Origin of the sequence: Faecalibacterium sp. OF03-6AC, from assembly GCF_003478175.1 — a bacterium.
GTDB lineage: Bacteria > Bacillota > Clostridia > Oscillospirales > Ruminococcaceae > Faecalibacterium > Faecalibacterium taiwanense.
Window position 1 is genome coordinate 1 of record NZ_QUEN01000004.1, and the last position, 57,186, is coordinate 57,186.

56 protein-coding genes, 1 tRNA gene and 1 pseudogene (1 of these 58 only partly in view) are annotated in these 57,186 nt (G+C 53.9%); 45 read left to right on the forward strand and 13 right to left on the reverse strand.

What is annotated here, in order from left to right:
• Positions 1-488 precede the first annotated feature (488 nt).
• The 9 genes from DXA66_RS05560 (at position 489) to DXA66_RS05600 (ending at position 9,060) form a co-directional block, all read left to right on the forward strand.
• Positions 489-884, forward strand: a complete 396-nt coding sequence (locus tag DXA66_RS05560) for a PTS sugar transporter subunit IIA (RefSeq protein WP_158576317.1) — start codon at positions 489-491, stop codon at positions 882-884.
• Between the two features lie 17 nt (positions 885-901).
• Positions 902-1,363, forward strand: coding sequence for a PTS sugar transporter subunit IIB (locus tag DXA66_RS05565; RefSeq protein WP_118527420.1), 462 nt, complete (start codon positions 902-904; stop codon positions 1,361-1,363).
• A 26-nt stretch (positions 1,364-1,389) separates the two neighbouring features.
• Entirely contained in the window at positions 1,390-2,163 is a 774-nt protein-coding gene (locus DXA66_RS05570; RefSeq protein WP_118527422.1) for a PTS sugar transporter subunit IIC, read from the forward strand.
• The gene (locus DXA66_RS05575; protein WP_118527424.1) at positions 2,153-2,971 is read left to right on the forward strand and encodes a PTS system mannose/fructose/sorbose family transporter subunit IID; all 819 of its coding nucleotides are present in this window, start codon (positions 2,153-2,155) and stop codon (positions 2,969-2,971) included. The genes DXA66_RS05570 and DXA66_RS05575 overlap by 11 nt, the downstream gene beginning before the upstream one ends.
• Positions 2,972-3,064: 93 nt before the next feature.
• On the forward strand, positions 3,065-3,964 hold the full coding sequence (locus tag DXA66_RS05580; protein ID WP_158576318.1) for a serine hydrolase: 900 nt from the start codon (positions 3,065-3,067) through the stop codon (positions 3,962-3,964).
• A gap of 31 nt (positions 3,965-3,995) precedes the next feature.
• Entirely contained in the window at positions 3,996-6,713 is a 2,718-nt protein-coding gene (locus DXA66_RS05585) for a PRD domain-containing protein (RefSeq protein WP_118527428.1), read from the forward strand.
• A 20-nt stretch (positions 6,714-6,733) separates the two neighbouring features.
• Positions 6,734-7,906, forward strand: a complete 1,173-nt coding sequence (locus DXA66_RS05590) for an NADP-dependent malic enzyme (RefSeq protein WP_118527430.1) — start codon at positions 6,734-6,736, stop codon at positions 7,904-7,906.
• A gap of 68 nt (positions 7,907-7,974) precedes the next feature.
• Complete coding sequence (locus DXA66_RS05595; RefSeq protein WP_158576320.1) at positions 7,975-8,775, forward strand: Cof-type HAD-IIB family hydrolase; 801 nt, start codon at positions 7,975-7,977, stop codon at positions 8,773-8,775.
• 36 nt (positions 8,776-8,811) lie between these two features.
• Complete coding sequence (locus tag DXA66_RS05600; protein WP_118527432.1) at positions 8,812-9,060, forward strand: hypothetical protein; 249 nt, start codon at positions 8,812-8,814, stop codon at positions 9,058-9,060.
• Positions 9,061-9,612: 552 nt separating this feature from the next.
• On the opposite strand, the gene DXA66_RS05610 is transcribed toward DXA66_RS05600, so the two are convergent.
• On the reverse strand, positions 9,613-9,822 hold the full coding sequence (locus DXA66_RS05610; protein WP_243089040.1) for an Arm DNA-binding domain-containing protein: 210 nt from the start codon (positions 9,820-9,822) through the stop codon (positions 9,613-9,615).
• A gap of 15 nt (positions 9,823-9,837) precedes the next feature.
• Positions 9,838-10,128, reverse strand: a pseudogene (locus DXA66_RS05615) (helix-turn-helix domain-containing protein).
• Between the two features lie 23 nt (positions 10,129-10,151).
• Between DXA66_RS05615 and DXA66_RS05620 the strand changes: the two are divergent.
• From DXA66_RS05620 to DXA66_RS05640, 5 genes are all read left to right on the forward strand, one after another.
• Positions 10,152-10,844, forward strand: a complete 693-nt coding sequence (locus DXA66_RS05620; RefSeq protein ID WP_158576322.1) for a DUF2971 domain-containing protein — start codon at positions 10,152-10,154, stop codon at positions 10,842-10,844.
• A 35-nt stretch (positions 10,845-10,879) separates the two neighbouring features.
• A complete protein-coding gene (locus tag DXA66_RS05625) occupies positions 10,880-11,425 on the forward strand; it encodes a hypothetical protein (protein WP_118527436.1) in 546 nt (181 codons plus the stop codon).
• Entirely contained in the window at positions 11,422-11,682 is a 261-nt protein-coding gene (locus DXA66_RS05630; RefSeq protein ID WP_118527438.1) for a hypothetical protein, read from the forward strand. The genes DXA66_RS05625 and DXA66_RS05630 overlap by 4 nt, the downstream gene beginning before the upstream one ends.
• 171 nt (positions 11,683-11,853) lie before the next feature.
• Entirely contained in the window at positions 11,854-12,297 is a 444-nt protein-coding gene (locus DXA66_RS05635) for a hypothetical protein (protein ID WP_118527440.1), read from the forward strand.
• Positions 12,298-12,383: 86 nt separating this feature from the next.
• Positions 12,384-12,692 (forward strand): hypothetical protein, encoded by a 309-nt coding sequence (locus DXA66_RS05640; RefSeq protein WP_118527442.1) that lies wholly within the window; start codon positions 12,384-12,386, stop codon positions 12,690-12,692.
• Between the two features lie 102 nt (positions 12,693-12,794).
• On the opposite strand, the gene DXA66_RS05645 is transcribed toward DXA66_RS05640, so the two are convergent.
• Positions 12,795-13,043 carry a DUF6061 family protein gene (locus DXA66_RS05645; RefSeq protein ID WP_118527444.1) on the reverse strand — a complete coding sequence of 83 codons (249 nt, stop codon included), beginning with the start codon at positions 13,041-13,043 and terminating at the stop codon, positions 12,795-12,797.
• Between the two features lie 708 nt (positions 13,044-13,751).
• Positions 13,752-14,417, reverse strand: coding sequence for an HAD family phosphatase (locus DXA66_RS05655; protein ID WP_118527446.1), 666 nt, complete (start codon positions 14,415-14,417; stop codon positions 13,752-13,754).
• Positions 14,418-14,657: 240 nt separating this feature from the next.
• On the opposite strand from DXA66_RS05655, the gene DXA66_RS05660 reads away from it, so the two are divergent.
• The 15 genes from DXA66_RS05660 to argF all read left to right on the forward strand — a co-directional run bounded on the left by DXA66_RS05660 (position 14,658) and on the right by argF (position 31,732).
• Positions 14,658-15,734 (forward strand): branched-chain amino acid aminotransferase, encoded by a 1,077-nt coding sequence (locus DXA66_RS05660; RefSeq protein ID WP_005939052.1) that lies wholly within the window; start codon positions 14,658-14,660, stop codon positions 15,732-15,734.
• 220 nt (positions 15,735-15,954) lie between these two features.
• Complete coding sequence (locus tag DXA66_RS05665) at positions 15,955-16,725, forward strand: alpha/beta hydrolase (RefSeq protein ID WP_118527448.1); 771 nt, start codon at positions 15,955-15,957, stop codon at positions 16,723-16,725.
• 21 nt (positions 16,726-16,746) lie between these two features.
• Positions 16,747-17,502, forward strand: a complete 756-nt coding sequence (locus DXA66_RS05670) for an esterase family protein (protein ID WP_118527450.1) — start codon at positions 16,747-16,749, stop codon at positions 17,500-17,502.
• A gap of 240 nt (positions 17,503-17,742) precedes the next feature.
• Entirely contained in the window at positions 17,743-19,071 is a 1,329-nt protein-coding gene (locus DXA66_RS05675; protein ID WP_118527452.1) for an acetyl-CoA carboxylase biotin carboxylase subunit family protein, read from the forward strand.
• Positions 19,072-19,266: 195 nt separating this feature from the next.
• Positions 19,267-20,253, forward strand: a complete 987-nt coding sequence (locus DXA66_RS05680; protein ID WP_118527454.1) for a hypothetical protein — start codon at positions 19,267-19,269, stop codon at positions 20,251-20,253.
• Positions 20,254-20,467: 214 nt separating this feature from the next.
• A complete protein-coding gene (locus DXA66_RS05685; RefSeq protein WP_118527456.1) occupies positions 20,468-21,439 on the forward strand; it encodes a hypothetical protein in 972 nt (323 codons plus the stop codon).
• A gap of 130 nt (positions 21,440-21,569) precedes the next feature.
• Positions 21,570-22,397: an MYG1 family protein gene (locus tag DXA66_RS05690; RefSeq protein ID WP_118527458.1), complete on the forward strand. Its 828-nt coding sequence runs from the start codon at positions 21,570-21,572 to the stop codon at positions 22,395-22,397.
• Positions 22,384-22,689: a GIY-YIG nuclease family protein gene (locus DXA66_RS05695; RefSeq protein ID WP_118527460.1), complete on the forward strand. Its 306-nt coding sequence runs from the start codon at positions 22,384-22,386 to the stop codon at positions 22,687-22,689. Before DXA66_RS05690 ends, DXA66_RS05695 begins: the two co-directional genes overlap by 14 nt.
• Positions 22,690-23,057: 368 nt before the next feature.
• Positions 23,058-24,290 carry an argininosuccinate synthase gene (locus DXA66_RS05700; RefSeq protein ID WP_118527462.1) on the forward strand — a complete coding sequence of 411 codons (1,233 nt, stop codon included), beginning with the start codon at positions 23,058-23,060 and terminating at the stop codon, positions 24,288-24,290.
• A gap of 358 nt (positions 24,291-24,648) precedes the next feature.
• Entirely contained in the window at positions 24,649-26,049 is a 1,401-nt protein-coding gene (gene argH, locus DXA66_RS05710; RefSeq protein WP_118527464.1) for an argininosuccinate lyase, read from the forward strand.
• Positions 26,046-26,987: an N-acetyl-gamma-glutamyl-phosphate reductase gene (gene argC / locus DXA66_RS05715; RefSeq protein ID WP_118527466.1), complete on the forward strand. Its 942-nt coding sequence runs from the start codon at positions 26,046-26,048 to the stop codon at positions 26,985-26,987. Before argH ends, argC begins: the two co-directional genes overlap by 4 nt.
• A gap of 209 nt (positions 26,988-27,196) precedes the next feature.
• On the forward strand, positions 27,197-28,426 hold the full coding sequence (argJ, locus tag DXA66_RS05720) for a bifunctional glutamate N-acetyltransferase/amino-acid acetyltransferase ArgJ (protein WP_118527468.1): 1,230 nt from the start codon (positions 27,197-27,199) through the stop codon (positions 28,424-28,426).
• 205 nt (positions 28,427-28,631) lie between these two features.
• Positions 28,632-29,486: an acetylglutamate kinase gene (gene argB, locus DXA66_RS05725; protein ID WP_118527470.1), complete on the forward strand. Its 855-nt coding sequence runs from the start codon at positions 28,632-28,634 to the stop codon at positions 29,484-29,486.
• A 132-nt stretch (positions 29,487-29,618) separates the two neighbouring features.
• Entirely contained in the window at positions 29,619-30,821 is a 1,203-nt protein-coding gene (locus DXA66_RS05730) for an aspartate aminotransferase family protein (protein ID WP_118527472.1), read from the forward strand.
• On the forward strand, positions 30,818-31,732 hold the full coding sequence (gene argF / locus DXA66_RS05735; RefSeq protein WP_118527474.1) for an ornithine carbamoyltransferase: 915 nt from the start codon (positions 30,818-30,820) through the stop codon (positions 31,730-31,732). Before DXA66_RS05730 ends, argF begins: the two co-directional genes overlap by 4 nt.
• Positions 31,733-31,811: 79 nt before the next feature.
• Here argF and DXA66_RS05740 read toward each other — a convergent pair whose 3' ends face one another.
• Positions 31,812-33,164, reverse strand: a complete 1,353-nt coding sequence (locus DXA66_RS05740; protein ID WP_118527476.1) for a PTS transporter subunit EIIC — start codon at positions 33,162-33,164, stop codon at positions 31,812-31,814.
• 312 nt (positions 33,165-33,476) lie between these two features.
• Between DXA66_RS05740 and DXA66_RS05745 the strand changes: the two genes are divergently transcribed.
• Together DXA66_RS05745 and DXA66_RS05750 are read left to right on the forward strand one after the other, a co-directional pair.
• Positions 33,477-34,676, forward strand: coding sequence for an enolase C-terminal domain-like protein (locus DXA66_RS05745; RefSeq protein ID WP_118527478.1), 1,200 nt, complete (start codon positions 33,477-33,479; stop codon positions 34,674-34,676).
• A 91-nt stretch (positions 34,677-34,767) separates the two neighbouring features.
• Positions 34,768-35,499, forward strand: coding sequence for a GntR family transcriptional regulator (locus tag DXA66_RS05750; RefSeq protein ID WP_118527480.1), 732 nt, complete (start codon positions 34,768-34,770; stop codon positions 35,497-35,499).
• A gap of 46 nt (positions 35,500-35,545) precedes the next feature.
• Here DXA66_RS05750 and DXA66_RS05755 read toward each other — a convergent pair whose 3' ends face one another.
• Complete coding sequence (locus tag DXA66_RS05755; RefSeq protein WP_118527482.1) at positions 35,546-36,913, reverse strand: MATE family efflux transporter; 1,368 nt, start codon at positions 36,911-36,913, stop codon at positions 35,546-35,548.
• 411 nt (positions 36,914-37,324) lie between these two features.
• On the opposite strand from DXA66_RS05755, the gene DXA66_RS05760 reads away from it, so the two are divergent.
• Positions 37,325-37,416 (forward strand) — tRNA-Ser (locus DXA66_RS05760).
• A gap of 88 nt (positions 37,417-37,504) precedes the next feature.
• Here DXA66_RS05760 and DXA66_RS05765 read toward each other — a convergent pair.
• The 7 genes from DXA66_RS05765 to DXA66_RS05795 all read right to left on the reverse strand — a co-directional run bounded on the left by DXA66_RS05765 (position 37,505) and on the right by DXA66_RS05795 (position 43,104).
• Positions 37,505-38,680, reverse strand: a complete 1,176-nt coding sequence (locus DXA66_RS05765) for a site-specific integrase (RefSeq protein ID WP_118527484.1) — start codon at positions 38,678-38,680, stop codon at positions 37,505-37,507.
• 93 nt (positions 38,681-38,773) lie between these two features.
• The gene (locus tag DXA66_RS05770; protein ID WP_223386666.1) at positions 38,774-39,013 is read right to left on the reverse strand and encodes a helix-turn-helix domain-containing protein; all 240 of its coding nucleotides are present in this window, start codon (positions 39,011-39,013) and stop codon (positions 38,774-38,776) included.
• A gap of 12 nt (positions 39,014-39,025) precedes the next feature.
• Positions 39,026-39,418, reverse strand: a complete 393-nt coding sequence (locus DXA66_RS05775) for a type II toxin-antitoxin system PemK/MazF family toxin (RefSeq protein ID WP_118527486.1) — start codon at positions 39,416-39,418, stop codon at positions 39,026-39,028.
• A gap of 195 nt (positions 39,419-39,613) precedes the next feature.
• On the reverse strand, positions 39,614-40,672 hold the full coding sequence (locus DXA66_RS05780; RefSeq protein ID WP_118527489.1) for a hypothetical protein: 1,059 nt from the start codon (positions 40,670-40,672) through the stop codon (positions 39,614-39,616).
• Complete coding sequence (locus tag DXA66_RS05785; protein ID WP_118527491.1) at positions 40,650-40,895, reverse strand: hypothetical protein; 246 nt, start codon at positions 40,893-40,895, stop codon at positions 40,650-40,652. The genes DXA66_RS05780 and DXA66_RS05785 overlap by 23 nt, the downstream gene beginning before the upstream one ends.
• A 510-nt stretch (positions 40,896-41,405) precedes the next feature.
• Positions 41,406-41,738, reverse strand: coding sequence for a helix-turn-helix domain-containing protein (locus tag DXA66_RS05790; RefSeq protein ID WP_118527493.1), 333 nt, complete (start codon positions 41,736-41,738; stop codon positions 41,406-41,408).
• A 613-nt stretch (positions 41,739-42,351) separates the two neighbouring features.
• Positions 42,352-43,104: an IclR family transcriptional regulator gene (locus tag DXA66_RS05795; RefSeq protein ID WP_117526690.1), complete on the reverse strand. Its 753-nt coding sequence runs from the start codon at positions 43,102-43,104 to the stop codon at positions 42,352-42,354.
• 467 nt (positions 43,105-43,571) lie between these two features.
• On the opposite strand from DXA66_RS05795, the gene DXA66_RS05800 reads away from it, so the two are divergent.
• The 13 genes from DXA66_RS05800 to DXA66_RS05860 form a co-directional block, all read left to right on the forward strand.
• Complete coding sequence (locus DXA66_RS05800) at positions 43,572-44,969, forward strand: MATE family efflux transporter (RefSeq protein ID WP_158576324.1); 1,398 nt, start codon at positions 43,572-43,574, stop codon at positions 44,967-44,969.
• A 152-nt stretch (positions 44,970-45,121) separates the two neighbouring features.
• Positions 45,122-46,087: a sugar ABC transporter permease gene (locus DXA66_RS05805; protein ID WP_117526694.1), complete on the forward strand. Its 966-nt coding sequence runs from the start codon at positions 45,122-45,124 to the stop codon at positions 46,085-46,087.
• A gap of 15 nt (positions 46,088-46,102) precedes the next feature.
• A complete protein-coding gene (locus DXA66_RS05810; protein ID WP_117526696.1) occupies positions 46,103-46,966 on the forward strand; it encodes a carbohydrate ABC transporter permease in 864 nt (287 codons plus the stop codon).
• A gap of 43 nt (positions 46,967-47,009) precedes the next feature.
• Positions 47,010-49,118 (forward strand): hypothetical protein, encoded by a 2,109-nt coding sequence (locus DXA66_RS05815; RefSeq protein WP_118527495.1) that lies wholly within the window; start codon positions 47,010-47,012, stop codon positions 49,116-49,118.
• A 56-nt stretch (positions 49,119-49,174) separates the two neighbouring features.
• Complete coding sequence (locus DXA66_RS05820) at positions 49,175-49,711, forward strand: hypothetical protein (protein WP_118527497.1); 537 nt, start codon at positions 49,175-49,177, stop codon at positions 49,709-49,711.
• Positions 49,712-49,713: 2 nt separating this feature from the next.
• The gene (locus tag DXA66_RS05825; RefSeq protein ID WP_117526702.1) at positions 49,714-50,160 is read left to right on the forward strand and encodes a hypothetical protein; all 447 of its coding nucleotides are present in this window, start codon (positions 49,714-49,716) and stop codon (positions 50,158-50,160) included.
• A 21-nt stretch (positions 50,161-50,181) separates the two neighbouring features.
• Positions 50,182-51,282: an ABC transporter ATP-binding protein gene (locus DXA66_RS05830; protein WP_117526704.1), complete on the forward strand. Its 1,101-nt coding sequence runs from the start codon at positions 50,182-50,184 to the stop codon at positions 51,280-51,282.
• A complete protein-coding gene (locus DXA66_RS05835; RefSeq protein WP_117526706.1) occupies positions 51,275-51,703 on the forward strand; it encodes a hypothetical protein in 429 nt (142 codons plus the stop codon). Before DXA66_RS05830 ends, DXA66_RS05835 begins: the two co-directional genes overlap by 8 nt.
• The gene (locus DXA66_RS05840) at positions 51,700-52,209 is read left to right on the forward strand and encodes a hypothetical protein (protein ID WP_117526708.1); all 510 of its coding nucleotides are present in this window, start codon (positions 51,700-51,702) and stop codon (positions 52,207-52,209) included. Before DXA66_RS05835 ends, DXA66_RS05840 begins: the two co-directional genes overlap by 4 nt.
• A 154-nt stretch (positions 52,210-52,363) precedes the next feature.
• Positions 52,364-54,187, forward strand: a complete 1,824-nt coding sequence (locus tag DXA66_RS05845; RefSeq protein WP_158576326.1) for a DUF4962 domain-containing protein — start codon at positions 52,364-52,366, stop codon at positions 54,185-54,187.
• Between the two features lie 34 nt (positions 54,188-54,221).
• Positions 54,222-56,108, forward strand: coding sequence for a heparinase II/III family protein (locus tag DXA66_RS05850; RefSeq protein WP_117526712.1), 1,887 nt, complete (start codon positions 54,222-54,224; stop codon positions 56,106-56,108).
• A gap of 38 nt (positions 56,109-56,146) precedes the next feature.
• A complete protein-coding gene (locus DXA66_RS05855) occupies positions 56,147-56,881 on the forward strand; it encodes an SDR family NAD(P)-dependent oxidoreductase (protein ID WP_117526714.1) in 735 nt (244 codons plus the stop codon).
• A 37-nt stretch (positions 56,882-56,918) separates the two neighbouring features.
• Positions 56,919-57,186: the 5' portion of a cupin domain-containing protein gene (locus DXA66_RS05860; RefSeq protein WP_117526716.1), read on the forward strand. It continues 53 nt past the right edge of the window; only the first 268 of its 321 coding nucleotides appear in the window; the start codon lies at positions 56,919-56,921; its stop codon lies beyond the right edge, outside the window.

Sequence of the window (57,186 nt, forward strand, 5' to 3'; positions counted from 1 at the left end):
AATACCGCCCACGCAGCGCAGCGATGATTTTGTCGGGTGAAACGGCGGCAAAATAGATCGGGTGTGTTGCGGAGCGGTAAAAATCTTCATGGGGAATAAATCCTCGCCGTTCTGTACTTTTCTACAAGACCGCGTTTGCGTAGCAATGAAAGCCCCAGTGGGGCTTTTAAGCGGCAGAGCGGTCTTGCGCAAGCAAGATGGAGGGGCATTGCCCCGACAAGCTCGGTGGGATTTGCGATAAAGGGTATCACGGAATGCGGCGAGCGTCAAGATGGTTTTGCAAATTTTATTGCAGTAAAGCAGTGATAGTAGGACTTATATTCTGGGAAATTTGATGGAAACCGGTGCTTGTATGCACGGTTTTATCGCAGCAGTGTCGAGGAGAGCACGAACAGTGTCGAAAGCGCGGGATTTAATTACCAAAAAGACTGTCACAATGAAATAAAAACTATGCAGGGTGTATACTGCAAGCACAAGGAGGGATGCATATGAGAACTGTAATCCTAGCGTCACACGGACATTTGGCATCCGGCATGAAGAACACGGTGGAGATGATCCTGGGAGAACAGGAGGCGCTCAAGGCGTTCGATGCCTACACAACGCCGGAGTGCAATGTCCATGACACACTGGAGGCGATGCTCCGTCAGGCAGACGGAGAATGCGTCATCGTTACGGATGTGCTGGGCGGCAGCGTGAACAAGGAGGCCGTCGTCTTTGCGGCACAGCCGGGTGTGCGCGTGATCACTGGAATGAATTTGACACTGGTCGCAACTCTGCTGACCGAGGAGGAGCTACCGCTGGACGAGCTGGTAAAAACCAGCATCGCAGAGGCGCAGGCATCCATTCAACAGCCGGAGTTCGTCAGTAAAGAAGAAGACTTTTAAAAAGGAGGCAAATTTTTATGATCCAACTGCTGCGCGTCGACCATCGTCTGCTGCATGGTCAGGTGGTTTTCAGCTGGTGTAGCCAGCTGAATCCCAACTGCATCCTGATCGCAAACGATGCTGCCGCTACCGATGATGTGCGCAAGGCTGCGCTGCGTCTGGGCAAGCCCAACAATGCCAAGCTTGTCATCAAGACCGTGGAGGATTCCATCGCGGCCATCAATGAAGGCAAGACCGACAAGTACAGCCTGATGATCGTGACCGGCAATGTCAAGGATGCGGTGCGTCTGGCGCGGGAGACCACCCAGATCAAGAGCATCAATCTGGGCGGCACAAAGTCTACGCCGGACCGCCACGCACTGTCTCATATGGTCTATGTATCGGACGAAGAGGAGAAGCTGCTGCACGAGGCCGTTGCGGAGGGCATTGAGGTGTCTATCCAGGCAGTGCCCAGCGACTCCAAAAAGATATTGACCTGATCCATTAAGAACAGGAGGAGAACAACATGCTTGTAAAGACATTATTGATCGCGCTGGTTTCCTTTATCGGTTTTCTGGAATGCGGCGTTGGCAACTCCATGATCCAGCGTCCCATCGTGATGGGCCCGCTGGTCGGTCTGGTGCTGGGCGATGTGAACGCGGGTCTGGCCGTGGGCGCTACGCTGGAGCTGGCCTTCATGGGCAATGTGACCATCGGTGCAGCCGTGCCGCCGGAGATCACCGCAGGCGGCATTCTGGGTACGGCGCTGGCCATCGTTTCCGGCAACGGCACCGAGGCAGCTCTTGCACTGGCACTGCCCATTGCTACGGTGGCTCTGCTGATCAAGAACACCTATTATCTGACCGCCCGCAGCTGGTTCCTGCATAAGTCTGATAAGTATGCTGCAGAGGGCAACGCCGCAGGCGTGGATGCCATGCACATGATCAGCTTCCTTTCCTACGATATCGTCATGTCTCTGGGCATCGCCATCTGCTTCTACTGCGGCAGCGACGCTGTGCAGGGCTTCCTGGCTATCATCCCCGCATTCATCATCCGCGGTATTTCCGTGGCTGCCGGCATCCTGCCTGCTCTGGGCTTTGCCATGCTGGGCAAGATCCTTATCAGCCCCAAGGTGGCTCCGTATTTCCTGCTGGGCTTCCTGCTGGCTGCATACCTCAATGTTCCCGTGCTGGGCATCGCACTGCTGGGCGTGATCATTGTAGCTCTGATGCTGGTCAACGACCAGAACAAGCCGAACAATACTGCTGTGGTTGACGGAGGTGCTGACGATGACTTCTAATAACGAGAAAAAGCTGCTCACCAAGAGCGATATCAACAAGGTTTTCTGGAGATCCTTTACGGTCAATGCATCCTTTAACTACGAGCGTCAGATGAACCAGGGTGCGCAGTATGCGCTGTCCCCGATCCTGCGGAAGCTGTATCCGGACAAGAAGGAGCTGGGCGAGGCGCTACAGCGTCACGCTGAGTTCTTCAACACCACGCCCATGCTCTGCCCCTTTATCTTCGGCATTGCAGCGGCCATGGAGGAGGAGAACGCCACGCAGGAGGACTTTGACCCCAACACCATCAACTCGATCAAGGCCGGTCTGATGGGCCCTCTGGCCGGCATCGGCGACTCGGTGTTCTGGGGCACCCTGCGTCCGCTGGCCGGCGGCATCGCCTGCTCGCTGGCACTTACGGGCAACCTGTTTGCGCCGTTCCTGTTCCTGCTGCTGTTCAACATCCCCAACGTGCTGGTGCGCTACTTCGGTTGCCACTGGGGCTACAACTCCGGCATGAAGGCGCTGAACCGCTTTGAGGAACTGGGTCTGACCGAAAAGATCTTTACCGCGGCATCCATCATCGGCCTGCTGGTCATCGGCGGCATGTCGGCCTCCATGGTCAGCATCAACCCGGTCATTGCCATTGGCAGCGGCGACAGTGCCATCAAGCTGATCGATGTCATCAACGGCATCATGCCCAAGATGCTCTCTCTGTTCACCACACTGGGTGTCTACAGGCTGCTCAAGAAGGGCACGAAGCCCAACACGATCCTGCTTGGCATCATCGTGGTCAGCGTGCTGCTCACCGCCATCGGCGTTTTCTGAGCAGAACTTTTCAAGACGACAATTTTATAGTAAAATGGAAAGCGGATGGGAGCGTGGGTTGACATCCGCTTTCTAACTTATCAGGAGGCTACAATGAACTGTACTGAAGAATTTATTGCGAAAATGAAGCAGAAGGATATCGTCATCAACTTTGTGCAGGCATGGCGCAATGATACGCTGGAAGAGAGCTATGCCCGTCTGGACAAGCCTACCCGCCTGCACGCGTATTCGGTAAGCAAGAGCGTCACCTCCATCGGTGTGGGCCTTGCCGTGCAGGAGGGGCTGTTGAAGCTGGATGATCCGGTGCTGAAATTCTACCCGGAATACGACCCGGCAACGCTTGCACCCAACTTACGGAAGATGACGGTGCGGGATCTGTTGAAGATGGGGTGCGGCTCCAAGGACAAGATGTTTTTTTGGAACGATGCCCAGCGCCTGCAATGCAAGGATTGGCAGGATTATTTCCTGCGCAATGCGTTCCCGTATGAGCCGGGCACCCGGTTTGAGTACAACAATTTCAATACTTATATGTGCAGCTGCATCGTGGAGCGCGTCGCAGGCTGTACGCTGAAAGACTATATGACGCCCCGCTTTTTTGATAAGCTGGGCATCGGCAACCCGGACTGGCTCACCTGCCCCATGGGACATTCTGCCGGAGCGTACGGCCTGTTTTTGAGCATTGACGAGATGTCCCGCATCGGGCAGTTCCTGCTGCACGACGGTTGCTGGAACGGCGAGCAGCTTCTGGACCCCGCATATTTGCATGAGGCAGAAAAAAACCAGTACCCGGTCAATGCCCCCAAGCACGGCTACGGCTATTTCTTCTGGACGAACCCGGACGACGAATCCTACCGCGCAGACGGTAGGTATGGTCAGTACATCGTAGTGGTGCCCAAGAGCAAGGTGGTGGTCACGGTGCAGGCGCTGGACAGTAAAAAATTCTTCGACGATGTGTGGTCGGAGCTGGTAGTACCCTTTTTGAACAAGGGCTGAGCATACAAAAACAACAGGAGCAAGGGTGACAATGGCAAATCTGCAGAAGCTGAATCCGACCCAGCAGGAGCTGTACAACTATCTGGAACAGCAGACCGGACAGGTGAACTTTGAGGTGCTGCAGCCGTTTACCACGCAGGAAATGGGTACGGTGCTGCACATCAGCCGCAACACGGTGAGCCAGTACCTGAACGAGTTTTTCAAAGAGGGCTGGATGGTCAAGATCAATACCCGGCCGGTCTATTATTTCCTGCGGGAGACGCTGAGCCGGAAATTCAACGTTCAGACGCTGGATGCTGAATATGAGGATCTGCAGTTTCTGCAGCAGGATCTGAACCATGGCCGCCGTGCGGACAGCTGCTTTGCGGGAGTCATCGGCTATCACCTCAGCCTGAAATCCACCGTGGAAAAATGCCGCGTGGCGGTGGAGTATCCGCCTACCGGTCTGCCGCTGGTGCTGGCGGGCGAAAAGGGCACCGGCAAGCGGCTGCTGGCTGGTAAGACCTGGGAATATGCGAAGGAAAAGCAGGTCGTGCCGGCAGAGAGCCGCTTTACAGAGCTGGACTGCGCTATGTGGGGCGCAGCAGAGCCGGGCGGCACCGGCTTTGCCGCTTCGTTCAAACGCAGGCTGGAGGCTGGCACCGGCAGCGATTTTTTGTACCTGCACGGCTTTGACCAGCTGGAGAGCAGTGTGCAGGCCGAGGCGGTGCGCTTTTTAACGGCAGTGCTGCCGGAGCTGGGCGCGAAGTATCCGCGCCTGATCTTCGGTGTGCAGACGGTGCCGCCCTCGCTCAAGAACAGTGTGCCGGTGCAGGCAGAGCTTCTGCCGCTGCGCAGCCGGTCGCTGCTGGAGAAAAAACGGCTCATCTATCGTTTTCTGATGCAGGAGGAGCAGCGCATCGGCCGCAGCGTACAGGTGACAAGTCAGGCATACCAGATGCTGATGCAGTATCCGTATGAGCGGAACGTGGGTCAGCTGGAGCAGGTCATCCGTACCAGCTGCACCAATGCATACTCCCGCAGCCGGGACGGCGGCATCTGCATCGGTCTGCCGGTGCTGCCGGATGCCGTGTTTGAGAGCTGCCTGCTGCTGCCGGAGGCCGGTGCGCAGAACCGCCCGCTGACACTGGACGACCTGCGGGAGGACTGCGGCTTTGAAAAGGAGCATCGTCTGCTGGAGGAGATCCGGGAGCAGGGGCGGCTGTATTTACAGGGCAGTCTGGAATGTGCCGGATTCTGCACCCGCATGGTGCACCGGCTGGAGGAGTACAACAACTATATCCTGTTCCAGAACAAGATCGCAGATGAGCGCATCAAGGGCATCGAACAGGGAATGCTGCGCATCTCGGAGCGCATCCATGAGCTGTACGGCGTCGGCTTCCCCAACAGCTTTATCCTGATGCTGGCGCGGTGGGTGTATTTCGGCAATGTGTTCGATGATGCCTTGCCGGAGGACAGCGCCGAGATGCAGCAGCTGGTGGCAGACCTGACCGAGGCTGTCCGGCGGGATGCGCCCTACAGTTTTGCGGTGGCAAGTGATCTGCTGCTGATGGTGCAGAACACCACCGATGTGCATTTCTCGTCCATCGGCATCCTGATGATCAGCGCCTTTGTGGAGGTGCTGCACCGCCCCGGCAACAAACTGCCAGTGCAGGCGTTCATTATCTGCCACGGTTACGCTACGGCCAGCAGCATTGCAGACGTGTGCAACAAGATGCTGCATAAGTATCTGTTCAACGCCATCGATATGCCCTATGATGTGCCGGTCAGCGAGATCGTCAGTCAGGTCAAAAAGATCCTTTATTTCAACGAGAACCGCGATGTGCTGATCCTGGTAGACCTCGGCTCACTGGAAAACATCACCGAGCTTCTGGACGACCTGCCGAATGTCAACCTCGGAATCATCAACAATGTTTCCACAGCGATGGCACTTTCGGTGGGCAGCCATATTCTGGACGGGATGCCGCTGGCAGAGGTTCTGGAAAATGCCAAAAATGCTTCGCAGATCCGCTATAAGATCTTGGAAAAAGCCCGCAAAGAGGATGTGATTCTGTTTGTGAGCGAGAGCGGCAGCAACGTCGCTGCAAAGGTGAGCGAGCTGTTCATGCACAGCCTGAATCATCTGAACACGAAGGTAAACGCGCGCTTTTTGTGCTACGATGTGCAGACCTATGAGCAGCTGCGTCAGAATGGCCACTGGGACACCTGCAACGTGCTGTTTGCAGCGTCCACCATGGAGCTTGGCCCGGCGGATTTCCCGGTGGTGGCCGTGGAGGACATCATCACCCAACGCGGACTGGATAAGATCAAGAGCGGTCTCAGCGGCTATCTGACCGAGGAAGAGTTCGAGCACTTCAAGCAGAATCTGGTCAACCAGTTCTCGCTGGAGAATGTGGTGGAATCGCTCACCATCCTGAACGCTTCCCGGGTGCTCTCTCTGGTGGCAGGTATGCTGGAGGAGATGCAGCGGGCGCTTGGCTCCCACTTCCAGCCCAAGACAGTGGTGGGGCTGAACCTGCACATCAGTTGTCTGATCGAACGGCTGGTGAAAAAAGAGGAAATCAAGAGCTACCGTGAGCTGGAACGCTTCTGTGAAGAGCACCGGGACTTTGTGGCACTGGCGCGGCGCTGCTTTGCCAACATTGCCGAGCAGTACCGCATCAACCTGCCGGACAGTGAGATCGGCTATATTTACGATTATATTTCCCACGATTACAGCGATGAAAGTCCTTGGAAAAATGAGTTTTGAACCAATAGGAGAAAATTCAAATGGATTACAATAAAGCAGCTCTGGAAATGCACGAGACCCATAAGGGAAAGGTGGGCATCGTGAGCAAGGTGGAGGTCGCCACCCGTGACGACCTGTCCACCGCCTACACCCCCGGTGTGGCCGAGCCCTGCCGCAGGATCAAGGAAAACCCGGAGGACGTGTACAAGTACACCTTCAAGGGCAACATGGTGGCAGTCGTTTCCAACGGCACCGCCGTGCTGGGTCTGGGCGATATCGGCCCGGAAGCCGGTCTGCCAGTCATGGAGGGCAAGGCCGTGCTGTTCAAGGAGTTCGGCGGCGTGGATGCCTTCCCCATCTGCATCGACGCCCACGATGCAGCCGGCGTCATTGCTGCCTGCAAGGCCATCGCGCCCACCTTTGGCGGCATCAATCTGGAGGACATCAAGAGCCCCGAGTGCTTTGAGATCGAGGAGACCTTGGAGCGGGAGCTGGACATCCCCGTGTTCCACGATGACCAGCACGGCACGGCCATCGTGGTCACTGCTGCCCTCATCAACGCCCTGCGTGTGGTGGGCAAGAAGATGGAGGATGTGCACATCGTGCTGAACGGCCCCGGGGCTGCCGGTACTGCCATCATCAAGATGCTCATGACCGCCGGTGCGAAGGATATCATTGCAGTGGATCAGTTCGGCACCCTGTACAAGGGCTGCAACAGCGCCGAAGCGCACAAGAACTGGCTGGGCGAGGTGACCAACCCCCGCCAGATCAAGGGCGGCCTGAAGGAAGCGCTGGAGGGCGCAGATGTGTTCATCGGTGTGTCCCGCCCCGGCATCCTGACCACCGAACTGTGCAAGACCATGAACAAGGATGCCATCGTCTTTGCCATGGCCAACCCTACCCCGGAGATCATGCCGGACGAAGCCAAGGCGGGCGGCGTGCGGGTGATAGCTACCGGCCGCAGCGACTTCCCCAATCAGGTCAACAACGTGCTGTGCTTCCCCGGCCTGTTCAAGGGCGCGCTCAGCGTCCGCGCCCGGGATATCAACAACGAGATGAAGCTGGCTGCTGCCTACGCCATTGCGGACCTCATCACCGATGCTGACCGCAGCGAGGAGAACATCATCCCCGGCGCGTTCGACCCCCGCGTGGCCGAGGCTGTGGCAAATGCCGTGGCAAAGGCTGCCCGCGAGACCGGCGTGGCGAAGAGCTAACAAACAAGATAAGGAGCCGGACGACACAACGGATATTTTTAATAATGCTTTCGCAGGAAAGAACGATCATGGACGACCTTAAAATCGTATTTAGTGATGTAGATGGAACGCTGCTTGATTCTCGTCAGGAGATCACGCCAAGGACGCTTCGGGCCTTGAAGCTCCTGCAAAAAAAGGAGATCCCATTCGTTATTATCTCGGCGCGCAGTCCTTCTGGCATCGAACCCATTGTGAGGAAATACGGCCTGCGGTGTAGTATTGTTTCCTATAGTGGAAGCCTGATACTGAACGAGGAGCGACAGATCATCTATCACCGCGGGATGAGCCGAGCAGAAGCAGCAAAAATCCTTGACTTTACGGCGCAGCAGCACTTTGATATGGCATGGGGTGCATACTCGTTTGACCAGTGGGTCACACCGGACCGTACGGATCCGCGCATTGAACGGGAAGAGCGAATCGTTAAGGCGACCGCCCAGCAGGGCGTGATCGCGGATATGATCGCCGATGAAGTGCATAAGCTGCTGTTCATCTGTGCTCCCGCTTGGACAGACACCATAGAAGCCACATTGAAGGCTCAGTTTCCGCAATACGAAATTGTCAAATCATCGAATGCTCTGCTGGAAATCATGCCCGGAGGAACGACCAAGGGAGAAGCCGTGAAAAGGATCTGCGCCCTGCGGGATATCTCCCCGAAGGATGCTGTTGCCTTTGGGGATAACTACAATGATGTGGAAATGCTGGAGCTTGTTGGTCACGGCTATCTGATGAGCAATGCACCGGAGCTGCTGAAGAAGCATCTGCCCAGGCATACTACCGATCGTGACCATGATGGTATAGCTGAGGCGCTTGCAGCGCATGGGATATGCTAATAATACAGTTGGCATCATGTAGACGACCAGCTTTTCATGGTCAGGGGCAACTCCATTACAGAGGCCGGAACCGCTGGGTATGAGCCGTATTCTGAGGTGATGGCCTCGCTGATTGCACAGGTGCTGGGTCTGCCGGACTACAACGCCTGGGAAATCGTCAAGCGCACCAATGCCTGCCTGATGGAAGCCCCCTATTGGCTGCGATTCAGCGAGGATGAAACCTTTGAGGACACCACGTGCGGCCGAGCCAGAAGGATCATGAATGAAAATCAGAAAACCAGCTGATGTTAAAAAGCCAAATCTCACCGTACATCCTGTACTGCTTGAGGTTTGGCTTTTTTCTTAAGCAATGCAGACGTATATACATCTGCGCACTTATTGGGAAACCTCAAACCCTGTAATTATCATGCTTCCGTGATGGCTGCGCGCTTCTACGGCGCACCAAAAAGCGTTTTGTAAAAACGCGCAGCCTGCATCGGTACGGTGCAGATCTGAAAGGGTTTGGGGTTTCCCAACAAGCATTTTGAAATTGGATTTTAAAAAATCCGATTCAAAAATCGCAAGTTGGTACCAACTTGCACTGCTTGCTGCGAATGCGAACGCCTTTCGAATTGCAAAATGATTTTTCAGTTGCTATACTGGGCTTACCAAAATTTTGTCAGGAGGCTGCTACAGTGACTGCACAGATAATGCAAATCGGGAACAGACCTTGCCGCATTTACGGCGAAGCCCATGCAGAATACCTACTGCTCCAAATGACCGGTGAACATGAGCTGCAAAGCATGGAAAGCGAGGTTACCGCTATTGCACAGAGTGCGCACCACTTTCTGTTTGCGGCTATTCCGGTGGAAAGCTGGAACGATGCACTTTCTCCGTGGATGGAATCAGAAACGTTCCGTTTGCAAGTTCATGTTCGATTTGTTTTTTGCGATTTGTTGCCTCCTCTTTTGTAGAAAAACTTTCCCATTTGTTGCAGTTTTTACCCTGCTCGTCTTGGTAAGTATAGCGGACACCATAGGAGCTGCCGCGTTTCGTGATATATGCCATAGATTTGCCTCCTTATCAAGCTGCCCGGTGGAGCCACGGATCGAAGATGTCTTTCGGGATGCGGATGCTTCCGCCTGCCCGCAGGACACGGAACTAGGTGGTGCTGTTGCACAGGTTGTAGGCGGCACGCTGGCTGATGGCCAGCATCTGCGCGACCTCCTTTACTGTGTACACCAGCTTTGTGGTCTCAGGGCTGTTGGTCGGAGACTTGACGGCATTGGTTCGAGTGACCACCTCCGTTATAGCCGGATTCGAGTCTGACTGCAAGGACTTTTTCGTATAATTCAAAGATTTCACATTTGCCAAAGCCTTCTATGCTGAATGACCCCATGGAAGCAAATGCCTTACAAGTGTATTTGGATTGTGTGGGGGCTGGATATACTTTTGATTGCGGAAAAGTACACCCTATTATAGAAGAGTGGCAAAATAGGTATAGAATTCTTTCGGTTTCTGCAATTCCTGATTCACCGATTATGTGGGCGCATTATGCTAGTGGATACTCTGGCTGTTGTTTGATTTATTCAACAAAAAAGACATTTTCAAAGATTGAGCCTATAATTTATACGGATATTACATTTAGCTTATCTGATGAGGATTTTATGGACGAGGACATACCGTCAGAAGCGATTGAAGAATCGCTCCGTTTTAAGCATAAAGATTGGGCGTATGAAAATGAATGGCGGTTAATTCAAAATGAAGATGCCGGATTTTTGAATTATGAAGTGTCAGAATTGGTTGGAATTATTATCGGCGAGAATATGAGCTTGGATAAACGAAAGGTGCTGGTTAAACTCTGCAAAGATAAGTGCATCCCTTGCTTTCGTACATACACAATGAAAAGCTGGAATGAAATTGCCTTTGCTCCGTATGATTTAATGGAATCAGAAAAGACTGAATATATTACACCAGGAGAAATGAAACGGTATATTCAAGAAGGACTGGAAAATGGAAGATGTTCCAATAATGAAAGAATGATTTTCAATGCGTTAAATGAAAAAGTATTACGAAAAGAGCATTATTAAATAAACTGGATTTCTGAAATGCAGGGAGAACGAAAATGAAACCTGTTGAAGCAGGGTTTGATTGGGGAATGTTTTGGCAAGCTGCAAGTGCGATTGCCACTGCTTTTGCCGCAATTATAGCACTTTGGCAAACAAGGTATCAAAATCGCAAAAAGGTTAAGATTACGTTTAATGAAAGCGTAATTTATGCGTTTGGTGGTTCTTTGGAACTTGCAGATAAATGCCAGTATGTATCGCTCGAAGTTGTAAATACTGGAAACCGAAAAATCATTATCAGCAGTTATGGTATAAAACTTCCAGATGGTTATAAATGGGTTATACTTCAAGAGCCAACACCAGCAGGAATTACTAAGCTCCCGGCAGAACTAGATATAGAACAATGCGTTTCCTTCGCGTGGAAAAAAGATAAGTTTATAATGCAACTTCAAAATTTGAGTAATTATCCAAGAGATAAAAAAGTTCCGTTCTTTGTTCAAGATACGGCTGGAACGTACTATATATTCAAATCACCCAAAACCATTCAGCAATATTTAGATGAAGCTGAAAAGCACAATAAAAAAGAGGGGAGGTCCCAATCATGACCGAACAAGCACTCCGCAAAATGATTGCTGCAGGGGAAAGCACCCGGCAGGAGTTTAAGTCGTGGGTGAAGTGCAAGGACTACCGGCAGCGGAAAGAGCTTGCGGTGAAAAGTGCGGTTGCGCTGGCAAAGAGCGGTCATCAGACGGGAAAGAAAATGGAAGGCGTTGCATCGGCAGCTTTGAATAGCCCGAAATACAGCAGCACGACCAAAACTCTTGCAGGCAGCGTTCTCTCGCAGTCTGACAAGAATCGCTAAATAACCTAAAATGGGGCGTACAGTTTACAACTGTGCGCTCCATTTTTTACAACAGAAATCAAATATAAAGTGATATTACGTCGAATTATTTGAGAAATTGTCGGAAAATCCATGTAGATAAAATTGGAAAATTGTGGTATAATAATACCAACCAGAAAGGAGGGTTGTGCTATGGACAACAACCAACTACAGTACATCAAAATTCAATCGCAATACGCTGATAAGGTAGAGCAATTTGAAAAGTGCGTTGTCAAAGCCGCAAAGCTGACACACGCGATTGCTGACACGGCTGAGAAAAAATGCAAGCAGGCGCGGATGGCAATAGAATCTGGCAACATAGATGTCATGCGGAATACGATTCAGCAGTACATCTGCCAGTACGGACAGGATTGGTCGCGTTTCCGGGATGTTCGGATACAGCTTGTAGATGGGAACACCTATGCACAGCTCTCTGCCGTTGACCTTATCCAGCAGCTACATTGTGTTATCACGCTGGTGTACAAGGATACTGCGTTGAAAACGGTGAACAAAGAAGCATTCCGAGAGTGCGTTAAAAGTTTGCTGAAGCAGTCCAAAATGTTTACCGATAAAGAGCTAGATGCAATGTTTGCGTAAAACAGGATAGCTGAAAATAAGCAAAGCCCACAAGCTGGATATAAAATCCGGTCTGTGGGCTTTACCATATCAGGAGTAATATTTCTGTGTGTGGTTGCCGGGACGAAGTGCTTCTGGAACTCAACGGCAAGACCTATATGCTGTCCCTCAAGGTCTACGAAATGGTGAAAACCGATGTGGCCTATGTGCAGGATAAGACGGTCAGCCAGATTCAAGCAAAGGATCGGATTCTCGAATATCTGAAGCATAAGCCGTCGATTACGAATCAGAAAGCTCAAGAGCTGTGTGGGTTTAATAAGAATCAAACCTATTATATCCTGCACCAGATGTGCAAGGACGGAATCTTGCAGCCTGATGGCGTAGGCCGAGGAACGAAGTACAAAAGCGTGAAGTGAAAATTTACGCTGACTTTTACGCTGAAAGTTTGATTTACGCTGAATTTGCGCTGAAAAACGCGCGCCGCGCGATTAGCATTTTTGCCGCGCGTTTTCTGCGGCTCAATTCTCCGGCCTGCCGTGGTCGCAGCCGAGAGAAAGATAACGCTTCATCTCCCCTCTCAGCACCATCTGTGCATACTCCAAGGGCTTATTATACAGCAGCCAGTCCAGCTCTGCCCGCTGTGCCGGGGTGTTGCCGTACTCATCCTCGACGGCGATGCAGTCGATGGCAAGAGTGGTGCCATCCTCAAACCGGGCTTCCACTTGGTTGGTGTCCATGTTATAGCGGCAGGTAAGCAATTTATTCATGGTGAACCTCATTTCTATATCAAACGGTGTCTGTTCGGATGTCCTAAACCCTGCCATAGAACCGGTGTCTCATGTAAGATTGTTGTTTGGATAAAACTGGAAGATTTTGCACAATAAATACCGTTGAAATCCAGCTTTTGGGGCTGTGCGAAACAGCCTGTTTTGCCGGGCTGATTTTGGCTCTGCACACTTTTGCACATTTTCTGCACATCGCAAGGATGGATAACAGGTGCAAAGGCGTGCAAGCAATGCAAAGGATGCAACAGAATAACAACGGAAAAATAACTGTGATTCGATCAAAACGACGATTTGACGTTGAATGATGAAATGGACAAAATGTGCTATTCGGTTCCTACGAATCAGTAGGCCGGGGGTTCGAGTCCCTTCCATCGCACCAAGAAAAACCAGTACACGTTGTGTACTGGTTTTTCTTGGTGCGATGGAAGGGGCTCGAACAAGGCGGCGGCGCACAGCGCCGCAAGCAAAGCCACAGTGCGGCTTTGCTTAGCCTGCGGGTCCCAACGCATAGGAATGTCTACCGTGGAAGCTGTAACCGAAAGATTTCATGGCTTTTTTGTTTTGTAAGCCATGGCTGCACGGTTTCTGCACGGTGGGTGTTATCCATGTCCGATGATGTAGGGCGCTGTATTGCATTGCAATCAGTGCCCTTTTTCTTAGCGTGAAAATGTAAAAGACCAACTGTATATTTCAGGCTTCGGAAAGAAGCTTCCCCTCCTCCAGCATCTTTTTCACCTCGCGCAGGTCTTTGCACTCGGCGGTGTACAGACGGCGCATCTCGTCGTCGGCGGGGGCAAGGTCCGGCACCATCACGGTGACAAAGCCGCCCCGCGCACCGGCGCGCACGCCGTTGTAGCTGTCCTCCAGCACCAGCGTTTCAGCCGGGGCTGTGCCCAGCGCCTTGGCCGCGGTGAGGAAGATCTCCGGGTCGGGCTTTGACGAGGTGAACTGCTCGCCGGAAATAAGGGCCTTGAAGTGATCGGTCATGTGCCAGTTGTTGAGGTGCCGCAGGATGGACGCCATCCGGCTGGAGGAAGCCACCACCATGGGAATGTGCTGCGCTTCCAGATAGGCGATCAGTTCATCCAGACCCGGCTTTTTGGGCGGCGGTGCCTGAAAGGCCGTCTCCGCCTGCGCGTGCAGGGCATCCATGATGGCATCGGTGTCGCAGTCCGGGCCGTAGAAGCGGCGCAGCACGGCCCGCATGGAATCGCCTGCCGAGCCGCGCGCGGCAGCGTCCAGCCCTTCCTTATAAGGAAGACCCAGTGTGGCCAGTGCGGGCTTCCACAGGGTGGCCCAGATGCGCTCGGTGTCGAACATCAGCCCGTCCATATCAAAAATAACACCTTTTATCATTGTGCAAAAGCTCCTTTCTGAGCCTGTAAGATCCGGCTTATGCCTTCATTGTATCATATTTTGGGCAGTTTGCACATGGAAAAGCAGGCAATTTAGCGCAACTTAACCTGTCCAAAGATGAAAGATTTTTCGTTTCCTTGTAAATCACATTCATATTATTATAATAGAAAACAACATTCGGTGTTTGCGGGCGCATTTTCACTCGCTGCGCCCGAGATCAGGAAAGAGGGAAAATAAATCATGTTGGATATCAAGATCACCCGTACCACTGCTCCGAAGGCAAAGCCTGACGAGAGCAATCTGGGTTTTGGCAAGAAGTTCACCGACCATATGTTCGTGATGGATTACACTGAGGGCGAAGGCTGGCACGATGCCCGCATTGTCCCCTACGGCCCCTTTGAACTGGACCCGGCTACTGTCGTGTTCCACTACGCTCAGGAGATCTTTGAGGGCATGAAGGCATACCGCACGGCCGATGATACCGTCCAGCTGTTCCGCCCGGACTGCAACGCAAAGCGTTTCCAGGACTCCGCCGACCGTCTGTGCATCCCCAAGATCCCTGTGGAGGACTACATTCAGGCCGTTGAGACGCTGGTGGATGTGGACCGTGACTGGGTGCCCCATTCCGACGGTGCTTCCCTGTATATCCGTCCCTTCGTGTTTGCAAACGACGTGGGTCTGGGCGTGCACGCTTCCAAGCACTACATTTTCTGCATCATCTGCGCTCCCTCGGGCGCTTACTATGCCGAGGGCATCAACCCCGTCCGCATCTACGTGGAAGACGAGTACATCCGTGCCGCTCCCGGCCTGACCGGCTTCACCAAGTGCGGCGGCAACTACGCTGCTTCCATCAAGGCCGGCGAGCTGGCCGAGGAGCAGGGCTACGCACAGGTGCTGTGGCTGGACGGCGTGGAGAAGAAGTACGTCGAGGAAGTTGGCAGCATGAACATCATGTTCAAGATCGACGGCAAGGTGTACACCGCTGCTACCGTCGGCACCGTTCTGCCCGGCGTTACCCGCCGCAGCTGCATCGAGCTGCTGAAGGACTGGGGCTATGAGGTCGTCGAGGGCAAGATCGCCATTGCCGACATCATGGCTGCTGCCCGCGAAGGCAAGCTGGAAGAGGTGTTCGGCACCGGTACCGCCGCTGTCGTCTCCCCCGTCAAGGAGCTGGTCTGGAAGGGCGAGCACGCCTACATCGGCGACGGCAAGATCGGCCCTGTCACCCAGAAGCTGTACGACACCATGACCGGTATGCAGTGGGGCAAGATCCCCGATACCAAGGGCTGGATCGTGCCTGTTGAGAAAAAGAACTGATCCCGATTCTCCGGAGAGAACCTTTTTATTCAGAATAGCAGCAAACGCCGCCAGGCCTCCGCTCGGCGGCGTTTGCCGTATATCGGAAAACGCCTTCCGTCAAAACTCCAAAATTTCCCGGCGCAATTGCTTTCTGTGCCCTGCAGTGCTAAACTGAAAACAGAACAGCGGCCTGCATTGCGGCAGGCTGTGTGCAGGAAAGATTGAGAGGGAAGAACCCATGGTCAAAAAATGGAGCGTGAGCTACCCTGCCGTCAACGGCACCGAGCAGCGCAGAGTATATGTTTATCTGCCCACGATGTATGAAGCTGACCCCGACCGCCGGTATCCGGTGCTGTATATGTTCGACGGCCAGAACGTCTTTTTTGACGAGGATGCCACCTTTGGCAAAAGCTGGGGCGTGGCCGATTATCTGGACTACACCGACACCCCGCTGATCGTGGCGGCGGTGGAGTGCAACGCCGGAGCCAACAACGAACGGCTGGTGGAGTATTCGCCCTACCGGTTCGACGACCCGCAGTTCGGCCACTTCGACGGCAAGGGTCAGGCCACCATGAGCTGGTATATCCACCGGTTCAAACCCTTCATCGACCGCAACTTCCGCACCCTGCCCGACCGGGCACACACCTTCATCGGCGGCAGCAGCATGGGCGGCCTGATGAGCCTGTACGCCCTTTTGCAGTACAACGACACTTTCAGCCGTGCGGCGGCGCTGTCGCCGTCCATCTGGGTGTCGCCGGAAAAGCTTTCCGGCCTTGTGGGCCGGGCAAAGCTGGAGCCGGGCACCGTGCTGTACATGGACTACGGCTCCCGCGAGATGGGCAACCACGACGGGATGCGCCGCGGCTTTGCAGAGATGTGCGCAAAGGTCATGACCCGGGGCATCCACCTTACCAGCCGCATCGTGCCCGGCGGCACCCACAGCGAAGCCAGTTGGGAAAAACAGCTGCCCTTTATGTTCCATACTCTGATGTATGAGGTGGAGGAGTAAACCCTAAAAGGAGGAAACACCATGGAAATGCAGTATTTTAAGGACTACAGCCCGGCGCTGGGCCGCGACATGGAGTGCAAAATTTACGGCCACGCAGGCCGCCCGATGCTGTACATCCCCTGTCAGGATGGCCGCTTCTTCGATTTTGAGAACTTCCACATGAACGATACCCTTGCCCCATGGATCGATGCTGGTAAGATCATGGTGATCTCCATTGATACCATGGACAAGGAGACCTGGTCCGACACGCAGGGCGACCCCTATTGGCGCATCCGCCGCTATGAGCAGTGGCTGCGCTATATCGTGGAGGAGGCTGTACCCAAGATCCAGTATCTGGCCAAGGAGCACAACGGCTGGGACGACCTGCCCGGTGTCATTGCCTTTGGCTGCAGTCTGGGTGCCACCCATGCGGTCAACCTGTACCTGCGCCGCCCGGATGTGTTCTGCGGCTGTCTGGCCCTCAGCGGCATCTACACGGCCCACTATGGCTTCGGCAATTATATGGACGAGCTGGTGTACATGAACTCGCCCGTGGACTACATGAAGCACTTCCCGGAGGATCACCCCTACATGCAGCTGTTCCGCAGCCAGAAGGCGGTCATCTGCTGCGGTCAGGGCGACTGGGAGCAGCCGGACACCACATGGTTCCTCAAGCGCATCTTCGAGGCCAAGAACATCCCCATCTGGGTAGACCTGTGGGGCCACGATGTGAACCACGACTGGAACTGGTGGTATAAGCAGACTGCATATTACATGCCGTATATTCTGGGCGAGTAAAATGGCTCGCCCTCTCAGTCACCTTCGGTGACAGCTCCCCCAAAGGGGGAGCCTTTGGCAAAACCAAAAGGCATTGCCGTACTGCCAAGGCCTCTCCCTTTGACAGATTTCCCCCGGTTGGGGGAAGATGTCGCGCAAGCGACAGAAAGGGGAACGAGGTGGACGCGAGCTTTGCGAGCGGACGGAGAGGGCGAGGCCGCCTTGATAGAGGTTCATAGAGGAAAGAGGAATCATAAAACCATGCAGAATTTTATTTTTATTTCGCCCAACTTCCCCACCAACTACTGGCAGTTCTGCCGTGAGCTGAAAAACAACGGCATGAATGTGCTGGGCATCGGCGACCAGCCCTACGATGAGCTGAAGCCGGAGCTGAAGGACAGCCTGAACGAGTACTACAAGGTGGGCAGTCTGGAAAACTACGACGAGGTCTACCGCGCTGTGGCCTTCTTTGCCTTCAAGTATGGCCGCATCGACTGGCTGGAGTCCAACAATGAATACTGGCTGGAGCGGGACGCAGCCCTGCGCACCGATTTCCACATCACCTCCGGCTTCCAGACCGCCGATATGCCCCGCATCAAGTACAAGAGCAAGATGAAGGAGTATTACCAGAAGGCCGGCATCGCCACCGCACGCTACCACATGGTGGACGATTACGAGGGCTGCCGGAAGTTCATCGACGAGGTGGGCTACCCGGTGGTGGTAAAGCCGGATAACGGCGTGGGCGCATCCGATACCCACAAGCTGTCCAGCGACGAGGATCTGAAAAAGTTCCTCGTGCAGAAGACGGCCCATCACCCGGATGTGGAGTACATCATGGAGGAGTTCGTCCGGGCCGAGGTGAACAGCTACGATGCCATCATCGATGCCAACGGCAACCCCATCTTTGAGGCCGGCAACGTCAGCCCCATGTCCATCATGGATATCGTCAACGACAACGACAACTCCATCTATTACATCATCAAGGACCTGCCCGAGGACACCCGCGCCGCAGGCCGTGCCGTCGTCAAGAGCTTTGGCGTCCGGAGCCGCTTCATCCACTTTGAGTTCTTCCGCATGACCGAGGATCAGGCCAGCATGGGCCAAAAGGGCCAGATCGTGGCACTGGAAGTCAACATGCGCCCCTGCGGCGGCTTCACCCCGGATATGATCAACTTTGCCCGCTCCACCAACGTCTACAAGATCTGGGCGGACATGATCGCCTTTGGCGGTACCGATATGCCGGTGGGCGAGCACTTCTACTGCCCGTTTGCAGGCCGCCGCGACGGCAAGCACTTTGTGTACAGCCACGAGCAGATCATGCAGAAGTACCAGCAGAACATGCGCATGGTGGACCGCATCCCGGATGCCCTGAGCGGTGCCATGGGCAACCAGATGTACGTTGCCACCTTCTCCACCCGCGAGGGCATGGAGCGGTTCTACTCCGATGTGCTGGCCGTCACCGACGAAAACAACGCCGCTGTGCAGAAGGAGCTGAGCAGCATTCTGGCTCTGGGCGAGCCGGAGACCACCCCGGCGGAAAAGCCCGCCGCTCCTGCCGCTAAAAAGGCACGCACCACAAAGAAAAAGTAAGAATACGCTCAAACAGCCCCGGAACGGCATCTGCCGCCCCGGGGCTGTTGTTATATTGCAAAAAAATGGTCACCCGTTCTGAGCGAAATGACAAATTTTTTCAGATTGGTTGACAAGATGCCGGGGGGGGGGTAAGATGTGGGTGTGAAGCATATTTTTGGGGTGCTTCGGCACAAAAAACAGGAGGCTTGTATTATGAGATTGTACAAAAAAGCAGCCGCTGTTCTGCTGGCGGCAGCAATGGCTGTTTCCATGATGACCGCTTGCGGCGGTGGCGGTGGTTCCACCGGCGGCAATGGCGGCGGCAGCGGAAACAATGGCGGAAGCACATCCGTGGCTGTGCCTGCACCGGACAAGTTTGAAAATGTTGGCACTGGTTCCGAAAGTGAGGGTGGCGGGTCCGGCACTTTGGGTACGCCGATCGCAAGCTTCAGCGGAAGCCAGTATGCAGCTTTTGTTCAGAATGTGAAGAATCATCAGTCCACCGGTCTGTACATGGAATACACCACTGTGGAATATGATGCGAACAAAGCATATAAATCTGGAATAAATTATATTCTTGCAGCGGATAGAAATGACATCTATTTGAAAATGAGGTCTGTCGGCAGCACATCCTCGGTTCCGAGTGTGGTATTCGGAACGGTCGAGAACAATACAGAGTGGTTGTACGCCTTGTATGAAAAGTCGAAGGTTGCAGTGGGCGAGCAGGGAGCCTATAATGAAGGCCAGCTGTGGGATGATATTGGCTTTAGTGCAGATGCTCTGCCCTATCAGATGTACAAGACTGTTGTAAAAGTGAACGGCCAGCCCTATGACGCTGAGACCTTTACGGATTCCTATGGAACCAAGTACACTATCTGCTATCAGGGCAGTATGCCGAAGTATACGATGATTGAATATGCGCATCCGGATTCAGACGGTGTGCAGTATTACGTTACCGAGTATAAGACCATCCAGTACACCACCAACGGCCTGTGCCAGTGGCCGAAAGACGGCTATAAGGTCTATAAGTACGTCAGCACTTCTCAATCCGGCAATACGGCAACGATCGTGCTGGCCGATGAAGCGGGCAAGCAGTATACGATCACTGTCGTGGAAGGTGTCCCCAACGGTCTGACCGTTAAGGATGAAAACGGCAATGTCGTTACAGACCAGTTCAAGTGGCTTATGCAGGGCGAGTAAAACAAGAATATAATTTACAACCAATAATCTTCAGCCCCGGAACGGCATCTGCCGCCCCGGGGCTGTTGTTATATTGCTAAAAAACGGTCACCTGTTCCGGGCAAAACGACAAAATTTTTCAGATTGGTTGACAAGATGCCCGGGGGGGGGTAAGATGTGGGTGCGAAGCATATTTTTGGGGTGCTTCGGAACAAAAAAACAGGAGGCTTGTATTATGAGATTGTACAAAAAAGCAGCCGCTGTTCTGCTGGCGGCAGCAATGGCTGTTTCCATGATGACCGCTTGCGGCGGTGGCGCAGGCGGCAATGGCGGCAACGGTGGCAATGGCGGCAATGCTGGGGCGGTACCTTCTGCACCTACGCTGGAAGAGATCGTTTTGCCGAAGGATGATGGCGAGGGCGAAGGTACCCCCACCAAGACTCACCTCGATAAAGCTAACAGCTGGCTGGTAGCTTTCCAGAACAATGTGGTCAATGCGCATGCAGTTTACTTTGCAGGCTCTCAGAGCTCGTACAGCGCTGCTGGTACGCAGACGGAAGAACTCAAGATGGTTATGGCCTCTACCGCCGGCAAGGCTTATGTGGATATGACCGGTTGGGGCTTGGAAGGTAGCAAGAAAGAGGATCATGCCATCACATTCTATATGGAAAGCGGAAAAGCTTCGGCAGTATATGCCTTGAATAAATCTGCTAAGGCTGGCATAAAAATGAATTTGAGCGCTGATGATATGGAAGGAATTACCGGTGACTTTGATTTCAGCGATATCCAAATTCCGGCCAACATCTACCTTACTGAAGTGCAGATCGGCGGTACGAAGTACCGTGCTGAGACCTATGTGCAGGACGGCAACGAGTACTATACCTGCTTTGGCACGGACAAGCGGCCCAAGTATCAGATCACGAAGAAGCAGAATGGTGGCACGGATGTGTCTGCATATCAGGAGATTGTGATTGGTTCTGATAAGGGCATGTGCAATCTCACTGGCTACACCATTTACACTGCAGGCGAAGATGCTCAGCATAATCTGCTTTTGTCCGATGGAAACAAGAATGTATTTAGCGTTGTGATTGAGAGAGATACCAATGGTAAACTGACAAAGATGACGGTGAAGGATGCTACCGGCAAGGATGTCACGAAGGATTTCAACTGGCTGGCAGAAATTCTGGGAAGTTTCTACGGGAACTAAGTTTAAATAACCTCAATATAATAAAGTGTTTTGCCCCGGCTGTCCCCCGACAGCCGGGGCTTTTCGTTGTCCCTTTTGACAAAGTGTGGTATACTGTTGCCAGAGATTTTATTGGGAACGAGGTACATCTATGAAAATTCCTGCAAACGGCTTTACCCACGCCGGCAAGTTCCACGCCGACGATGTGTTTGCCACTGCCCTGCTGCAAATTTTGCGCCCGGATATCAAGATCACCCGCGGCTTTGTGGTGCCGGACGGTTTTGACGGCATCGTGTACGATGTGGGCTTTGGGATGTTCGACCATCATCAGGAGCCCCGGGAGTACCGCGCAAACGGTGTGCCCTACGCGGCCTTCGGCCTGCTGTGGCGGGTGCTCGGCCCCGGCCTTGTGGGCGAGCGTCAGGCCCGGCTCATTGACGAGAACTTTATCCAGCCGCTGGACCTCAACGACAACACCGGCGAGCAGAACAGCCTGTGCGATGCCATTGGCTTTTTTAACCCGGTCTGGGACTCCAAGGAGGATCAGGACGCCTGCTTTTTCAAGGCGGTGGCCGTGGCAAAGCAGATCCTGGAAAACCAGATCGCCAGCGCCAACGCCGTGAACCGCGCCGATGAGAAAGTCCAGCAAGCTTACAAAAACTCCCGGGACGGCATCGTGGTGCTGCCCTGCTATCTGCCGTGGAAGAACGGCCTGTACAAGACGGATGCGCTGTTCGTGATCTACCCCAGCCAGCGCGGCGGCTGGAGCGCCCAGTGCGTCACCGACCACAAGACCAAGCGCCCCAAACTCCCCTTCCCCCAGAGCTGGGCCGGCCAGCCGCAGGAGGTCATTGAGCAGAAGAGCGGCATCCCGGGCATCAGCTTCTGCCACGCCAGCCGCTTCCTCATCACCGCCAAGGATAAGGAAACTGCCCTTGCCGCCTGCCGTCAGGTGTTAAAGAACAATGGCCGCATCTGAGCCGTGCGCCCGGCCAAAGCCCGCCTTTGTGTATATGGTGCGGTGTACCGGCGGTACGCTGTACACCGGCTGGACCACCGACCCTGCCGCCCGCCTGCAGGCCCACAAAAGCGGCAGAGGGGCCCGCTACACCCGGGCCAGAGGTGCAGCGGCCTTTGCCTACGTGGAGCGCTGTGCGGACAAGCGCAGCGCCCTGCGGCGGGAAGCTGCGCTCAAAAAGCTGCCCAAGGCGCAAAAAGAGCTGCTGTGCCGCGCATGGAGCGCGGCGGGCGGGCCCTTTTCCGGCGCATAAAGACAAAACGAAACCCGGAACTCTTTCAGGGCCAGACGGCTCACAAAAGGGTCCCGGGCGTTTTGTTTTTGCGGTGTGAATTCTTTCCGTGTGCTGTAGTCCGCACATGCCTCCGGACAGGCTGCATGTGCCCCGAATATATACTGCGCAAATGCATAAAATATGAATATATTCTGCAAATAACGCATAAAGATACAAATTGAACCAAAACAGAGGTCAAATCCGTGTAAGGTTTGGCGGTTTTCGGCATTGACGGAAAAGCCGCGCGGCGTATAATAAAAGCATCAACAGAAATGCAGATGCAAGAGGGTGCGGGAGGGATGCCTGCATCAGAAAACAAAAGTGTATTTTTAAAAGGAGCAATCATCATGAAAAAGGAAAACATCAAAAAAGTCGTTCTGGCATACTCCGGCGGTCTGGATACCTCCATCATCATTCCCTGGCTGAAGGAAAACTACAACAACTGCGAGGTCGTCGCTGTCTCCGGTGACGTGGGTCAGGGCACCGAGCTGGACGGTCTGGAAGAAAAGGCCAAGGCTACCGGCGCTTCCAAGCTGTACGTGCTGGACCTGAAGAAGGACTTTGTGGAGAACTACATCTTCCCCACCCTGAAGTTCGGCGCGAAGTACGAAGATTACCTGCTGGGCACCAGCTTTGCACGTCCCTGCATCGCAAAGGCTCTGGCGGATATCGCCATCAAGGAAGGTGCAGATGCCATCTGCCACGGCTGCACCGGTAAGGGCAACGATCAGGTGCGTTTTGAGCTGACCCTCAAGGCCCTGTGCCCGGATATGGCCATTATTGCTCCGTGGCGTGAGTGGGATATCAAGAGCCGTGACGAGGAGATCGATTACGCCGAGGCTCACCACATCCCCCTGAAGATCAACCGCGAGACCAACTATTCCAAGGACAAGAACCTGTGGCATCTGAGCCACGAGGGTCTGGATCTGGAGAGCCCCGCCAACGAGCCGCAGTACAACAAGCCCGGCTTCCTGGAACTGGGCATCAGCCCCGAGCAGGCTCCCGATAAGCCCACCTATGTGACCATCCACTTTGAAAAGGGCATCCCCACCGCCATTGACGGCAAGGAGATGGGCGCTGTGGAGCTGGTGGAATACCTGAACAAGCTGGGCGGCGAGAACGGCATCGGCCTGCTGGATATCGTGGAGAACCGTCTGGTGGGCATGAAGAGCCGCGGCGTGTACGAGACCCCCGGCGGTGCCATCCTGTACAAGGCCATCAATGTTCTGGAGACCATCACTCTGGATAAGGAAAGCTCTCACTTCAAGGCTCAGCTGGCCCAGAAGTATGCCGATATCGTCTACAACGGCCAGTGGTTCACCCCGCTGCGCGAGGCTCTGGATGCCTTTGCCGACAGTCTGGAAAAGACCGTTACCGGCGATGTGAAGCTCAAGCTCTACAAGGGCAACATGATCAACGCCGGCGTCACCTCTCCGTACACCCTGTACGACGAGCAGACCGCTTCCTTCGGCGAGGATGACGACTACAATCAGGCAGATTCCGCCGGCTTCATCAACCTGTTCGGCCTGTCCATCAAAGAGCGCGCAAAGCTGTCCAAGAACTGGCCGGAGGTCAAGTAAGCAGCTGTAACATCTTCCCTTTCGTGTGTTTTCACACTTTCACACGGAAGTTCCATCCAACCGGCATCGTTGCCGGCGGCACCGCCGCAGGAGCGTTTTCCCCTGCGGCGGCTTTGCCGTTTTTAGAAGAAATTGACGAATGGCTGCTGTATGTGGTAACAGGCTCGCCCTCTCCGTCTGCTCGCTTCGCTCGCATCCACCTCTCCCAAAGGGAGAGGCCTTGGCAAAGAGATGAACCTTGCATGGACTGCCAAGGGCTCCCACTTTGGGGGAGCTGGCATCGCGCAGCGATGACTGAGAGGGCGAGGACGCTTGCCGCGGGGCAGCGGTTCCCGGACATAAAGTAAAGGATAAAACTATGGCAGAACAACTCTGGAAGGGCCGTTTTTCCAAGGCCGTGGATTCCCGCGTGAACGACTTCAACTCCTCCATCCGGTTCGATCAGCGCATGATCGCGCAGGATATGCGCGGCAGCGGCGTGCACGCCGCCATGCTGGCAAAGCAGGGCATCATCTCGGAAAAGGACTGTGAGGACATCCTCAACGGTCTGGCTTCCATCGCGGATGATCTGGCCAGCGGTGCGCTGACCATCGACCCCAATGCCGAGGATGTGCACACCTTTGTGGAGCAGACCCTCACCGCCCGCATCGGGGATGCCGGCAAGCGGCTGCACACCGGCCGCAGCCGCAACGATCAGGTGGCGCTGGATATCCGCCTGACCCTGCGGGACTACAGCCACACCCTGCAGGCCTACATCGTGGAGCTCATCAAGGTCATCTGCAAAAAGGCCGGTGAGAACACCACCGCCGTCATGCCCGGCTACACCCATCTGCAGCGTGCCCAGCCCATCACCTTTGGCCACGCCCTGATGGCATATGCCTCCATGCTGCTGCGCGACCTGCAGCGCTTTGAGGATGCCACCGCCCGCATGGACGCACAGTGCCCGCTGGGCAGCGGCGCGCTGGCCGGCACCACCTACCCGCTGGACCGCCAGTTCACCGCCGAAAAGCTGGGCTTTGCGGCTCCCTGCGCCAACAGTCTGGACGGCGTGTCCGACCGCGATTTCTGCATCGAGCTGGCAAACGCCATCTCCATCTGCATGATGCACCTGTCCCGCCTTTCCGAGGAGATCATCCTCTGGTGCAGCTGGGAGTTCAAGTTCATTGAGCTGGACGATGCCTTTACCACCGGCTCTTCCATCATGCCGCAGAAGAAGAACCCCGATGTTACCGAGCTGATCCGTGGCAAGACCGGCCGCGTCTACGGCGACCTGAACACCCTTCTGGTGATGATGAAGGGCATTCCCCTCGCCTACAACAAGGACATGCAGGAAGATAAGGAAGCTATCTTCGACGCAGTGGATACGCTGGAGCTGTGCCTGAAGACGGTCACTCCCATGCTGGATACCATGAAGACCATTCCGGCCAACATGCGCCGCGCCGCCGCAAAGGGCTTTATCAACGCCACCGACTGCGCCGACTACCTCACCAAGAAGGGGATGCCCTTCCGCGATGCCTACAAGCTGACCGGCTGCATGGTGTCCGACTGCATCGCAAAGGACAAGACCCTTGAAGAGCTGACCCTCGACGAGTTCAAGGGCTACAGCGCTCTGTTCGAGAACGATATCTACGATGCCATTGATCTGGTCAAGTGCTGCGAGGGCCGCACCAGCTACGGCGGCCCCAGCGAAGCCAGTGTAAACAACCAGATCGCACTGGCAAACGCACAGCTGGATGCGTGGGAGGAAAAGAACGCATGAGCGTGAAAGTTTTTATTGATGGCTCTTCCGGCACCACCGGCCTGCGCATTGCCGACCGGCTGGCACAACGCCCGGAGATCGAGCTGCTTTCCATTTCCGCAGAGGGCCGCAAGGATGTGAACGAGCGCGCCAAGGTCATCAACTCCGCGGACCTCGCCTTCCTCTGCCTGCCGGATGCCGCTTCCAAAGAGGTCATGCCCCTGCTGCGCCCGGACGTGAAGGTGCTGGACACCTCCACCGCCTTCCGCACCGATGCCGCATGGGACTACGGCTTCCCGGAGCTGAAGGGCCAGAAAGAGAAGATCAAGAATTCCGATCGTGTGGCGGTGCCCGGCTGCTATGCCAGCGGCTTTATCAGCATCGCCCGCCCGCTGGTGGAGCTGGGTCTGGCCCCGAAGGACTATCCCTTCAGCTGCACCGGCATCTCCGGCTACTCCGGCGGCGGCAAAAAGATGATCGCCGAGTACGAAAGCCTTAACCGTCCGGCACACAGCAAGCTGGATGCACCCAAGAGCTACGGTCTGGGCCTTGCCCATAAGCATCTGCCGGAAATGCAGAAGATCAGCGGCCTTGCCCACACCCCCATGTTCGTGCCCGTGGTGTGCGATTACTACTGCGGCATGCAGGTGCTGGTGCCGCTGGATCTGACGCTGGCGGGCAGCACCGCCGAACAGGTGGCCGAGGGCATTGCGGCATATTACAAGGATGCTGCCACCGTCAAGGTGCACGCTCTGAACGAAGCCCTGCCGGAGAACGGCCTGTACTCCAATGCCATGGCCGGTACCGACCGCATGGAGCTGTACATGACCGTGAACGCTGCAGGCGACCAGATGATGCTGGTGTCTGTGTTCGATAATCTGGGCAAGGGCTCCTCCGGCGCAGCGGTCCAGTGCATGAACCTGATGCTGGGGCTGGAAGAGACCGAAGGGTTGGAATAAACTTGTATCGCATATGGGCAGCGTCCTCGCCCTCTCCGTCTTTGCTGCGCAAATCCACCTCTCCCAAAGGGAGAGGCCTTGGCAAAGAGATGAAGTCTGCGTGGACTGCCAAGGGCTCCCCCTTTGGGGGAGCTGGCGAACGTATGTGAGCCTGAGAGGGCGAGCCTGTTTGCGTGAAAAGAGTTTCTTTGTGGGAAAGGAAGATCATTATGCAGTATCAAGAAGTTACGGGCGGCATCTGCGCGCCCAAGGGTTTTGCAGCGGCTGGCGTGCACTGCGGCATCCGCGCAAACCATGCAGAAAAATACGATCTGGCACTCATCAAGGCGGACGTGCGCTGCGCCGCTGCCGGTGTGTACACCACCAACAAGGTCTGCGGCGCACCCATCAAGGTGGACCGCGCCCACCTGAAGGACGGCTACGCACAGGCGATCATCGTGAACAGCGGCAACGCCAACACCTGCGCCGCCAACGGCGTGGCTCTGGCCGAAGAATGCTGTGAGCTGGTGGGCAGAGAGCTGGGCATCGACCCGCAGGACGTTCTGCCCGCTTCCACCGGTGTCATCGGTCAGCCCATGGTCATCGACCCCTTTGCCCGGGGCATTCCTGCCGCCGCCGCAAAGCTGGCTGCGGACGAGCAGGGCAGCACCGACGCCGCCACCGCCATCATGACCACCGACACCCACAAAAAGGAATACGCCATCCAGTTCGAGCTGGGCGGCAAGACCTGCACGGTGGGTGCCATTGGGAAGGGCAGCGGCATGATCGCCCCCAACATGGCAACCATGCTGGCCTTCTACACCACCGATGCGGCGGTCTCGCCCATCCTGCTGGAAAAGGCCCTCAAGACCGTGGTGCCCGGCACCTACAACCAGATGAGCGTGGATCTGGACACTTCCACCAACGATACCCTGATCATCATGGCTTCCGGCCTTGCAGGCAACCCGGAGATCTGCGAGGAGAACGCGGACTACGAAGCCTTTGTTGCGGCGCTGACTGCCATTGCAGAGCACATGTGTGCCGAGCACGCCGGTGACGGCGAGGGTGCCACCCACCTCATCACCTGCGAAGTGACCCACGCCCCCGACCTGAAGACCGCCCGTGCCGTCAGCCGCAGCGTGGTGTGCTCCAACCTGTTCAAGGCAGCGGTGTTTGGCCGCGATGCCAACTGGGGCCGCATCCTGTGCGCCATCGGCTACACCCCCGGCGATTTCTCCATTGATAAGGTCTGCGTGTGGCTTTCCAGCAAGGCCGGTGAGGTGTATGTGTGCGAAAACGCCGCCTACCACCCCTACAGCGAGGACGAAGCCGCCAAGGTGCTGGCTGAGCACGATGTGCTGGTCAAGGTGGACATGGGCACCGGCGATGCATCCGCAAAGGCATGGGGCTGCGATCTGACCTACGATTACGTCAAGATCAACGGCGACTATAGAACTTAATGGAACTCCCCCAGTCGCCTGCGGCGACAGCCCCCTCACGGAGGGAGCCTGAAAGCCTCCCTCCTTGAGAAAGACTCCCCCGGCCGGGGGAGGTGGCACGAAAGTGCCAGAAGGGGAATGGGTAGCATCGCGTAGCGATGACGGAAGGAGTTCGTCTGGTGGAAAACGAATGCCGGAGCAAGCGTGCTGGCGGCAAGGAGAGTATATGAAAAACGAAGAAATGGCGCGCCTTTTCTCTGAGGCGACACCCTACATCCAGAAGTATCACGGAAAGACCATGGTGGTAAAGTACGGCGGCAATGCCATGATCAACGAAGAACTGAAAAATGCCGTCATGAACGATCTGGTCACCCTTACCCTGCTGGGTGTGCGCGTGGTGCTGGTGCACGGCGGCGGCCCGGCCATCAACGAGATGCTCAAAAAAGTGGGCGTGGAGAGCCATTTCGCAAACGGTCTGCGCGTGACTGACGATGCCACCATGGAGATCGTGCAGCAGGTGCTGGCCGGTAAGGTGAACAAAGATCTGGTGGCAAAGCTGCGCGGCCGCGGCGTGGGCCTGTGCGGCATGGACGGCCAGATGCTGCGCTGCACCGAGCTGGACCCCCAGCTGGGCCATGTGGGCGAGATCGTGCATGTGGACGCTACCCTGATCGCAAGCCTGCTGGACGGCGGCTTCATCCCCGTGATCGCCACGGTGGGCATGGACGATCTGGGTCAGGCCTACAACGTGAACGCCGACACCGCCGCTGCACAGATCGCGATTGCGCTGAAAGCGGAGAAGCTGGTATCCATGACCGATATCGCGGGCCTGCTGCGGGATAAGGACGACGAGAGCACCCTCATCCCCGAGGTGGAGGTGTCCGAGATCGAGGGCTATAAGTCCGCCGGCATCATTGCGGGCGGCATGATCCCCAAGATCGGCGGCATGGCCGATGCCATCTATCAGGGCGTGCACGAGGCGGTCATCATCGATGGCCGCGTGCCCCACTCCATCCTGCTGGAGCTGTTCTCCGACCGCGGCTCCGGCACCCGCTTTTACCGCCGCAGCCACCGCGAATAAGCATTGCACAGGTGCCGTGCAGGCGGTATAATAAGAAAAATGACCCTCTCAAGCCTTTGCCAGCATTTTCTGGCGCGAAAGCGCCTGAGAGGGTTTTCTGTTCACAGTTTCTGTTCACAGGAGGGTACACCTATGGATTCTGAAAAAGTCATCAAGCGGGACGGCGAATACGTCCTGCACACCTATAACCGCAACCCTATTGTGCTGGAAAAAGGCCACGGCCTGCGCGCCGCAGGCCCCGAGGGTCAGCAGTATCTGGATTTTACCAGCGGCATTGGCGTGAACAGCCTTGGCTACTGTGATCTGGACTGGGCCGAGGCCGTTTCCGAGCAGGCCCATAAGCTGCAGCACTCCTCCAACCTCTACTACACGGCCCCCTGCGGCAAGCTGGCCAAAAAGCTGTGCAAGCGCACCGGCATGAGCAAGGTGTTCTTTGGCAACTCCGGTGCCGAGGCCAACGAGGGTGCCATTAAGGCTGCGCGCAAGTACAGCGTGGACCACTACCGCAAGGACCGCACCACGGTCATCACGCTGGTGAACAGCTTCCACGGCCGCACCATCGCCACCCTGACCGCCACCGGTCAGGAGGTGTTCCACAACTACTTCGGCCCCTTCAACGAGGGCTTCCTGTATGCTCCGGCAGGCGATATCGAAGCGCTGGAGGAGCTGGTGGACCGCACAACCTGCGCCGTGATGCTGGAACTCATTCAGGGCGAGGGCGGCGTGATGGCGCTGGACCCGGACTACGTGCAGGCCGTGCGCAAGCTCTGCGACGAAAAAGATCTTGTGCTCATCGTAGACGAGGTGCAGACCGGCGTGGGCCGCACCGGCACCTTCCTGTGCTGCGAGCACTACAACCTCAAGCCGGATGTGGTCACGCTGGCCAAGGGTCTGGGCGGCGGCCTGCCCATCGGCGCAGTGCTGATGAACGAAAAGGTAGCCGAGGGCATGGGCCCCGGCACCCATGGCTCCACCTTCGGCGGCAACCCGGTGGTCTGCGCCGGTGCCAACGTGGTGGTGGACCGCATGGATCAGAGCTTCCTTGCCAATGTCAACGAGCGCGCCGTCCAGCTGCGCGCAGGCATCGCAAAGCTGCCCCATGTCAAGAGCATTTCCGGCATCGGCCTGATGGTGGGCATCGAGTTCTACGACCTCAAGGCCGCAGATGTGCTGGTCGCCTGCCGCGAAGCGGGCCTGCTGGTGCTGACAGCCAAGACCCGCCTGCGCCTGCTGCCGCCGCTGACCCTCAGCGAGCACGATGTGGACATGGCGCTGGAGATCCTGAGCGATGTGCTGGGCAAGATGGAGCCGACGGCTCCGAAGGAGCAGGCATGAAAAATCTGCTGAAAATGAGCGACCTCTCCCCTGCCGAGCTGACCCACATTCTGGATGTGGCCGACCAGCTCAAGGCACAGCAGAAGCTGGGCGGCACGGCCCCGCTGTTGGCAGGAAAGACGGTTGCCCTGATGTTCTCCAAGGCATCCACCCGCACCCGCACCAGCTTTGAGGTGGGTGTGTACCAGCTGGGCGGTCTGGGCAACTACATGAACACCGCCGAGCTGCAGGCCGGGCGCGGCGAGCCCCTCAAGGACACCGCCCGGGTGCTGGGCCGCTACTACGACTGCGTGGTGTGGCGCACCTACCGCCAGAGCGATCTGGAAGAGTTTGCCGAGCTGGCCGGTGTGCCGGTGATCAACGGCCTGACGGATTACGCCCATCCCTGCCAGGTTCTGGCCGACCTGATGACCATTCGGGAGCGCCGGGGCAGCCTTGCGGGCCGGAAGCTCTGCTTTGTCGGCGACGGCAGCAGCATGGCAAACAGCCTCATCGTGGGCGGACTGCTGGCTGGGATGCAGGTCACCTGCGTCTGCCCGCAGAGCTACCGCCCGGCGGCGGATGTGCTGATGTTCGCCCACAAGTACGGCAGCGCCTTCCACCTGACCGCAGACCCTGCCGAGGGTATTCAGGATGCCGATGTGGTGGCAACGGCTGTGTGGAACACCGCCAAGCCCGGCACGCCGGAAAGCGAGCAGCGCCTGCGGGATTTCGTGGGCTACCAGCTCACGGGCAAGCTGCTGGAAAGCGCAAAGCCCGACGTCATGGTGCTGCACTGCCTGCCCGCCCACCGGGGCGAGGAGATCTCCTCGGCGGTGTTCGAGCAGCACGCACCGGAGATCTTCGATGAAGCCGAGAACCGCCTGCACGTGCAGAAAGCCGTGCTGGCCATTCTGCTGGCGGGAAAATAAAAACAGAACGCCAACAGGGCCGCCGCACATCGTTTGTGCGGTGGCCCTGTTTTTTATCGTGGGAGATTTGAAAAAGCAATCAGCTGCGGTCCATTTTGACCACGAACAGGTAGCTCAGAACAAAGGATAAGCCAAAGGCAATGACCCAGCCGATGGCGGCGTAGATGAAGTAAGGTCCGATATAAGCGGGAATGCTGAAAATGCTGGAGGTGATGTAGCCGTACAGGCGCACACCGAAGGCACCGATGAAGGCGCTGCCCACGCAGCTGCCGATGGTGGCAGCAAGGAAACCCTTCTTGTACTTGGTCAGCACGCCGAACAGAGCAGGCTCGGTGATGCCCAGAATGCCGGACAGAACGGAGGACAGAACGATGGAACGTTCCTTTTGGCTCTTTTCTTTGAAATAGCAGCCTGCGGCGGCACCCACAATGGACAGATTTGCAATGAACATCATGGGCATGAGCATGTCATAGCCCTTGGTGGCAAAGTTCTCCAGAGCAATAGGAGTCATGGCGTGATGCATACCCACCAGAATGGAAGCGGGGCGGATCAGACCCATCACGACACCGGCAAAGATGGGAGAGATACCGAACAGCAGATCCAGCATCCATGCCAGACCCTTGCCGATGTAAATGCCCACGGGACCAATGACCGTCAGGGCAAAGAAGCCGGAAAGGAACAGGGTGATGGTGGGGGTGATAACGGTGCGGGCGGCTTCGGGAACGATATTATCGACCCACTTGTAGATATAGCTCAGGGCAAATACGCCGAAGATGATGGGAATGACCGAACCAGAATAGTTGAATACCGGGATGGGCAGCACACCGGCAAACATAAAGTTGCTGATCTCGCCTGCCTTGGCGGCATCCACCATGGTGGGGTACATCAGGGTAGCGGCAATGGCAATGGCCAGATACTGGTTGGTCTTGAACTTCTTTGCAGCCGATGCGGCAATGAAGAACGGCAGGAAGGTAAATACGCCGCTGGCCAGCATGTCAATGACCTTATAGGTGTCGGTGGCGTTGGAAACCACGCCAAGAGCCACCAGACCGCCCATCAGACCCTTGATCATACCGGCACCGGCGATGGCGGGTACGATGGGGCCGAACACGCCGGACACCATATCCATGAACCAGGAGATGAAATCCTTCTTCTTTTCCGGCTGTGCAGGAGCGGTGTCCTCCTTCAGATCCAGCATCTGCAGGGCGATGTCATAATATTTATGGACGCTGGTGCCAAGCACGATCTGCAGCTGGCCTTTGGCAAACTGCACGCCAATGACACCATCCAGCGCCTTGATGGCGTCCTCCTGGATCTTGCTGGTATCCTTGAGCTCAAAGCGCAGACGGGTCATGCAATGCCAAGTGTTCACAACATTGTCTTTGCCGCCGACATACTCGATGATTTTTGCGACGACTTCAGTCTTTTCCATAAGGGAGAGCCTCCTTCTTCGGTTTCCTTTTTCCTTGATTGTGTTCCAAAGCGAAAATCCAGCACGTGCGTTGTGACGCTAATATACCACGGAAAAATTTCATTGTAAAACATACCATTTCTCGGAAATGATTTAAAAAAGCAACGATAACATGCTGTTAAATGATTTTATTTTCAAAAATTGGACTGTTTTATTTTGCGGTTTTCGCCAAATAAAAAGCAGGAATTGATTTGCCGCCAAAGGTATGATTGAATAGTTCTGCAAGCAAAAATGCAAACCCTTTTCAATCTGCTATAAAGAGGTGTGCTTCTTATGAAACCTACGATCATTACAGATATCAAATGTTTTGTCACGAACCCGGAACGTCATAATCTGGTGGCTGTCAAGGTGCTCACGAATAAGGGCGTTTATGGTGTGGGCTGCGCAACCTTCCAGCAGCGGCCGCTGGCGGTGAAATGCGCGGTGGAGGATTACCTCAAGCCCATCCTGATCGGACGCGATGCCAACGATATTGAAGACCTGTGGAACCTGATGATGGTCAATTCCTACTGGCGCAACGGCCCGGTGCTGAACAACGCCGTGGCCGGTATTGATATGGCTTTGTGGGACATCAAGGGCAAACTGGCAGATATGCCGCTGTATCAGCTGCTGGGCGGCAAGGCACGAACGGCCATCCCTGCCTATACCCATGCCGTTGCTGATACGATGGAGGAACTGTACCGCGAGGTGGATCGCATTTACAACGAGGGCTACCGCCACATCCGCTGCCAGCTGGGTTTTTACGGCGGCATCCCGGATGAGCTGCATACCCCGGAAGATCCCATTCCCGGCACCTACTTCAATCAGGACGACTATATGCGCAATACAGTGTATATGTTTGGCAAGCTGCGGGAAAAGTACGGCAGCAAATTCCACATCCTGCACGATGTGCATGAGCGGTTGACCCCGAATCAGGCCATCCAGTTTGCAAAGGATCTGGAGCCGTACAAGCCATTCTTCCTGGAGGATCTGCTTTCCCCGGATCAGAACGAGTGGCTGGGACAGCTGCGCAGCCAGTGCGCGACCCCCATTGCCACCGGCGAGCTGTTCAATAACCCCATGGAATGGAAAGAACTGGTCGTGAACCGCCGGGTGGACTACCTGCGCTGCCATGTTTCCCAGCTGGGTGGCATTACCCCGGCGGTAAAGCTGGCGCACTTCTGCGAACCCTTTGGTGTGCGTATCGCATGGCACACCCCATCGGACATTACCCCCATCGGGGTGGCGGTGAATACCCATCTGAATATCCATCTGCACAACGCGGCCATTCAGGAGAACATCGAGCTGAAGGATAAGATCAAAGCCTGCTTCCCCGGCTACAACGAGGCAAAGGGCGGCTACTTCTACCCCATCGAGCGCTCGGGCATCGGTGTGGATATCGACGAGGAAGAAATTGCAAAATATCCGGTTCGGTATCGTCCGCATGAGTGGACGCAGAGCCGCATCCCGGACGGCACGCTGGTGACACCGTAAATCTGAAAAACGATCTTTACCACAGAGCTTTACAAATTTGTACGCTCTGTGGTATTCTTTTTGAGGAAATGAATTTTGGGAGGGCGTTACAATGAGCGCAAAAAAGACGGATTTTATTGTGACCGACCTCATCAGCAAGATCTTCCAGCGCAAGACGATCATGGATAAACTGCCCAGTCAGCGGGAGCTGGCAGGGTTGTATCATGTGTCTCGGTTTACGATCCAGAAGGTGATGTCCCGGCTGCAGTCCATCGGGCTGATCTATATGACGCAGGGCGATGGAACCTATGTCAATAAGCGCGCTCTGGGGCATCCGATGGTGTACAATTCGCTGACCGAAGTGCCTTACGATGAGTTGCGTTCCAAGCTGATCTATCTGAAGCAGGTCGAACCTTCCAGCGAACTGCAGCGCATCTTCAACCTGAAAACCGGTCAGAAACTGTGGGAGTTCCGGCGCATCCGTATTGTACGGTATGAGATCAGTCAGGTAGAAACCGGCTGGATGCCGCTGGCGCTGTTTCCGGGGCTGAACAAGGACGTGCTGGAGGATTCCATCCAGAACTACGCCTTGCAGCAGAAATACCGTATTGCCTATTTTATCACCAACTACCATGCCGGTGCACTGGATGCAGAGCACGCGGAACTTCTGGGAAGCAAAAAAGGCGTTCCGGCAATGGAGATCACATCGCGCGGCGTACTGCGGGATGGCAGCATTTTTGTGTATAGCCGCATCAGGGCGCTGCAATATGAATGCACCTATGTTTCACCCTTTAATAAGGATGTGTTCCTCTCCCGTCGGGAAAAGCCGGACGATCCTGCATAAACATCGTGCCTGCCGGGTAAAAACGGCAGGCACGATGTTTAAATCATTATACTTTCATTGCTCCCCTGTCCAGAATTTTATCGAACCGGGCAAAGAAGGTGATGGTGGTGATGGTGGCGGCCAGAATGTCGCTGACCGGCTCGGCCAGAAACACGCCGAACACTGCATCCGGCAGAACGTGCGGCAGAATGAAGATGAGGGGGATCAACAGAATGATCTTGCGCAGGCAGGCCAGCAGCAAGCTGACCTTAGCCTGTCCCAGCGCCATAAAGCTTTGCTGGCAGGCGATCTGGAAGCCCATGGCAAAAATGCCCGCCATGTAAATGCGCATGGCCCACGTGGTGTACTGGATCAGTGCGGTGTCCGAGGTGAAAATGCCCGCCACCGCGCCGGGAAACAGCATCATCAACAGCCAGAACAAGCAGGTGTAGGCCCCGCACAGCGTCAGCTGAAAACGGAAGGCTTCCTTGACGCGGGCCTTCTTGCCTGCGCCGAAGTTGAAGCTCATCACCGGCTGTCCGCCCTGACAGATGCCCTGAATGGGCAGCGTGCACAGCTGGGATGCGCTGGTGATGACGGTCATGGCACCCACAGCCACATCGCCGCCGTACCGCGCCAGACTGGAGCTGAAGCTGATGGAAAGCAGGCTCTCGGTGGAGAGCATCACAAACGAGGAGATGCCCAGCGCCAGCACCGGCAGAATGATCTGCTTTTTCGGGCGCAGGTAGTCTCTGCGCAGGCGCAGGATGGTCTTTTTGCCGGTGAGAAAGCGGATGATCCATGCCGCGCCCACGGCCTGACTGAGCACCGTGGCAATGGCCGCGCCCCGCACGCCCAGCCCGAACCCGAAGATCAGGATGGGGTCGAGGATAATGTTGATCACCGCGCCGATCACGGTGGTAAGCATACTGGTTTTGGCAAAGCCCTGCGTGGTGATAAAGGGGTTCATGCCCAGCACCACCAGCACGAACACCGAGCCTGCAATGTAGATGCGGCTGTAGCTCAGGGCGTACGGCAGGGTGGCATCGCTGGCACCGAACAGCCGCAGCAGCACCGGTGCCCCGGCATAGAAGCCGATGGTCAGCACCACGGCAAAGAACATCAGCACGGTAAAGCTGTTGGAGATGATCTTTTCGGCCCGCTGCCTGTCCCCCTGCCCCAGAGCAATGGCGGTGCGCGGCGCGCCGCCCGCGCCCACCAGCATGGCAAAAGCGTTCAGCAGCATCAGAATGGGTGTGAACAGCCCCACGCCGGTCAGCGCTGCCGCGCCAATGCCCGCAATGTGGCCGATGTAAATGCGGTCCACGATGTTATACAGCAGGTTCACCACCTGCGCCACCACGGCGGGGATCATGAGCTGCAGCATCAGCTTTTTGATGCTGCCGGTGCCCATATCTTGTTTTGCCTGTGCCATTGGAATTCTCTCCTCTGTACTTCAAATTTGAAAAATATCGTTCCTATTATACTCGGCTCCCGCCCAAAAGAACAGCCTTTTTTGCAAAGAAACCGCGCTTTCTGCCCCAAAAACGCAAAACGGCCCGGCTGCGTATGTCTTGCAGCCGGGCCGTGCCGTAACGGAAGAAAAGTGTTGACGGAAAACCGCTTTTTTGCTATACTGTAAAGGCTAATATATGGAGATGTATCGAAGCGGTCGTAACGAGAACGACTCGAAATCTAACTGGCTTTTTGGAAGTGGGTTTCCGATTTTGCTAGGTTTCATGCGGGTTTTCCGGCTTCGAGAGCGAACGATTTTCGGTCGTTCTCTCCTGAAATTCTCTCCAAAGTTTTCCCAGAATGCACGGTGCATTCTAAAAATTTAATATTTGGAGCATTACTCAAGTGGTCGTAAGAGGTCGCACTCGAAATGCGATAGGCCGGGAGACCGGTGCCAGGGTTCGACTCCCTGATGCTCCGCCAAATCGAATGGACAGATGAATTTTATTCGTCTGTCCATTCTTTTTTGCCGGAACATCGCCCGTCCACCCTGTCTTTGGGGCGTATGGCATCATGCTGACGCATTGCCATAGCCCAGCCCCTCCAGCATCGCCTGTGCAGACGAGAGCTTGGAAGCGTAATCGAGGTGGGCGTAAATATTGGCGGTGGTGGAGAAGTCGCTGTGCCCCAGCCATTCCTGAATCTGCTTCATGGGAACGCCATTTGCCAGAAGAAGGCTGGCGCAGCTATGACGCAGGTCGTGGAAGCGGATAGGACGCAGACCGTTTTTTTCCAACAGCTTCGGAAACTGCTCGGAAACGTAGTTGGGGCGGATGATGTTCCCGATCTCGTCCACACACAGATAGCCCAGATAATCCCGGTTGTAGCTTTTACCGCACAGGCGGCGGTAGGTTTCCTGCTGACCTTTCAGCATCAGCAGACAGTCACGGATGGGCGGCACAAGAGGCAGCGTCCGCAGACTGGATTTCGTTTTTGCGCGGTCTGCCTGCACCAGAACCTTTTTGCCGTCGATGGATGCCTGCGTGACGATGTGCTTGATCTCCAACGTGTTGGCTTCAAAGTCGATGGCATCCCATTTCGGACCCAGCACCTCGCTGCGGCGCAGGCCGTAGAAGGATGCCAGCAGAACCGGGATCTCCAGTTTGGTGCCCTCTGCGACCTCCGTCAAAGCATGAATCTCATCGGCACTGTAATAGCTGCCTTTGAACTCGTTCTTCTTCGGACGCTCGACCTTATCTGCCGGATTGGTGGGGATCAGGTCGATCTTTACCGCATACTTCAACGCCTTGTGGATGTTTGCATGATAATGGATCACCGAATTTGCCTTGACCCGTTCAAGCTGTTTGTTGTAGAAATCCTGCAAGTCAGTGGCTTTCAGGTCTACCAGCTTGATGCCGCGCTTTCGGAAATAGGGAACGATCACACGCTCCACCATTCCCTGATAGCTGGCATAGGTCGTGATCTGGACAGTGCTTTTCGTGACTTCCAGCCATTTCAGCATGAAGTCCGAAAAGAGAATGTCATCGTCTAAGCGAATTTCCGCAGGTGCAGTGGGAACCATGAAGTTTCTCCGACGTTCCAGCAAAAGAGCCTCGGCTTTCTTCTTGTTCCTCTTGACGGACAGACCGGTGGCTTCCCACTTGGTCTTTCGCTTTCCAGCTGCGTCCTTGTAACTCAGAACGATGTAATAGAAGTCATTTTTTTCTTGCAGATGCCCTGCTACCATAGTGTTACCTCCTGTCTTTGCATCCACTTGAATATGTAACTTCTGCCGCTGACACCATCAGTGTACCCAACGGCAGGAGAGAATGCAAGGATGTCACGCCCGGATGGTGTGACCGGGTGCGAATCCGATGAGATAAGTCAAAAGGTGTGCCTTGGGGATGCGGTAGGAGCGTCCGACCTTCAAATGCTGGACGCTCCCTTTTTTCAGAATCGCATACCCGGTTTTTGTGCTGACGCTCAATATCTCGCACATCTGGTCGATGTTCAGCACGTCCGGGTAATCCCGGAGCATCACACGGTACGCATCACGGGGATTCAGGTTTTCTTCGCCCAAATAATCCTCCTTTTATATACTAACAGTTTTAATTTTGAAAAACAGTTCATTGAGGTCAAGGCTGGAAACAACGCCTTTCTCAATCTCCTGCATTTCATCCTGCGTAAGCCGACCTAAGAAGCGCTGTACGCGGCTTTTGTCTATCGTGAAGATCTGTTCCAGTTGAACCACAGATGGCTTTTCAAAGGCCGTATTGTGGGCTATCAGAACGTGTGTGGGCTGGTATCTCTTTTTCTCGGTGCGGGAAGTCACCGTCGCCACGATAAGGGTGGGCGCATAGCGGTTTCCTACATCGTTTTGCAGAACCACCACAGGGCGGGTGCCGCCCTGTTCGGAGCCGATGTGTGGCTCCATGTCTGCATAGTAAATGTCCCCTCTGAGGTATTTCCAGTCTTTTGGTATGATAGCGATCAGACCTCCTATCCTTCTATATGTAGCAAGAGCCGCCCGTTTATCGCAGGCGGCTCTTGCTGGAAAAAGGAGTATGCCGATAAAGGCGAGAGCATCAACGTTTTACAGGAAGGCTCAGAGAACGGCTGGAGCCATTGTAGATCTCGCAAACACATTCGGGCAGCTTGGCAAGGTTCAGATTAGAAATCATCATAGCACTCTCTCCTTTATCGTCTGAAGATAGGCAGAAGTGTCATCAATCAGAAAAAGAATGGCACTTCGGCAGTCGGTGTCTTCAAAAACATCGGGATAGTCTTTGAATACGAGATTCCAGCGGCGGATAAAATCCTCCTTTGCGCCCTGAACTTCGCACATCATAATTGAGCCGTTCGCAACGGTCGTTTTATGATGGCGGTTGTCAATGGATTGCCGAAGTCGTTTTCGATCTTCGTCGGTAAGACAGCGTTTGTGACCTTGGATACTCCTTTTGAAATCCGGGGGCGAATTGCTTACGGGGGTGATTTCGCTCTCGGTAAGGACTTCATTGGAATCAGCAGCATCATCGGCAGCATCATCGGATTTTTCCGGGCTTGTCGGCTTCTTTGCTTTCCGGTCCTTCTTGGGTTTGCGCAGCTCCTTGATGATTGCCGGGATTTCTTCTTTTGGGGTTTGCGCCAAAGCGGTGATCTCGGCATCGGTAGCCTTGATATGCCCGGTCAGTATTTCCTCCATTACACCGGGGACGGCAGCTTCAGCAGCATCTATACCGTTGGCGTATTTTTCTGCTCGCCGGACAAATTTGGGGCTGACACCATTCGCTTGTGCGATTTTTTCGCAGGTGCGGAGGTGGGTGTCCATGTGGTCATTTTGACCACATGGAGCAAATCGACCGCTTTGCTTATTGCGATTTTGAGAATTTTCACCCCAGTCAGATAACTTTTGGGATTCATAGGCTTTCCCCATCAAGAACTTCCGGCGTTCCGGGTCAAGGTTTCTGCGCCCCAACTGATTCTGACAAATCCATGCCAGTGCAGCATAACGGTCAGGCAACTGGATTTCCTTCACTTCAAAAGCGATTTCCGGGTGATGCTTGAGGATGCGGTACCGGGAATGCCCATCCAGTATGTAACCGTTCCAGATGATGAGCGGATTCAGAAGCCGCCGCTCCTGAATCATATTCTGCTCTAAGATGTGCTCCTCCTCGGCGTTCAGCGGCGGGATCTTGCCCTGAAACTCCGGGTCGATCTTAAGCGCATTCAGATTCATCATCAAACCGTCCCTTCTTAAAGTAGGTGGATTTCGGGCTGGTGGGCTGGATGTAGTAGTCGTAGCCGAAGTTGGTCTGGCAGTAGGTGCAAGGCTCCTTGGTGAGCTGATAGGGGTCTGCACGGCGGACACGGATGCCACGGGTGTTCCGAAAGGCATTCAGGCAGCGGGGGCAGAGGATGGTCAGGGTCAATTCATCGGTCTTGTGGGTAAAAGTACGGCTCATAATCATTACCTCCGTGTCATCAGAATGAATATTCGGTATGGAAAAAGCCCACTGCCCTGATTCAGAAGAATCCCGGTGGTGGGCTTTGAAGTTTTGCTTTAAGTTTTTCCAACCTATTTGTCCTCGACGCCCGTTGGATCTGGAATGCACCTCGGTAAGTGGGGACTTGCACCCACACTCCACATTGGCTTCTTCAGCCACCCCGCCTTCTTTATGGCCGGGCCGCGAATTACGGAAGTATCATTGTTTTGTCCGAGGGAATGATATTCAGTTTTCAAGGTACGGCTTCCAGCTTCGGGCATCTTCCCGTCTGGGGTGTTGCCCTTGCTGTGACAATAGTTTATCGTAGAATCGCTTGCTTTTTAAGGAACTGGTAGTTCCGGTTTTGCAACTTTTTTGAGCGGATTTTTCTCGAAAATCGGAACTACCAGTTCCGGTTTTTCGTAGATGCGTCAGAAAAAAGGCATAAAAAAAGAAGCCGAGAATTGCTTCTCGACTTCTTTATGGTGGTTATACAGATGCAGATGCATCCAGCTCATCAATAAGGCTGTTCAGCTTACTTTTGAAGTTCTGGATATTCTGATTCTGCTTCTTGATCTGCGCATTCAACTCCCTTTCCCGTGGAGTATCCAATACGCCCAGAATCAAAAAATCTAAGGTGGTGTTCAGTGAAATGGCTACTTCTACCAACAAATCTATGGATGCAGTGCCTTCCCCTCGCTCGATTTTTCCCAAATAGCGGTCGCTGATATTCAGCTTTACGGCAAATTGCTCTTGCGTTAAGCCTTTGGTTTTGCGCAGCTGCTGGATGCGTTTTCCTGTGATGTAAGAATCAAAGTACATAAGCCAGCCCTCCGACCACAGTGCAACGCAGTCGCAAGCTGCGCCATAAGGTCGGAGTGCAAAGATACAGTCGGCGGCGAACCAAGTTCTGGTTGCCGGGGCTCAGTTGGTACTCAATCAATCTCCTTTTCATGTTTTTGTCCTCGTATATCCGGTCACATCCGAGAAATAGTATAAAAGTCAATATGCTTCATCCGGTTCGGTAGGTGCTACGGTAGGCCAACCATCCTATTGAGGATAGCGGCAAAGCCTTGCTGATCAGGAAAGACAGTGGATATGTTGCCCACACTCTGTTGGGGAGAATACAAGCTTATTCCGAGTTGCTGTGCGCAGCTCAATACAGGAAGTGACATTTTAGAGGACAAAACAAACCGGATGCCAGAGAAAATCATCTATATAAATGATTTTTTATCTCTTACTGTGGATTCAAGACGAGTCTATTGTAACGTTTTTGTTGTATGCAAGTCCTGAGCGGTCAAAAATTTAAATTTATAAAAAATGGAACCTCAGCAAAAGAACCGTTCGTTTTTTACTGAAGTTCCACCGGAGGCAAACAGCTCAACAGGCTGTCCACTGTACCAAAAGCCGGGAATTTTGATTTATAATTTGGGAATCAATTTTGTGTGTAGGCCACAATTTTGGAAATTTCTGCCGCAGCAGCCTTTAGGTCATTGGCCATCTGGAGATAGTTTTCGTTTGATTCAGCGATATCTGCCAGAGAAATTGCAGCTACAGCGTTACCTTGAGAATCAAGGATCGGAACACTGCAACACGCAGTCAAGTGGCCCAATTCAGCAAATTCGGTTGCATAACCCTGCTTTTTAATCTGTTCCAACTGTGCAATAAATCTCTCTTTAGAAGAGATGGTCTGATCGGTATAAGAGGTGAGTTCTATGTTATCAATCAGTGTGCGTTGCGCTTTGGGTGGGAGAAAAGCAATCAGCGCTTTGCCCAGAGCTGTCGCGTGGGCCGGCTTGCTGGAGCCGATGGAGCAGGTGGCAAGCCGTGCGTTTTCTGCGACATATTTATAAAGATAAACCACATTGGAGCCGTTCAATATGCCAAGAAAGGCAGTCTTGTTGTATTTTTCAGCCAGCGCAGGGAGATGAATAACACACTGCTGAACGAGGCTTTGATTGTTAGCATACTTCATCCCGAGCGCAAAAGTCTCAACCCCCAAGCAGTATTTTTTATCATTGTTTTCAACCGTGCTGATGTAGTTCAGCTCCAATAGGGTATGGACAATTGCAAAAGTACTGCTTTTTGCCATGTCCATTTGATTGGCAATTTCCTGCAGGGTAATGCCATGCTCGCTATTGGCAATAATTTTGAGGATTGCCAAAGTGCGCTCAACGGTTCGATTCATGATTTACTACATCCTCCTCCAGGCCAAATCAACTTTAATCCAGAATGTATATTATCATTATATCGTTCTGTCGTCAAGCACTCCTGCCTAAAGTGCCTAAAGAGAGGGGAGTGCCGTATGTGCACGAATGGTTTTGAAGGATACCATAGAAACTCAGGCAGACGTATCAAACCAAGATCCATGATCAGGCTCAAAAGATTCAGTGAGATTCTTATGATCCCCTACAGGTTGCACAATTCACAAGTTGAATCTTTGTCAAAATGCGAGAAAAAGAAAAACCGGGTTGACAGAATCAGGCGAATTCGTATATACTAAAAATGCGAAACTTGGTTCTTAAATACGAACCGCAAAGACTTAACGATTCATCAGTCATCATATAAAATAGTGGTTCTGGATGAACCACTATTTTATCGCTCAGATAAATGAACCGGGTTCTTAATTAAGAACCAATGCAGAGAGGAATCAACATGGGCTTGCAGGTAGATCCAAAAGAACTTAAAAAAAGGCAATTCTTTTTAGAGGGAAATATACCCAAGGCAGTTCTTTCTGTCTGTTTGCCCATGGCACTGTTCCAGCTGATCAACGAGTTGTTTCGGGTGTTTGATCTTGTAATTACCTCTCAGATCAACCCGGAATCCGTCTCGGCGGTGTCGTTTTTCAACCAGCTTAACAACTCCATCGTCTCGGTGGGGACCGGCCTTTCCATCGGTGCAGGCATTCTAATTGCGGGTTTGTATGGAGCTGGGGAGTATGAGAGGTTAAAAACCACCGTAAATACCACCTTTTTTATGGCCGGAGCCGCTGCCCTTGTCCTGGTGGCAGGGCTTATCCTGGGGGCTAGGCCTATTCTGCGTTTGGCAAACACTCCCGCCCAGCTTGTGGAAATCGGATTGAACTACTACCGGATCACTGCGCTGAATCTGTTTTTCACCTTCTTCAATAATGTCTATATCGCCATTGAAAAGGCCCGTGGGAATGGTTCCAAGATCATGCGGATCAACTTTGCAATGGCACTTACCAAGTTCTCGTTTTCCGCCTTTTTTGTTCTGGTACTCCACCAAGGGATTGTCATGATCGGAGTGGCCACCCTACTTTCCAACCTGGTGGTAACAGCAATCGGCCTTTATAATCTGCGTAACCCTGAAGATGTCTTTGGGCTGTCGTTCCGATATGTCAGGCTGAAGAACGACATCGTCAAAAAGATCGTTTCCATTTCCCTTCCGGTTATCGCCGAAAAATTCTCCTTCAGTGCAGGCAAAGTGGTTGTCAACTCGGTTGGCGTGAACTACGGCACCCAAACTGTGGGTGCGCTGGGCGTTTCAAACAGCGTCAGCGCTCTGTCTACGGTTCCGGCAGGAAGCATTGGAGATGGTGGGGCTGCTTTGATTCGACAGAACATCGGCCATGGAAATCCACAGCGAGCCCTGAAAATTTTTCGGTGTGTCTTTATAGTAGATTTTGTCTGGGGCGTTTTGGGATTCATTTTGACTTGGGTGTTTCTGGATCCGATCCTTGCGAGTTTCTCCAAAGGGGATGTGGCCTTTGCAGAGCTGATTGCACAGATCTTTACTCTCGAAATGATCTCAAACGTATTTTTGGCGATCCATTCGGCAGTTATGGCACTGTTGTATGCCTTTGGATATACCAAATTGTCCTTCTATGTAAATTTCGCAAGACTCTTTGTTTTCCGGATTCCGATTCTCCTGTTCTTCCAGCATTGTACAACGCTTGCGGGCGGCCAGGCAATGGGTTTGGTGATGATGATCAGCAACGGCATGACTGGTCTGCTTGCTTTAGTGGTCGCTGCGGCGGTGCTGCACAAAGAATATGGAGCGGGCTGGATGAAGCAACTACTCAGTACTTGAATGAGTCTGATGCCAAAGTTGAATGCAGTACAGAAGAAAGGCGGTGACACTGTAAGATAGCGGGATCCCAGCAAAAATTTGCCCGAAATGCCTGGCGCAAACGGATTGCAAGCGGTATTTCTGGGCGCACGACAAGGAGGACGACACAAAGAATGGATCAACTTAAAATTAAGATGCGACAGCCGCACGGCAAAAAGCTCTTGCAGTCTTTGGCCAGTGATTGGCAGATCTATGTGCTGCTGTTGCCGGTGGTGATCTGGTTTGCACTGTGGGCCTATAAGCCGATGGGCGGTTTGCTCATCGCCTTTAAGCGATTTGACTCCAGCCTGGGCGTATGGAACAGCGACTTTAAAGGCATTGCAAACTTTATGACCCTGGTATCGGGTGTCTACCAGACACAGTTTTGGCAGGCGTTCCGGAATACCTTTGTAATTAACGCATACAGCTTGGTATTTGGTTTCCCTGTGCCGATTATCCTGGCTATCCTGTTTGCGGAGATTGGCAACAGTTTTGTCCGGAAATTGACCCAGACGGCGACCTATCTGCCCCACTTTTTGTCTGAGGTTACCATCACCAGCATTACCATCATGCTGGTGTACAGCGGCGTAAACTCCACAGGCGTTCTGGCGGCATTGTTCCAGAGGCTGGACCTCATTGAACCGGGCGTTTCGCTGCTTTCCAACGCGAACTATTTCCGTCCACTGTACATTGCTGTTGGAATCTGGAAAGAGAGCGGCTACAGCTCGATTGTGTATTTTGCCGCCATCATGGGTATTTCGCCCACCTTGTATGAAGCTATGAAGGTGGACGGCGCAAATAAGCTCCAGGAGCTGCGGTATGTCACGATCCCGGGCATGGCACCGACCTTGATTATCATGGTGATTATGCGAATCGGCAACATGCTGTCTATCGGTTATGAGCGCGTCCTGCTGATGTACAACTCCAACATCTATGTGACCGCAGATGTTCTGTCTACCTTTGAACAACGCATCGGTATCCTTTCGGCCAACTATGGCGTTGGTGCGTCGGTTAGCTTGTTTAACTCTCTCATCGCCTTTGCGCTGGTGATTGGGGCAAACACAATTAGCCGGAATATTTCGGATACATCTTTGTGGTAAAGGAGGAAAAGAAAGATGGACCTTCTCAACCGAAGCGAAAAAATATTTAAAGTATGTGCGTATCTGCTGGTAATCGCCTTTGCAGCCGTGACGCTCTACCCGATCGTGTATGCGTTCAGCGTCTCCATCAGCGGCCGGGTGGCCTACGAGAGCGGGAGCATCGTGCTCCTGCCCAAGGATGTGACCCTGCAGGCTTACGACATGGTGCTCCACAGCAAGGGTTTCTGGATTGCCTATGCAAACACCCTGTTCTATACGGTGGTTGGCACGGCGTGGAGTATGTTTATCTCTCTGACCGGTGCCTACGCCCTGCAAAAGAAAAAGCTCAAGTTCCGCCGTCAATGGAACTTTTTGCTGGTGTTCACCATGTGGTTCAGCGCAGGCATGATTCCGCTTTATCTGAACTATAAGAGCATGAACGTGGACAACCGCTGGGGCATGATCATTGCCTTTGGCGTGCAGGCCTACAATATCATCCTTCTGCGGAACTATTTTGACAGCATCCCCAAGGAGATTGAAGAGGCTGCCCTGGTGGACGGCGCTACCGAATTCCAGCTGTTCTCCCGGATCTATGTGCCCATGTCCACGGCCAGTATTGCAACGGTGACCCTGTTCTATGCCATCAGCCGCTGGAACGGTTACTATTGGTCGAGAATGCTCCTGGCCGATCCGAACCAGCAGCCCCTCCAGGTTTATCTGCGGCAGTTGATCGAAAACTACCAGAAACTGTACGACGAATCCCCGGTAGTTCTTTCCTATTCAGCAGACAGCCTGGCCTATGCAATCATCGTCTGCTCTATCATCCCGGTTTTGGTCATTTATCCCTATATCCAGAAATATTTTGCCAAGGGCGTCAACGTCGGCGGCGTAAAAGGATAACTTTTTAAAGAATAACACTTTTGTAGAAGAAAAGGAGAAAAACATGAAAATCAAACGGAGTGATTTTTTAAAGCTCATGTCTGTGACCGCTGCTTCGGCAGTTCTGGCGGGCTGCGGCTCGTCTGTCGTAGAAAAGGCGGCCCAGAGCACGGCCAATTCCCAGGCCAGCAGCGGGTCCGCCCCGGCGGCTGAGCTGGATCTCAGCGAGAACATCGCCCTGAAAATCAACTATGCTGCGGGCAACAAATCCCGGACCATCACCTATAACCAGGAGTCTCCCTTGAATCTGCCCGACGGCACCAATGTCACCGCCGGTATGCTCAAGCCGGTGTGGAGCCACCTGCAGCAGGTGCTGAATGTGACCGTCACCGATGTCACCACCCAGGACCAGAAGGCTACCGAGATGATCGATACCGCCTCCACCACCAACTTTGCAGAGGCAAATATTTTTGGCGGTAACTCCATCGCAGATGATCTGATGTACTATGGCACCGAGGGCAAATTTGTCAATCTGAGCCAGATGATGGATCAGGGTTACCTGCCCAATTTCCAGAATTATTTGGACGAGAATCCTGACGTTCGACGTGCAATCACCGCATATGACGGCAACATTTATCACATCCCCTACATTGCAGAACTGAATAACTTTGCTCGCTCGTTCTGCGCCCGCCAGAGCTGGGTCGTGATGCTGCTGGATGTGGATGATGCCGCTTACGACACCGACACAGAGTTGACCTGCTATTATAAGGGGTTCTATGCCGGGGCCAATGCCCGCTATGGTGCTAACGGCGGCAGCGTGTCTCCCATGGAAGGCGTCACCATTACCAAAAAGACCGATCAGAACATTGTGGAGTTGCAGAACGCCCTCTCGGTGAAAAACGGCGAAACTCTGACCAGGACCTTCGTCCAGTACATCAAGGACAACTACGACTACGCTTCTCCCTCCGAGCTGTTCCTGGGCGAGAAGGCCGCCTACGACATCGACGAGCTGGTGGCCCTGATGCGCTGCATCAAGGCAAACCCCGGCTACCTGACCGACGGAAGAGCGGATACGGTCTGGCCCATGTTCACCCGTCAGTCCAGCTATCGGGAGGATCTGCTGCGCCTTAGCACCTATTTTGACGGCGTGAAAGCACACAGTGCGGACTCCTACACCGCTCGCTGGTACATTGATGCAGATAATAATGTGCAATACACCTACTCCACCGAGGGCATGTACAATGTGCTGTGCTATCTGTCTGATATGGAGGCCGAGGGTCTGATCTACTCCGATTGCTATGACCTGACCAACAAGACCAACTTCCGCAGCACTCTGTGGGGAACGGATTCCAGTGACGCGCCTTCCTTTGGCTTTATCACCTTCGACTGGCAGGCATCCTCCACTGCGGACTCGCTGAACAGCGATGTTGTGGTGATTCTGCCGCCGGTCGCCAAGGTGAACGGCGTGTGGCAGTACTTCATCGACAACGGCCGCGCCATCAAACCCGACGGCTGGGCAATTTCGGCAGCGGGCTGCACGGACGAAAAGACTCTGCGCCGCGCCTGCGCTCTGTTTGACTACTTCTTCACCGAAGAGGGTTCCACGCTCCAGAACTACGGCCTGCCGATGAACTTGGAGGAGAACGGCAGCTACCAGGGTCCGGATGGGACCTCCTATCCCAAGTTTAACCAGTGGATGGTGGACACCTGCAATGCGGTGGCCAAGGGTGACTTGTCCACTTTTTTGCGAGACTGGATGGGCAGCCTGATCCCCATTGGATACCAGAAAGACATCGGCTTTGAGTACCAGTATACTTCCGAGCGCGGCTTTGAGGGCTGGGTGCTGCTCCAGGGTTCCACCACGACCTTTGCAACCTACGCCGGCGAGGGCCCCAAGGGCGACAACCCCAATTATTACAAGATGATTCCGCCGGTCTTCTCCCTGACGCTCCGGCAGAAAGAGACGATCTCTGAAACCACTGCCATGGATGAAGATGACGTCGTGGAAAAGATGTTTAACATCGTACGGTACAAGACCCGCAACAATCCCCCGCAGGGAATTACGATTCCGGCCAATTATGAGGAGTATCTGGCACAGTTCGAGGCGCGCAATCTCGCGGACTATGTTGTGGCCTACCAGCAGGCCTATGCAGCGATGCAGGCCGCAAACTGAACTCTGCAAACTGTATTCGGGGCAGGGCCTTTGGAATACAGAATTAGGAGGAACTTATGAGAAAACTTTTCAAAGGGCAGCGGATCCTTTCTGTGCTGTATATTCTGGCTTCCATCGGAATGTTTCTGTTTGCCCTGGCCTTTATGACGGAATATAGTGATTTGTTTGGACTGAAACTGCCGCAGAACCAAGAAATCGCAATGTTCCACGACGTGATCCTTCAGACGTTTAACCGCCAGATTTTTGCCTGGTCGCTGGTGGGTGTGATCGGGATTGCTCTGATCGTTTTTCTGGAGATTCTGTCTTGTGTTCCGGATCGTTTTGCATTGGTTGTAATGTTGCTGCTGATGGTTGCCTGCTGTTATGGCGCAGCCAACTCGATCATGAATTTACAAGCAATTTCTGTTTACTATCAGGGATTGGATTTTCAGTACCTGTCTCTGGAGGGGCTTGAAAACTATCAGCTGCAGTTTACAACATTCCGGCTTGGAGTGGTGTTTAACGCACTTTACATCTTGGTGTGCGGCGCATTGGCGATCGATTTGACTGCGAGCCATTTGACATTTGTCCGCTTGAAAAAGGAGGGTGTTTGAGTATGCTGAAATCCATTCCTCCCGAAGAAAAGAAAACCTATGTGACGCTTTATAAAACGAACGGCTATTCTTACACCATGACGCTCCTGGCGATCATTGCCGAGTTTGTATATGTCACCACGATTTTGGATTCGATGCCCGTTAATTTCTGGATGGGTTTAACAGTTATCGTGAATATCTTCGTGCTGTTTCTGGTATTTACCTGTGCAGTGAAGATCAATGTGTACAGTTCGCGATGGGCCGTGATCACACTGGCCGTTGGGGTGTACTTCCTTGTGAGGCAGTTCTTGATCGTGCCGGTATTTCTCCAGCCCTATGCACACGAGACGATTCTGCTTGTTTCCAACCTGATCGGATCCGTTCTCTTAATCATCGCAGGAGTGACCGGCACAGCCAAGGCGAAAAAACGCCAGGCTCTCCGGCAGAAGCTCGAGCGTATTGGTTCATAAAATCGGAGGCGTGTAGAGCAAATGGGAAAAATTCAATTCAAAAACGTTAATAAGATTTACCCAAATGGCTTCCATGCCATTCACGACTTTAACCTTACCATTGATGAAGGGGAATTTATCGTGTTTGTCGGCCCCTCCGGGTGCGGCAAATCCACGGTTCTCCGAATGCTGGGCGGTCTGGAGCAAATCAGTTCGGGAGAAGTGATCCTGGATGGAAAAGTCGTTAACAAATGCCCCCCGGTAGAGCGTGATATTGCGATTGTCTTTCAGGATTACGCCCTGTATAGCAACATGTCGGTCTACGAGAATGTGGGCATCAGCATGAAAGTCCAGCACGAAAAGGACACGGTTATCCTGGATAAAGTGCTGGAAGCTGCGGATACGGTTGAAATTACCGAATACCTGAACCGTCTGCCCAAGCAGCTGTCCGGCGGCCAAAAGCAGCGGGTGGCGCTGGCCCGTGCCATTGTCCGCAAGCCGAAAGCGTTTCTGATGGACGAACCCTTGTCGAACCTGGATGCCAAGCTGCGAAATTCCACCCGAATCGAGATTGTACGGCTGCAGCAGCGCCTTGGAGTGACAACCATCTATGTTACCCATGATCAGACCGAAGCCATGACCATGGCGGACCGGATCGTTGTCATGAAAGAGGGTGTGATCCAACAGGTGGGTACCCCGCAGGAGATTTACGCCGCTCCGGTCAACCTCTTTGTGGCCAGCTTTATCGGCACACCACAGATGAACTTTATTCCTGGCAAGCTGAGTGAAACCGGCTTTGAAAATGAAAGCTTCCGGCTTTCGCTGCCGGACGCGCTGAAAGCCAAGCTCCGCTCTTCGATCGGGAAAGAGGTTATCCTGGGCTTGCGCCCGGAGGCACTGGCAGTCTCGGAGGGTATCCAGGAGAATACCATCCCGGTGCGTCTGGAGGAAGTGGAGTATATGGGCCGGTACCAGATTGTTCATGCCATGGTTGGAGGCAGTTCACTGGTCCTGAGCGTCCCCTCCGACGTAAAGATCAATCCGGAGTTTTACGTCAGTCTCTCCATGGACAAGGCACATTTCTTTGATGGAGAGACAACCAGGAGTCTGTTGTGCAGAGAGGTGGAGGAAAATCATGCGTAAAGAAACCTCTAAGATCCAGATCACCGCAAAATTGCTGGTGGCTGCAGCGGCAATTGTGCATCTGATTTTCACCTATGTCCACACCAATGCCCTGCTGCTTCTGGAGGATCAAATTTGCGGGTTCATCATGTTCCTGTTTGTATTGCTGGGTCTTGTAACTCTGTTTGAAGCTACCCAGATCCACGGAGAAAGAATTCGAGAAGAGGTATTGACTGCGCTGCTCTGTATGGGCACTATCGCTCTGGGGATGCAGCTGGTTGGTATCTACCAGCAGGCGATCCAAATTCAGAGCAGCTTGGATGTCGCGGTGGTACAAAAAGCAATTCTGTTCAGTGCGGGCCTGATGACCGCTTTTGGAGCAGCAGGGATTTTGCTGATGGTCGATGCAGTCAAACGTTATTTTGGGAGCGAAAAGGTATGAAGAAGTTCCTGAAGAATTGGTTCACGGACAACCGGAAAGCCGGGCTGATGCGTTGGTGGCTGGCGGGAATGTGCTACTTCATGATCGGCTTTGGAACACAAGTAGGCGGATATTCCAGTCCGATTGATTTCATCTTCTTTTTAGGAGTCGGGATCGGCCTGGTGACAATCGTGGTCTATAACCCGATTGCCTACAATGTATTCCGGCTGACCCGGAATGGAGAGATTTTAAACCACACCTATCGCAACATTTCTGGTGCAAAAAAAGCAGCTCGGAATTTGGTGGAAATAGCCGCCAGCATGATTACAGTAATTTTGGTTTACCTGACCTATCAGAATCTGAATTTGCTGCTCAATCAGATGCTGGAACTCCCGGTTGAAACGGTTCTGATTCCAGGAGAACCGTTTGGCTTTGCAACACTGTATCTGCTGTTCTATACGGTCCTTTCAGAACTGGCTGCAAAGCTGCGGGACCGCAAAGAAAAAAGAGGCAAAAGAGTGAAATGAGGCGAGCCATTTGATTTTTATCGGAGACTTGGAACCCTACCGCAAAGAAATTTCGGGAAAGCGAAAAAAACAGTATCAAAGGCTTCTTGCACAGGCCGATCGCTATAAAACGATGGTCCTGCCTGAGGAACATCCCAAAGAAAGCACAACTTATATGGGCATTGCAATCCCCAATTTGGCGCTGGCCTATTGCCTCAGCGGTGACGAGGAATATCTGCACCAGGCAAAGCGATTTATTCGCACCGTGCTTTCCTATGAAAAATGGGGCAACGCCCATTTGGTAAATGTAGACCTGTCTGCTTCCTGGATTCTGTTTGGATTGTCTTTGGGATATGACTGGCTCAAGCCCTGGCTTTCCAGCGAGGAGCAGAAAAAAGTGTCGGACAAAATCCGGCATCACGCACAGATCATGCTGGATTACCGGCGCGAGACCTACGGCAAGGGTTGGTCCACCAACTTCTACCAGAACCATAACTGGATCAATATGACAGGTCTCGCCGCTGCGGGTTACGCCCTGCAAGGGGAAGATGAAGCCGCTGCACAGTACATTCAGGAAGCCAAAGAGGACTTTGCGCGGGTGTTCGCGCTGATGCCGGAGGACGGGTCGAACTATGAGGGTGCGACCTACTGGCGCTATGGCGGGATGTGGCTGTTTGTCTATGCCCATCTGCTGAAAGCACAGGAGGGCGAAGACTGGTTCCAGAAGAGCGAATATCTCAAAAATACCTTCTACTACCGGCTGTATCAGTCCTGTGCGGACCTGAAACGCCAACTGAACTATGGGGACTGCCATGACCGGTACAGTTCTCATACAGCCTGTGTGTATTATAAGGCTGCCGCAGAATATGGCGATGGCTACGCACAAAAGTTGGGAAATCTGGTGGTCGATGAGTTTTTGATGGAGGAAGCCCAGAACAGCAAGGTGAAACCCGGGATTCTGCCGGAAGCGGTGTTCGAGTTCTTGTGGTATGCACCCGATGTGCCGGAAAAAGAGCTTTCAGACCTGCCGCTGGTGCGCTACTTCGATGATCTGGGTCTACTGACGGTTCGCAGCAGTTGGAAACGAGATGCCAAAGTCCTGACTATCAAGTGCAGTCCGCCGGGCGGTATCAAGCAGTGGAGAGAAGGCTGGAAGATTCAGAACGAAGAGGGGATCGAATTGTTCTCCCTGTCCCATCATCATCCGGATAACCTCTCCTACATCTTTACCCGCGGGAGCGATTATTTCACCTGTGAGGATGGATATAACCGCAACCTGATGCCGGACAACCACAATGTTCTGTTGGTGGATGGGCTTTACACCGATGCCGTAGATGTAAACGATGCGTATATGAGCAGCGTCCGGCAGCGTCTGGTGGCGGGCGAGCCCTTCTGCCCCGAACAGTATGCAGGGCGGGTGACCAAATTCCAGACGGAGGGCAGCCTGGTGCTCTATCGCGGCGAGACGGCCGGCGTGTACCCCGCCAAACAGGAAATGCAGGAAGTCAGCCGGGCGCTAATCACCGACGGTCTGCGGTTCTGGGTGTTTGTAGATCTGCTACGCAGCACACAGTCCCACACCTATTCTCTGATCTGCAATACGGACCGAAGGGCGCAGTTGGATGGACAAACGGCCGTATACCCGCTGATGGGCGAAGAACTGTCTTACCATGTCTATTCGGACCGGCCTGTCTGCCAAAAGCAGTATCAGCAGCAGGTGGAGAGCGTCATGACCACCCAGGAGCAGGACAAAAAATGCCGGACAGAGATCCAGACCCTGGCAACCTGCTCTTCTGCGCCGGAAAAAGAACAAGTCTTTTTTGAGTGCTTTACCTTCTCGGATGATCCGGTGAAAGTTCAGCACAAGGGGCGGTCTCTTTTCCTGGAGTGCGGTGGTTGTTCCTATGAGGTAAAGGTTGGATACTGTGATTCCGCATCCAACACTACACCGATCCAAGTGGTATGTCAATCCAAGACGAAACAGGAATATTCCTTGTAAAAAAGGGGTATCCATCGCCAATAGGAGGGCTTTTGTGAATTATGTAAACGATCGGTTTCAAGAGCTGATGGGGCTGGAGATGAACCAGAAGGCGCTTGAAGTCATGAAGAAAGATGTCGATGCATTTATGCCCGGCTTTTCCGATTCCCCGGAGAAGCTGAGCCGATGGGGTCACCATTACTTCTGCGACGACGATGGCGGCCGCCTGATCTTTGACCTGAACTCGCCGAAGGAACACCGCTGTGTTGTCTGCGGGAAAGTCTATCGGGACGAGACGCAGAACGGCGTTTGGATTACCTTCTATCGCAACCGGGCTGTTGTGATGACTCTGGTTTCCGCCCTGATCTACAAGGCCACCGGCGAGACCAAGTACCGGGATTATGCGGTCCGGGTCATGGAGTTCTACGCAGAGCATTATCAGGAGTTCCAGCTGCACAACAAAGAAAATGTCCTCTGCGAAAGTTACGACAACATGGTGTGGGGCTGCGGTAAGATGATGCCCCAGGGTCTCAATGAGGCAATCGTAGCCATCCGGTTTATCCAGACCATCGAGATTCTGCGAGATGAGCTGGATTCGGCCTGGTTGGAGCGTATCCACCAGAAACTGTTCCGCGAGATGTTCCGCTTGATGGCTCCGCAGGCGGTTGCCATCCACAACATCAGCTGCTGGTCGCTCTCTGCAATCGGTGTTATGGGCTTGGCCATGCACGATCAGGAAATGATCGACTACGCCTTCAAGAGCCAGTTCAATATGCACGAGCAGCTGAAAAAGGGCGTCACCAAGGACGGCTTCTGGTACGAAGGGTCAATTCACTACAACTTCTTCCTCTTGGAGGGCGTTTCCTATCTGTTCCTGTTCAGCAAAATTTACGATTACGATTTTGGTCAGGAAAGCACCGCTATTTTGGAGCGGATGTTTGTGCAAGCGTACCAGTACGCTTTTGACAATCTCTATCTGCCCAATCCCAACGATGGCTGGCCGGATCTGAATCTGAAGACCTTCAGCTATGTTTATCATACGGCAGCCCGGGCCTTTGGCGAGTACAGCCCGGTAGGAAACATCCTCAAAATCATTGAGGCAGATCCCGCGCCGAGAACCACTTTGCCGCTGTCGGAGCCCTATTACTGCTGCGGAACCATCTGCCTGGAGCGGCTGCTGTTCAACATCGATTTCAATTATGCGGACTACAAGCCCGTTCCCCACAGCTCGACGACTTTCCCCACTTCCAACTTTGCTATGCTACGGAACGATTCCTGGAATGTGTTCTTGAAGTACGGCCTGAATGGGCGTTCTCATGCCCACCCGGACATCATGAACATTGAGGTAATGTACAAAAAGCTTCGCCTGTCTCGGGATCTGTCCAATGCGGGCTATCAGTCGCGGCTATGCAACGAGTGGCACCGTAAAACCTTGGCACACAACACAGTGTGCTGGAACGGAACCGACATTACCTCGGTCGAACCGGGCAAATGCCTGCTGTTTGAGAACGACCGGGTGCGCTGCAAGGCCGAGAACGTTTATGAGGGTATCGACTACACAAGAGAGCTGAAGATCACCGAGAATTCCGTTCTGGATTACTTTCAGGTGGAGGGCAAAACCGGCGTTTACGATTATACCTTCCACTTTGAGCCGGGGATTGAGCTGTCCTGCGACCTGCCGACGGAAGCGGCGGACCTGGGCTTCTCGGAGAACGGCTATCAGCACGTTCTGGAAACCAAGAAAGTTAAAACAGATCAGAACGCTGTGGTTCTGCGGGCTCAGCTTGGGGCAGAGTCGATGCAGGTTCGGGTCGATCTCCAGGAAGGGCAGGAACTGTTCCTGCTGAAAACCAAGGACAACCCCGTGAATCGGATCCGGAATACGGTTTTGATCCGAAGTGTGGGGGACAAGGCTACCTATCAAATGCAGTTAACCGTTTAAGGTTACAATAATTTTTTACTTATGATGGAGGTTTTATTATGAGAGCAGTTATTACTGGTGCAACCGGCGGCATTGGTGGCGCAACCGCAGAGGCACTGGGCCGGGCAGGATACGAGGTCATCATTACCGGCATCGATCTGGAGGCAGGTAAAAAGGTGATCGATAAGCTGGAGAGCCAGGGCATCAAGGTCCACTTCTATGCCTGCGATGCTACCAACGAGGAGCAGGTGAACGAGACCTTCGCCAAGATCGGCGAGGAGTTTGGTTCTCTGGATCTGCTGGTCAACAACGTAGGCGGCCTGGGCGGCCGGCAGCGTGTGTCCGAGATGGAGACCGGCTTTATGCGGAAGGTCATGGCTCTGAACTTTGACAGTGTGTTCTTCAACACTCGGGCCGCTCTGCCCCTGCTGAAGAAGGGCAAGGACGCCTCGATTGTCAACTTCAGCACCATCGCCGTGACCAGTGGTGCCGGCATCGGCGCTTCCATCTATGCAGCTTCCAAGGGCGCTGTCCAGAGCTACACTCGTGCTCTGGCAAAGGATCTGGCCGAGTTCGGCATCCGCGCCAACATGGTTTCTCCCGGCACCATCGACACTGCCTTCCACGCTGCGACTGACCGCGCCCTGGTGGAGAGCTGGAAGGACAGCATCCTGATGAAGCGGCTGGGCGACCCCCGCGAAGTGGCGGACGTGATCGTCTTCCTGGCATCGGAGAAGGCTTCCTTTATCACTGGCGAAGTGATCCAGATCAACGGCGGCCAGGCATTTATCTAAGGCTTCAGGCTGAAAAACTAGAAACAGGGGGTTCCCTATGGTATTGAAATATGAGGACATTCAGCCCACCTGCCCGGCTCCGGGAATCACCCGCCGGATCCTTGCCCATGGCGGCGGGATGATGGGGGTGGAAGCGAGCTTTCAGAAAGGTGCTGTGGGCGAAGCACATCGTCATCCCCATGAGCAGGTGAGTTATATTCTGTCCGGCTGCTTTGAATACGAAGTAGAAGGTCAGAAGTACATCCTGCACAAAGGCGACAGCTATTATGTTGCTCCCGATCTGCTTCACGGTGCAGTAGCCCTGG

What these genes read in the sequence shown, in the direction of transcription:
- DXA66_RS05790 (WP_118527493.1), bottom strand. Translation starts at nt 41,738, where the DNA reads ATGTACTTTGATTCTTACATCACAGGAAAACGCATCCAGCAGCTGCGC.
- DXA66_RS05765 (WP_118527484.1), bottom strand. Translation starts at nt 38,680, where the DNA reads ATGGTAGCAGGGCATCTGCAAGAAAAAAATGACTTCTATTACATCGTT.
- DXA66_RS05830 (WP_117526704.1), top strand. Translation starts at nt 50,182, where the DNA reads ATGGGAAAAATTCAATTCAAAAACGTTAATAAGATTTACCCAAATGGC.
- DXA66_RS05590 (WP_118527430.1), top strand. Translation starts at nt 6,734, where the DNA reads ATGGATTACAATAAAGCAGCTCTGGAAATGCACGAGACCCATAAGGGA.
- DXA66_RS05570 (WP_118527422.1), top strand. Translation starts at nt 1,390, where the DNA reads ATGCTTGTAAAGACATTATTGATCGCGCTGGTTTCCTTTATCGGTTTT.
- DXA66_RS05845 (WP_158576326.1), top strand. Translation starts at nt 52,364, where the DNA reads ATGGGCATTGCAATCCCCAATTTGGCGCTGGCCTATTGCCTCAGCGGT.
- DXA66_RS05690 (WP_118527458.1), top strand. Translation starts at nt 21,570, where the DNA reads ATGAAAATTCCTGCAAACGGCTTTACCCACGCCGGCAAGTTCCACGCC.
- argF (WP_118527474.1), top strand. Translation starts at nt 30,818, where the DNA reads ATGAAAAATCTGCTGAAAATGAGCGACCTCTCCCCTGCCGAGCTGACC.
- DXA66_RS05595 (WP_158576320.1), top strand. Translation starts at nt 7,975, where the DNA reads ATGGACGACCTTAAAATCGTATTTAGTGATGTAGATGGAACGCTGCTT.
- DXA66_RS05610 (WP_243089040.1), bottom strand. Translation starts at nt 9,822, where the DNA reads ATGGCATATATCACGAAACGCGGCAGCTCCTATGGTGTCCGCTATACT.
- DXA66_RS05855 (WP_117526714.1), top strand. Translation starts at nt 56,147, where the DNA reads ATGAGAGCAGTTATTACTGGTGCAACCGGCGGCATTGGTGGCGCAACC.
- DXA66_RS05820 (WP_118527497.1), top strand. Translation starts at nt 49,175, where the DNA reads ATGAGAAAACTTTTCAAAGGGCAGCGGATCCTTTCTGTGCTGTATATT.
- argC (WP_118527466.1), top strand. Translation starts at nt 26,046, where the DNA reads ATGAGCGTGAAAGTTTTTATTGATGGCTCTTCCGGCACCACCGGCCTG.
- DXA66_RS05700 (WP_118527462.1), top strand. Translation starts at nt 23,058, where the DNA reads ATGAAAAAGGAAAACATCAAAAAAGTCGTTCTGGCATACTCCGGCGGT.
- DXA66_RS05745 (WP_118527478.1), top strand. Translation starts at nt 33,477, where the DNA reads ATGAAACCTACGATCATTACAGATATCAAATGTTTTGTCACGAACCCG.
- DXA66_RS05835 (WP_117526706.1), top strand. Translation starts at nt 51,275, where the DNA reads ATGCGTAAAGAAACCTCTAAGATCCAGATCACCGCAAAATTGCTGGTG.
- DXA66_RS05795 (WP_117526690.1), bottom strand. Translation starts at nt 43,104, where the DNA reads ATGAATCGAACCGTTGAGCGCACTTTGGCAATCCTCAAAATTATTGCC.
- argH (WP_118527464.1), top strand. Translation starts at nt 24,649, where the DNA reads ATGGCAGAACAACTCTGGAAGGGCCGTTTTTCCAAGGCCGTGGATTCC.
- DXA66_RS05730 (WP_118527472.1), top strand. Translation starts at nt 29,619, where the DNA reads ATGGATTCTGAAAAAGTCATCAAGCGGGACGGCGAATACGTCCTGCAC.
- DXA66_RS05810 (WP_117526696.1), top strand. Translation starts at nt 46,103, where the DNA reads ATGGACCTTCTCAACCGAAGCGAAAAAATATTTAAAGTATGTGCGTAT.
- DXA66_RS05815 (WP_118527495.1), top strand. Translation starts at nt 47,010, where the DNA reads ATGAAAATCAAACGGAGTGATTTTTTAAAGCTCATGTCTGTGACCGCT.
- DXA66_RS05645 (WP_118527444.1), bottom strand. Translation starts at nt 13,043, where the DNA reads ATGAATAAATTGCTTACCTGCCGCTATAACATGGACACCAACCAAGTG.
- DXA66_RS05695 (WP_118527460.1), top strand. Translation starts at nt 22,384, where the DNA reads ATGGCCGCATCTGAGCCGTGCGCCCGGCCAAAGCCCGCCTTTGTGTAT.
- DXA66_RS05620 (WP_158576322.1), top strand. Translation starts at nt 10,152, where the DNA reads ATGGAAGCAAATGCCTTACAAGTGTATTTGGATTGTGTGGGGGCTGGA.
- DXA66_RS05685 (WP_118527456.1), top strand. Translation starts at nt 20,468, where the DNA reads ATGAGATTGTACAAAAAAGCAGCCGCTGTTCTGCTGGCGGCAGCAATG.
- DXA66_RS05635 (WP_118527440.1), top strand. Translation starts at nt 11,854, where the DNA reads ATGGACAACAACCAACTACAGTACATCAAAATTCAATCGCAATACGCT.
- DXA66_RS05750 (WP_118527480.1), top strand. Translation starts at nt 34,768, where the DNA reads ATGAGCGCAAAAAAGACGGATTTTATTGTGACCGACCTCATCAGCAAG.
- DXA66_RS05675 (WP_118527452.1), top strand. Translation starts at nt 17,743, where the DNA reads ATGCAGAATTTTATTTTTATTTCGCCCAACTTCCCCACCAACTACTGG.
- DXA66_RS05630 (WP_118527438.1), top strand. Translation starts at nt 11,422, where the DNA reads ATGACCGAACAAGCACTCCGCAAAATGATTGCTGCAGGGGAAAGCACC.
- DXA66_RS05565 (WP_118527420.1), top strand. Translation starts at nt 902, where the DNA reads ATGATCCAACTGCTGCGCGTCGACCATCGTCTGCTGCATGGTCAGGTG.
- DXA66_RS05665 (WP_118527448.1), top strand. Translation starts at nt 15,955, where the DNA reads ATGGTCAAAAAATGGAGCGTGAGCTACCCTGCCGTCAACGGCACCGAG.
- DXA66_RS05805 (WP_117526694.1), top strand. Translation starts at nt 45,122, where the DNA reads ATGGATCAACTTAAAATTAAGATGCGACAGCCGCACGGCAAAAAGCTC.
- DXA66_RS05670 (WP_118527450.1), top strand. Translation starts at nt 16,747, where the DNA reads ATGGAAATGCAGTATTTTAAGGACTACAGCCCGGCGCTGGGCCGCGAC.
- DXA66_RS05600 (WP_118527432.1), top strand. Translation starts at nt 8,812, where the DNA reads ATGGTCAGGGGCAACTCCATTACAGAGGCCGGAACCGCTGGGTATGAG.
- DXA66_RS05585 (WP_118527428.1), top strand. Translation starts at nt 3,996, where the DNA reads ATGGCAAATCTGCAGAAGCTGAATCCGACCCAGCAGGAGCTGTACAAC.
- argJ (WP_118527468.1), top strand. Translation starts at nt 27,197, where the DNA reads ATGCAGTATCAAGAAGTTACGGGCGGCATCTGCGCGCCCAAGGGTTTT.
- DXA66_RS05800 (WP_158576324.1), top strand. Translation starts at nt 43,572, where the DNA reads ATGGGCTTGCAGGTAGATCCAAAAGAACTTAAAAAAAGGCAATTCTTT.
- DXA66_RS05560 (WP_158576317.1), top strand. Translation starts at nt 489, where the DNA reads ATGAGAACTGTAATCCTAGCGTCACACGGACATTTGGCATCCGGCATG.
- DXA66_RS05575 (WP_118527424.1), top strand. Translation starts at nt 2,153, where the DNA reads ATGACTTCTAATAACGAGAAAAAGCTGCTCACCAAGAGCGATATCAAC.
- DXA66_RS05580 (WP_158576318.1), top strand. Translation starts at nt 3,065, where the DNA reads ATGAACTGTACTGAAGAATTTATTGCGAAAATGAAGCAGAAGGATATC.
- DXA66_RS05825 (WP_117526702.1), top strand. Translation starts at nt 49,714, where the DNA reads ATGCTGAAATCCATTCCTCCCGAAGAAAAGAAAACCTATGTGACGCTT.
- DXA66_RS05780 (WP_118527489.1), bottom strand. Translation starts at nt 40,672, where the DNA reads ATGATGAATCTGAATGCGCTTAAGATCGACCCGGAGTTTCAGGGCAAG.
- DXA66_RS05755 (WP_118527482.1), bottom strand. Translation starts at nt 36,913, where the DNA reads ATGGCACAGGCAAAACAAGATATGGGCACCGGCAGCATCAAAAAGCTG.
- DXA66_RS05785 (WP_118527491.1), bottom strand. Translation starts at nt 40,895, where the DNA reads ATGAGCCGTACTTTTACCCACAAGACCGATGAATTGACCCTGACCATC.
- DXA66_RS05680 (WP_118527454.1), top strand. Translation starts at nt 19,267, where the DNA reads ATGAGATTGTACAAAAAAGCAGCCGCTGTTCTGCTGGCGGCAGCAATG.
- DXA66_RS05655 (WP_118527446.1), bottom strand. Translation starts at nt 14,417, where the DNA reads ATGATAAAAGGTGTTATTTTTGATATGGACGGGCTGATGTTCGACACC.
- DXA66_RS05840 (WP_117526708.1), top strand. Translation starts at nt 51,700, where the DNA reads ATGAAGAAGTTCCTGAAGAATTGGTTCACGGACAACCGGAAAGCCGGG.
- DXA66_RS05660 (WP_005939052.1), top strand. Translation starts at nt 14,658, where the DNA reads ATGTTGGATATCAAGATCACCCGTACCACTGCTCCGAAGGCAAAGCCT.
- DXA66_RS05740 (WP_118527476.1), bottom strand. Translation starts at nt 33,164, where the DNA reads ATGGAAAAGACTGAAGTCGTCGCAAAAATCATCGAGTATGTCGGCGGC.
- DXA66_RS05625 (WP_118527436.1), top strand. Translation starts at nt 10,880, where the DNA reads ATGAAACCTGTTGAAGCAGGGTTTGATTGGGGAATGTTTTGGCAAGCT.
- argB (WP_118527470.1), top strand. Translation starts at nt 28,632, where the DNA reads ATGAAAAACGAAGAAATGGCGCGCCTTTTCTCTGAGGCGACACCCTAC.